This is a genomic window from Pseudomonas sp. RW409, assembly GCF_003184125.1.
GTDB classification, from domain to species: domain Bacteria; phylum Pseudomonadota; class Gammaproteobacteria; order Pseudomonadales; family Pseudomonadaceae; genus Aquipseudomonas; species Aquipseudomonas chlororaphis_I.
Map to the genome: position 1 here is coordinate 382,452 of NZ_QHHP01000034.1, position 44,416 is coordinate 426,867.

Here is a 44,416-nt window from a genome sequence, read left to right on the forward strand (position 1 = left end):
TGTGACTGCGTAAGACCGTCAAAGGTGGCTTTTCTGTTCCTCGCCTGGCGCCTCGTCAGGCCTACTCTTCATTTTTTCATTCCAGTGACTGCTACCGTATTCCAGGCGTAAAAAATCGGGTTGCAGCGCCTTGACGCTCCCCTGTGACAGGCTTATATAAAGGGCGTGGTTCGCTGTCGTTGACAGCCCAGCCCAGGTAGCTTGAACCTTCAAGGCTACGCCACATTCGTGGTGGTTTACCCAAGTGCGATCAGCGTTCGGAAGCTCGCGCGATTACCGTTTCAGCGGTGATGAATGCCCACTACCCCATGCCTGCGGATCACCAGCGCAGACATTCATCTGCTGCACCGTTACTCCCCCAGACGCATCGTTCTGCTCGTCATCGGCTTGCCGGTGGAGAGTCGTTCATCGCTCAACTTCACCTTACCCACCCTGACGGGGGCTCACTTCCCCGTCAGGGACGGTGCGTCGCCGTTTTCCCTTGAAACAGGAGAACTACCATGGCCCACGCCAACCAATCCCAAGAAGCGACCACTTACTTCAATCTGCATACCGTCGGTATCGGCTACCTCAACCGTGTTCGTGAAGTACAAGTCCGCCGCGGCCAGCCATTCATGGCCTGCGATATCGCCGCCCTGCACGGTGCCTCCGATGCGGTCGAGTACACCCGCTTCGACTGTAAAGTCGCTGGGGGTGAAGCTGAACGTTTGATTCGTCTCTATATGGACGCCGTCAACGCCGAGAAAAAGGTCTTGTTGTCGTTCCGTATCGGCGATCTCTGGATCGATCCGTTTCTCTACGAGAAAGGCGATAAACAAGGCCAACCGGGCGCCAGTCTGAAAGGTCGTTTGTTGTTCATCGACTGGATCAAGGTCAACGGCACGTTCGAGTACAAAGCGCCCGCCAGGCAGGAAGCAACAGCACCTGCTGAGCAAGCGCCCACCAGTGAGTCATCCCCACCATCGGCTGATGCCGAAGTTGAGGAGAATGAAAACCCAACAGAAGCTCAGGTCGAACCTGAATCTTCACCCACTCCCCGCACGGCCCGCCGTGATGCCACCCGTACCGTTCAGTCCGCCTGAACAGTCCACGATGTTCCTCATCAAGGCGCTCCGTTGAGCGCCTTTTCTTCAATCCGCACAGGAGAATCCACATGGAGTCCTTCTGGCTTTGCGACGACTGCCTGTTCGCTGCTGCTTACGAGGACTACAGCACGTTATCGCTCTACGACACGACGGATGAGATCGAGAAACGCATCGCCGGTATCAATCATGGGCTAGTTCGGTTGCTGCCCATCAGTGCCGACTTCGATCCCGAAGCCGGTTGGGGAATAAGAGCCTTTTCCCCATTGCCCTGCGACAGTTGTGACTCCCCCCTACACGGTCAACGCCACCGATTCACTCGGCTGTAAACAGCGCGCCATCGGCTAACGCCCGCGACTCTATATCCACCTCGGGGACACCACTCCCCTCGGGCGTGCACCCCTGTTTGTTCCCTTCGGAGGTACCGCCATGAGCACCCAACTCACACTGATTGAAACCTCGGATTTCGAGACTGATCGTATCGTCCAAGAAAACCAGGTGATCGACGAAGCGCTGCATATTCTGGATCGTCGGCTGTTCGCCCGCGGCCCTAGCCTGACGTCGCCTGACTCTGTGGCCTCATACCTAAAACTGCACCTTGCACAACAAGAGCATGAAGTCTTCGGTGTAATTTTTCTCGATGCCAAGCACCGGGTGCTGGCGTTCGAAGTCCTCTTTCACGGCAGCATTGATGGCGCCAGCGTTTACCCCCGCCAAGTCGTTAAGCGCTCCCTAGCGCATAACGCTGCGGCCGCCATTTTTGTTCACAACCACCCCTCAGGGTGTACGGAACCCAGCCAAGCGGATCGCGTCTTGACCGCACGATTGAAAGAGGCCTTGGCCTTGATCGACGTGTGCGTACTAGATCACTTCATCGTGGGTGAAGGTCGTCCGCTCTCCCTTGCCGAATACGGCTGGCTTTAACCCTCACAGGCGTCTTCGGGCGCCTTGTTCATTTTCATCTGGAGAACGCTCATGAACCCCACACCCCAAGCCCCTGCTCTGCTGGCGGCCTCCAATCCATTTGCTCGCGGCTACGACGACCTTCATATCGAACGGCTGCTACTGATCACCTACGAAGACGACTGCCCTCCCTGCTTTCGCCCCGTACACGACTCACAGGCCCATCTGCCCGACGATGAGCTGCAGCTGTTCCCCTGCCTGTTCAATGACGATTTCGCCTTGATCAGCGAAGGCCAATTCATTCCGGAGGAGTTGGATGAACGCTACCCGTCCACCGGGCTGGTGCGCCAAGTGATCTACGCCGTGATAGGCGAAATGCTTAACGAGCGGTGTCACGTCGGCGACCTGTACTCCCTGGAAGAAGCCCAAGCCATGGTCCATCGCCTAAGCTTCGAAACGGGACACTACAGTCGAGCCTGGGAAATCAGTACCGCACACCTTCCTGAAGAAACGATGCTGTGTCTGGAGGAGTGGGTCAGTGACTCCGCGCTGAGGCAAACCGGCCTCTTGTTCGAGCTGTTCACATTGGCGGATTGCCACGGCATCGGTTGCAAACTGATCGGCACGCCATGGACGGACGAGAACTTGCTGAACATTGAGGGCAATGGTTATTCGAGCTTGAGACAAGAGCAGCTCGACGCCGGCACACCGGAAGCCTTGGTCAACGTACTGTATCTGGCGGCATTGGCGGATGTGCGATTGTTGATCTTCGACCCCGACGCTGTCGTCTTGGATGGGCTCGCCATTTTTGATGAATAGCAACACGTTCAGCTTTAACACGACCAGCTTTGAATCAACTTTCTCACTGAATCGCTCCTTCACCTCATGTCAGGTTCAGCACTGAATCTGACATGAGGTTTTTTCCATGGAGCGTTTTTTCACGCCTGTCTGCCTGCTGGGTTTGTTGAGCGCCTGCACCGCGCAAATCCCCACTCCATTGCCGGCCCATCCAGAGATCGACAGTGGCTCCAATCGGGCACAGCTTTCGAGGGGCACAGTCGAAGGAAAGCATCCGACAGAACTCCGCTATGGCCGCTATACGCTGGTCAGCACCAAACCCACCACGGAACAACGCGATCTTCTCGCTCAAATCATTGATGTGAGCATCCCGTCCAGCCTGAGTCCCTCGGTGCAGGATGCGTTGCAGTACGTATTGCAGCGCTCGGGCTATTCGCTCTGTCCAGTTTCCGCGTCGGTGAAGGTGCTTTTTACCCGGTCTCTGCCCGCAGCCCATTACCGGCTCGGCCCGATCTCTTTGCGCAGTGCGCTACAGGTGCTGGCTGGACCCGCCTGGCAACTCACGACCGATGAGGTCAGCCGTTCGGTCTGCTTCGAACAGCAGAAAACTAATGCCAGCGGCATGCTAATCACACCAGTCTCGCCCCATCAATCGGAGGCGCGTCAATGAAAGCCTCAACGTTTCAAACCCTCATCATTGGGCTGCTTTGCCTGACAGTCGCCGGTCTGAGCGGTGGTTTGTATAACCAGTATCAGCGTATGGCCGAGCTACAGAGCACGGACACCCAACGCCTACAAACTCTGGACTCCCTGCAACGTGATTCAAGCGCGCTGAAGGACGCACAAGAGAAGCTGCAGTACGCGCTGAAAGACCTGAAGCAGATGGTCGATACCGGTGAGCAACAGGCCAATACCCTCGATCCGATGCTGGATCAGTGGGCACAAGAAATACAGGAACTGCGCGACGGTCTGGCAGCCCGCGCCACCGCGGCGGACATGACTGCGCTACGAGCACGCCTTGAACAGGTCGAGCAGCAGCTCCTGGACCTCAGGACAAAGCCATCCTCACCACCACCGACGCCTTCCGCGACCAAACCGAAACAGACGGCTCGTCCTAAACCTCCCCCGCTCTCGCCACCGTTCTCAGTGTTGAGTGTCGAGTCCCGCGGGGGTGAGCGCTTTTTGGCAGTCGCACCTCCTGACAGTCGCTCGCTCAGGGATGTTCGTCTGCTGCATAGCGGCGAGCAGCTCGGCGCCTGGCACCTGAAAGTGCTGGAGCCAAACTCAGCTATCTTCGCGGTGGCCGCTCAGCCAGACCAGACCGTGCACCTCCCTTGAGAAGCGATCATGAACAAAGCGTTACTGCCCTCCGTCGCCTGTCTCGTTTCGCTACTAATCACCGGCGCTGCGATGGCTAACCCCATCACGACACAGTCACAGATCCAAGACACGCAGTCCGCTCCGCTGGGGCGCTCTCACTCTGAACAGGCGGCAAGCTGGGGGCTGACGGAGCAGGAGTGGACGCGCTTCGAACAGATCCAAGCCGGTCCACGCGGTTTCTGGAGCCCGAACCTCGATCCGCTGACCGCACTCGGAGTCGAGGCCCAGACCGACCAAGAGCGCCAGCGCTATGCCGAATTACAGGTAGCACTGGAAGCCAAACGCGCCGAACGCGAATTGGCCTACCAAAACGCTTACACCACGGCCTGGGCCAAGCTGTTTCCAGGGCTGCTGCCGATCCAGGGCATGGCATCCCCATCCCCTGCCAGCTCATCGCTCGTGCCGCGCCAGGCCCTGTTTGTGGAGGACCACTGCCCGGCGTGCACCGTTGAAGCGCAGCGTCTGCAAAGCAGTGATACGGCGTTCGATATCTACCTGGTGGGCAGCCAAGGCGAGGATGAACGCGTCCGTAGCTGGGCTCGGCAAGCAGACATCGACCCGACCAGAGTTCAACGCAGGCAGATCACCCTGAACCATGACCGTGGTCGCTGGTTCAGCCTGGGTGCCCCGGGGCCATTGCCTGCCACATTTCAACAGGTGAATGGACAATGGCAACGCCTCGACTAAGTGGTATTACGCTGATGTTTGCGGTGCTGGCGGCTCAGGCCGAGGAGCTTCCGCCGCCAGCCTACCAACTGGCGGCGCATGACGCCGACATCCCTTCTATGGTGCTGTTCGCGATTGCCTTGCAGGAGAGTGGTATCCGCGTCCGTGGTCGACTGCTGCCCTGGCCTTGGACCCTGAACATCGCCGGAACCCCCTACCGCTTCACCACTCGCCAGGCCGCCTGTCACGCCTTGCTCCAGGCGCTCGCCCGACATGACGCCAAGCGGGTCGATGTCGGACTCGGGCAAACCAACCTGGGTTACCACGGACAACGTTTTTCCAGTCCCTGCGAAGCCCTCGACCCCTATCGAAATCTCGCGGTGACCGCCGCGCTGTTGCAGAAGCATCACGCCGCCACCGGTGATTGGGTGTCGGCGGCCGGACGCTATCACCGCCCGGCAGGCGGCGCGCCGGCCGCGCGCTACCGCGCCGGCTTTTCCCGGCAACTCGCACGGCTGCTGACTTCCGTCGAACAAGGCACACCACCATGAAGCGAATATCCCTTACCTGTTATTGCATCCTGCTCGTGGCACCGTTCGCCCAGCCGCAATTGACCGTAGCCGGGGGTCAGCCTAGCGACTTCACTCGACCCCATTCTCAAGCTGCCAGGCCGCCCATAAACAACCAGATCCTGCCTGATCGGGCCATGCATGCGGACCTGTCCACGTTTGCCGATGAAGCCTGGATACTGCCCGTCCGCAGTTCTCGGTTGAGCCCCGGCCAGATCACGTCTCGCGCCCTGAACATGCCGGATTTGCGGCCATTCTTCCTGGTCGGTGAGGATCCCCAATCACTGATTTGGTTGCGTCAACGCGCGGCTGAACTGCAGGAAATGGGTGCGGCCGGCCTCGCCGTCGAAGTGGCCGATACTGAAGCCCTGACCCGAATTCGAGCAGCCGCTCCAGGCATCACCATCCTGCCGGTCAACGGCAACGACATCGCCACTCGCCTGCAGATTGAGCACTACCCCGTTTTGATCACTGCCATCTCACTGGAACAGTGAGTCCGGGCCATGGCCGAGCATGCGATGGAGTCCAAGCTCCGGCCAGCGGTGGAGCTGTACACCGTAGCGATCTGCATCGCCGCCGCGGTGCTGTGCGTGTACTCGCCCTGGGCTGTGGCCCTCTCACCCGAGATCGGTCTGGTTGCGGCGCTGGCCTATGCCCTGTTCGGCCTTATCCGGCTGCGACAAGCCTGGGAGGTGCTGCGTTATCGGCGCAATATCCGCCGGCTGCCCCGCTACGAACTGACCAGTCGGCAGATTCCGGTCAGCCGTAAGCGTTTGTTTATGGGGCGCGGCTTTCGCTGGACCCGCTTGCACACCCAGCGCTTGGTCGAGGCCCAGGATCCGGCGGTCGCTCACTATGTCGACCAACCGACTAGTTACCGCCTGGTCCGTGGACTCGAACGGCGCCTGGAGCATGCACCGTTTCCGCTCTCGACATTGGCCCGTGTCACCTCCTGGGACAGTGCCTTCAATCCGTTGCGCCCTTTGCCCCCGGTCGGTGGCTCGCCGCTGTTGCATGGGATCGAACCCAACGAAACGGAAGTCAGTCTGCCGCTGGGCGAACGGGTCGGACACACCCTGGTGCTCGGCACGACCCGCGTCGGCAAGACGCGGCTCGCCGAGGTGTATATCACCCAGGACATACACCGTGTCGAACACGAGGTAGTGATTGTCTTCGATCCGAAGGGCGATGCCGACCTGCTCAAGCGCATGTACGTCGAAGCCAAACGCGCTGGTCGGGAAAAGGAGTTTTATGTCTTCCATCTGGGCTGGCCAGAAATCTCCGCCCGCTACAACGCCGTGGGACGCTTCGGTCGCATCTCGGAAGTGGCGTCACGCATTGCTGGGCAACTCAGTGGCGAAGGGAACTCTGCGGCCTTCCGTGAGTTCGCCTGGCGTTTCGTCAACATCATCGCCCGCGCATTGATCGAGTTGGGTCGGCGTCCGGACTACCTGCAGATCCAGCGACATGTGGTCAACATCGATGCACTGTTCATCGAATACGCCCAGCAGTTTTTCGCCAAGACTGATCCGAAAGCGTGGGAAGTGATCGTCCAACTTGAAGGCAAGCTCACCGAGAAAAACATTCCCCGGCATATGATCGGGCGCGAAAAGCGCGTGGTGGCCATCGAGCAGTACCTGGCGATGAAGCGGGTATTTGATCCGGTACTGGACGGACTGCGCTCTGCAGTGCGGTATGACCGCACCTATTTCGACAAGATTGTCGCCTCGCTGCTGCCACTGCTGGAGAAACTCACCACCGGTAAGACCGCCCAGTTACTGGCCCCCAACTACACCGATCTGGATGACCCACGACCGATCTTCGACTGGATGCAGATCATCCGGAAACGCGGCATCGTCTACGTCGGCCTGGATGCACTGACCGATGCCGAGGTCGCCGCTGCCGTGGGCAACTCCATGTTCGCCGACCTGGTCTCGGTCGCCGGACACATCTACAAACACGGCATCGACCATGGCCTGCCCCTATCGGGCAACAACAGTGACAAGTTGCCGATCAACCTGCACGCCGATGAGTTCAACGAGTTGATGGGCGATGAATTCATCCCGCTGATCAATAAAGGCGGCGGTGCCGGTATCCAGGTAACCGCCTACACCCAGACCCTCAGCGATATCGAAGCGCGTATCGGCAACCGCGCCAAGGCTGGCCAGGTTATTGGCAATTTCAACACCCTGCAGATGCTGCGGGTGCGCGAAACCGCGACCGCGGAGCTACTCACCCAGCAGTTACCCAAGGTTAACGTGCTGACCAAGACCCTGGTGTCGGGTGCCACCGACACCTCCGATCCTGAGGCCAACACGGACTTCACCTCGTCCTCACAGGACCGGGTCAGCAGCACCAGTGTGCCGCTGATCGAGCCTGCGCATATCGTCAGTTTGCCCAAGGGGCAAATGTTCTCCTTCCAGGCCGGTGGGCAGCTCTGGAAAGTCCGCATGCCGTTGCCAAAACCCTCCAACGACGACGCCATGCCCAAGGACCTGCAGGAGCTCACCCAGCGAATGCGGGCCACCTACAACGCGCAGGCGGGGCAATGGTGGAGCGCCAGTGGTGGTGGCCCAACAACACACTTCGATCTGGATCAGGTGGGGTAGCCCGCCCCCGCCAAAGGTTCCGATCCAGCAAACACGTATTCGGCAGGCGTCGTGTCCACATCAACTCTGCAGCGCGCAATGGAGTGAACGATGGCGACTTCCGCCCAGAACACGCCACCACAACCGATCCAGCGCCCGGGATTAATCGTCTCGGCGATTGGCTTGGGTTTACGCATTATCGGTTTGCTGATCGCCTCGTTGCTGTTTTCGATCCTCATCGAGTTCGCCGGTTTGCTGTTGTTCTGGGGTGATCAGGGCTGGCTGCATAGTCAGGCCATGTTTACCAGTGAATTGGGCTGGCTCAGCAAGCACTTCAAATCTTCACTTCTCATCCAACAGCCTGGGCCGACGATTGTCCAGTGGCTGGATTTCCTCAATCAGTGGCTGCTGGTCAAGACTGGCTTCGCGGATTTTGCCCAGCAGGCGCGAGTGGCGAGTCAGGGCACCGGTTTCCGGAGCTTGATCAACCAGCTCTACGTGAGTATCGAGGACTTTGTACTGGCGGCGGTGTATGTCATCTTCACCTTCGTGGTGCGCCTGACCATTCTGGTCCTGGCCACGCCGCTGTTCTTGCTGGCCATGTTCACTGGTTTTGTCGATGGCTTGATGCGCCGTGACCTGCGCAAGTTTGGTGCTGGACGGGAAAGCAGCTTTGTTTATCACCGCGTCAAGCGAGCAGTGGTGCCACTGTTAGTCGTGCCCTGGATCATTTACTTATCTATCCCCTTTTCGCTTAACCCTATGGCTGTGTTTCTGCCTTGCGCCGTGTTACTTGGAGTGACAATGGCGATCACCGCCGCAACATTCAAAAAATATCTTTGACGGCTTCTAATCGGCATTCCAACGTATCGGTACTATGCAGTTTTTTAAGCTATCCGGGATCTTCTTGGCTATCTCTGCGCTCGAATAAAAGCTATGCCGATCACAAATCGTTGAGCTTAATCAGAGGAAGATTCTCGAAGGCTAATGGAGGGGCATAAAAAAACCGGAACCCTTATCAGATTCCGGCCTTCCCCGATGCGCAGGGATTAGTCAAATTTTTTAGTTAGACCACATAACAGACATTCATCGGGATTGAGTTTTCAAGTGGACAACTCATCGTTCAAGAAGATTTCCGCGCAACAACTCACCACGCTCAAGGCAAGGGATCGAACTTCAAACTGCTGAGGCTTTGCACCTTGTCCTCACGCACCATTTTGTAGGCAGTGTTCGGACCGATCCATCGGTCCCAGATCGCATCGATCTCCCCAGCCTTCTCCATCGATGCCAAGGATTCGTTGACTTTGGCGAGAAACGCCGGCTCATCCCGACGCATGCCGGCGCCAATGGGCTCAAGCGCCATCGGCTCCTTGGCCAGTGCCAGTTCGACGCCACTTTCCTTGGCCTGGCCGACCAGTTTCAACGCGGTCATGGTGTTGGTCACCAGACCCACAACCTTGTTTTGCTGCAAGGCCATGTAGGCCGAGCCGGTGTCCTGGAACGTCACCGGCGTAGCACCGGCCAGACGGATCGACTGCTCGGAGGTCGAGCCTTTGGTAGAACTGATGCGCTTGTCCTTGAAGAAGCTTTTCGGCTGATCGGCGTTGACTGCACGCACCACCAGGGTTTCCTTGGCGATGTAGTACGGGTCGCTGAACTGGATCTGTTCGGCGCGAGTCTTGGTGTAGGCCAGGTTGGCGAAGATCACGTCGACGCGGCCCATTTTCACCTCAGGAATCCGCGCTTCGACGGACAGCGGTTTGAGCTCCAGCTCGACGCCCATGGTCTTGGCCAAGGCCTTGCACAAATCGACGTCCATCCCGACCAGTTCACGGGTTTTCGGATCAGGGGCCGAGAACGGTGGCACGTCGGCGTACACCCCACAGCTCAATGACTTCTTGGCCATGATGTCGCTCAATTGATCGGCCTGCGCAACCGCAACAGCCAAAGGACCTAACGCCAGCGTGACAAACAGATGCTTCATACGCATGGAAAAACTCCGGGAATGGGAAAGTCGGATGGCAGAGTGAGCAAAACCGCTGCGGCTCAATGAGCGCGCAGGTCGGCAATAAAGCGTTGCGCGCGCGGGTGCGCGGGCTGATTGAAGAAGCTTTCGGGCGTGCTCTTTTCCAGAATCTGACCCGCGTCCATAAACCAGATGGTGTCGGCGACTTCACGGGCAAAGTTCATCTCGTGGGTCACGCACATCATGGTCATGCCTTCCTTGGCCAAGCCCTTCATCACACTCAGCACTTCGCCGACCATTTCCGGGTCCAGCGCACTGGTGGGTTCATCGAACAACATCACCGGCGGCTCCATCGCCAGCGCCCGGGCGATCGCCACCCGTTGCTGCTGACCACCGGAGAGCTGTGCCGGATAGGCGCCGGCCTTGTGCGCCAGCCCGACCCGATCCAGCAATTGCATGGCCTGCTGCTTGGCAGCCGAACCTTTCAGGTTGCGGATTTTGCTGGGTGCCAGGGTGATGTTTTCCAACACCGACAAATGCGGGAAAAGGTTGAAACTCTGGAACACAAAGCCCACCCGGCTGCGCAACCGATTGATGTGCGCATCGGTGCCGTGCACATCCTGGCCGTCGAACAGGATCTGACCCTCCTGAATGTCTTCCAGGCGATTGACCGTGCGGATCAACGTCGACTTGCCGGACCCTGACGGACCGCACAACACCACCACTTCACCGGGCTTCACCTCGGCGGTGATGTCGGTCAGTGCGTGGTACTCGCCGTACCATTTGTTGATATTCGAAAACATGATCATTGGATGCATGGGCGCAACCCTCTTCAATTATCGATGGCCAGCAAGGGGTCGGCGGCCACGGCCGGACCGCCGTTGCCCAGACGCTTGCGAGCGATACGGCGTTCCACCCAGCCAGCCAGATGGGTCAGGCCGAAACAGAGCAGGTAGTAGATGATCGCCAGGATGAAAAACACCTGGAACGGCTTGGTCAGCAACTGGTTGTTGACCTGGTTGGCGGCGAAGGTCACTTCCTGGACATTAATTACATAACCCAGCGAGGTTTCCTTGATGATCGAGATGAACTGGCTGATCAGACTCGGCAACGAGTTGTAGAGCGCTTGCGGCAAGATCACCCAGATCGTCGTGCGCAGATATCCGAGACCCAGCGCCCGGGAAGCTTCGTATTGGCCCGGTGGTAACGCCTGAATGCCGCCGCGAATGATTTCGCACAGGTAGGCGCTTTGGTAGATGACCAGGGTGCACAGCATCGTGACGAACCCGGTGATGTTGTGGCCGATCAGCAACGGGACCAGGAAGTAGGTCCAGAAAATCACCATCAGCAGCGGAATACCGCGCAGCACATAGACCCAGACCGTCGCTGCCCAGCGCAACCCGGTCCACGGGGAAACCCGGGCCAGTGCCAGCAGCAGCCCGAACGGGAACGCCAGCATCAGCGCCAGTGCCGCCAGAATCAGGGTACTGGCCAAGCCACCCAACGGGCCGTGCGGGTACTGACCGATCAGAAACAAAGTCCAGTTCTGCTGCACAATCGAAAAGAGATCGAACATCTTCGTCTACCTCGCCAGCGCTTTGTTGAAGCGTCGCGCCAATAGCGCGCCGAGCCCCATCAACAACAGTGAAAAGACCAGGTAAAACACCGTGGCGACCAGATAGGACTCGAACGTGCGGAAGGTGTAGTTCTCGACCTCGCGGGTGGCGTAGGTCAACTCGACCACACCGATGGCCATCGCCAGGCTGGTGTTCTTGAACAACAGCACCGTGTGATTGATCAGCGATGGCAGGCAATTACGCACGCCCTGCGGCAGGATCACATAGCGCATCGAGCGTACATACCCCAACCCGAGTGCCCGGGAGGCTTCGGCCTGCCCTGCCGGAATGGCGCGCAAACCGCTGCGGATGTCTTCACAGAAATACGCGGCCTGACACAGTCCCAGCGCAATCACCGAGAACAGGTATTCGGTGCTGTAGTTCGCCAGCCACAGCTGAGTGGATTCGCTCAACAAGGTCGGCACACCGAAGTACCAGAGCATCAATTGCACCAGCGTCGGCACGTTGCGGTGATAGGACACGTAACCGGCCACCAGACGATCAGCGAGCTTGTTGCCGGTCAGGCGCACGGTCACCAGCAACAGCGCCAGGGCCATTGCCAGCAGCCAGGCGAACAGCGCCAGTTGTAGTGTCGTTTCGATGCCCTTGACGATCAGCTCGGCATATTCGCCTTGCAGAACCGCGGCCAAATCGAAGTCATGCTTCATGGTCAATCCCTATCGGCATTGGGCTAGGGCAGAAATAAGTCGCCAGCGACAGGCGTGGCGTGGGTACGGCATGACGGATTGTTCCGTTCTTCTGGCAGGCGTCTTTCGCAGGGGAGCTCAGCCCTGGTAATCCTGCGGACGGGCTGTCGAAAGACCACCAGGCACTTGCAGGGTCGGGGTGATTTCCATGTGTCCGACGTTGACCGCAATCGGTGCGGCGATCGCAAACGCGATGGCGTCGGCGATGTCCTTGGCCTGTGGCAGCTCGAAACCTTCGACGAAGCGTTTGTAGGTTTCTTCGGAATCGCCGTGGACATGGGCGAAGATGTCAGTGGCCACTCGCCCTGGGCAGATCTCGGTGACCCGCACCCGCTTGCCAAAGGCATCGATGCGCAATTGCCGCGACAACATGCTCACGGCGGCTTTCGTCGCGTGGTACGTGGAGTTGCCGCCGAAGTTGTACGCGGCAGCAATCGAACTGATGTTGATGATGTGGCCGCAATCGCGCTCGACCATCCCCGGCAACGCCAGACGCGCCAGGTGCAATACCGCACGCAGGTTGACGTCGATCAGCAAGTCGATGCCTTCGGCGTCGGCCTTGAGAATCGAGCCCGGTTTGTCGACACCGGCGTTGTTCACCAGAATGTCGAACGGCTGGGTTTCGAACAGACGAGTCAGCCCGGCCAAGTCGGTGACGTCGATGGCATGAGCGATACAACCGGTTTTCGCGGCCAGTTCTTGCAGCTTGTCGGCGCTGCGGGCCAAGGCATGTACCTGTACGCCTTCCTGACACAGACGCTCGACGACAGCGGCGCCAATCCCGGAAGAGGCGCCGGTCACCAGCGCGGTTTTGTAATCTGAAAATGGCATGTATCTGTCCTCGTATTACGTGTGCGGATCACTCAGGTGATCGCGATGACTTCGACTCTATCCAGCCCTGAAGCCGTGGACCAAGACGGAATGACTGTGTGGCAATAAGCCCTGCTTATGCCCCTGCAACCGTTACGCCAACAGCTGCGAAATCGGTGTGATAGAACCGCCCGCCAGCTCGATTTCTCGACGGATGGTGCGGGCCAGTTCCACGGCGCCAGGCGTGTCGCCGTGCAACAGGATCGAATGCGCCGGCACCGCGATGTGCTTGCCATTCAGGCTGGTCACCGTGCCCTCCTCCAACAACTGTCGAACCCGTTGCAACACGGCCGCCGGTTCCTTGATCACCGAGCCGGGCACCTTGCGCGGCACCAGCAGGCAGTCATCGTCATAGGCGCGGTCGGCCAGAAACGTCGTGGCGACCCGCAGCCCACATTTGTCAGCGGCGTTTTCAATGGCCCGACTGCTCGATGAACTGATGATCAGCGTCGGATCAAACGCCGCCACCGCACAGACCAAGGGCTCTGCCAACGCCGAATCGGCGGCGACCATGTTGCCCAGGGCGCCGTGAAAGCTCATGTGCGTCATGCGATGGCCATTGACCGCCGCCATCCCGGCCAGTGCGCCGAGCTGATAAATCACGTAGGTCGCCAGTTCCTTGAGCTCGATGTTCATCTGCCGTCGGCCAAACCCCATCAAGTCGGGAAAACCCACATGGGCCCCCAGATCGATGCCGCCGGCCTTGGCCAGGCGCACGGTGTTGTCCATGATCAGCGGATCACCGGCATGAAAGCCGCACGCCACGTTGGCCGATGAAATCAGGCTCATCAACGCTTCATCCTCACCCATGCGCCACGGGCCGAAGCCCTCGCCCAGATCAGCGTTCAAATCAATCTTCATCACTTGCCCTCACTCTTCATGCTGCTTCCAGGCGCATGAACGCCTCGCCATAGCCGACGGTCGTGCCACACGTGGTCAAGACCGCCGCCAGCCGTCCGGCCTTCTGGCTGCGAATCGGCAACAGCAGATCGCCGACTTGAAGCAACGCCACCAGTTGCCCTTGCTCCACTCGACTGCCGACCGATGCCAGCACCTCGTTCTGTTGCGGATGCGTCAGCAACAACTGGCCGAGGACGGGGGTCTTCAACAGCCATTCATCTGTAACCTTTGGCACCATGGGTGTTGCGATTTGAATGGGTGCCGCGACTTCGTCAACACCTCGCTTAAGCAGCAAATGCAGCCCCGGACGACGAATTTCCGCACCAGCCAGGTGGGTCTCCTTGAGCCACACCGCCAACTGGCGGATTTCCTGATTTGTCATGTCTGAATGTCCTTAACGCGAGGCCAGCCCGTGAAGATCAACCAAGCGGCTGACCTCCGCGAGATAGCGCGAATTGTCTTCCAGGGCTGCGACAGCTTCGGCGTAACTGCACTCGATAAAGCGCACTTTGCTGCCAATCGGCGCCTGGCCCAGACGCCAGAGGTCGGCCTCGATCACCGTGCCGAATTTCGGGTAACCGCCGCTCGGTTGCGCATCGCGCATCTGAATGATCGGCTGGCCACCGTGGGGCACCTGAATCACGCCAGGGACGATGCCGTGGGAGCGGACTTCCATTGGCGTTTTGGGCAAGATCGGCGCGCCTTCGAGTCGGTAGCCGTAACGGTTGCTCTGGGTCGTGACCTTCCATTCTCCAGACCAGAATGCCGCCCGGGATTCCTCCAGAAAGCACTCGTATTGCGCCGCAGGCAGCACGCGCATGGCCGGCAATCCATCGAGTTGCAACGCCAGCGCCTGATTCGGGGATACCACGCCGAAATCCGTAGGCAGCGCACTCACGCCTGGACGCAACGCTGAAATCCGGTCGCCCTGCTGCAAGGCTCGCCCCTGCAAGCCACCGAATTCACCGCGTAATTGAGTGCTGCGCGAGCCGAGCACCGACGGCACGTCGACACCGCCGGCCAGACACAGGTAAGCGCGGCTGCCTGAAGTCGGAAAGCCAAGGCCAAGCACCTGACCTTCCCGCGCCTGCATCACCCAGGACGGTGGCAATGGCTGCCCGTCGAGGGTGGCTTCGCAAGCCGCACCGGTGACCGCGAAGGCGCAGTCCTGCGTAAACCGTACGTCGAACGGAAACAGCGGGATTTCAATGGCCGCCGCGTCCTCGGGATTGCCCAGCAACAGGTTGCCCAACGCCAGCGCCAAATGGTCCATCGCGCCGGAGGTGCCGACGCCGTAACCGAGGCTGCCGAACCGCCCGAAATCCTGCACGGTGGCCAGGGCAGTGGCCGATAAAATCTCGATCATCGAATGATCCTCTCGATACGCAAGCGCAACATATCGCCCGGTCGGAGCATGGCCGGAGGGTTTTGGGTCGGGTCAAAAAATGCCATCTCGGTGCGGCCGATGGTGTTCCAGCCGCTGGGGCCGGCGGAGGCGGACACACCGGTCTGTACCCCGCCAATCGACACCGAGCCGGCGGCAATGCTGATCACCGGCACCTGGCGTCGAGGCGTGGCCAAGCGCGAATCCATGCCGCCGAGGTAGCAATAACCCGGGTGGCTGCCCAAGGCGTACACCGGGTACAACGGCTCGCAATGCAGGTTGGCGATGGTCTCGATGTCGAGCCCGGTGTGCGCCACCACGTCATTCATGTGTGGGCCGAATTCGCCGCCGTAGACCACCGGCAGTTCAACGATGCGCCCCTCCAGTGGCAACGGCTGACTGGTTTCCCAGGCCTCCAGCAGTCGCTCGCACAACCGATCGAGGTCTCGCGGCGGCTTGATAAAAGTCAGCATCAAGTTGTTCATGCCGGGGACTGCTTCGTGGATCTCGGCCCATTCCCCAGCCTGCAACGCCAGGCTCCAGATGCGTTGTTGCGACGCCAGATCGAGCTCGCCCGGCGCCTCGAACAATAGAGCGGTCGAGCCGAGCAGGCTGATATGCGGACGCAGCGATACAGAAGCAATACTCATGTCGGACTCCGTAGTTGCAACCAGCGCTCCAGGTGATGAATGTCTACGCCACCAGCGCAGAACGCCGGGTCGTCGAGAATGTCGCGGTGCAAGGGAACATTGGTCGAGATGCCTTCGACGACCAGTTCACTCAAGGCCAGGCGCATCCGCGCCATCGCCTCTTCGCGCGTCGCGCCGTGGGTGATGACCTTGGCCACCATCGAGTCGTAGTACGGCGGCACCCGGTAACCGGTGGTGACGTGGGAGTCGACCCGCACACCAAAGCCACCGGGGACTTCCCAGCGCTGAATCAGTCCCGGCGTCGGCATAAACGTGATTGGGTCTTCGGCGTTGATCCGGCATTCCAGCGAGTGGCCGTTGAGTTGCACGTCCTGCTGGCGCAGCTCAAGCACTTCGCCGCGAGCCATGCGCAATTGCTGCTGGACGATGTCGATGCCGGTGGTCATCTCCGTCACCGGGTGTTCGACTTGCAGCCGGGTGTTCATCTCGATAAAGAAGAACTCACCGTCCTCATACAGAAATTCGAAAGTACCGACGCCGCGATAGCCGATCTGCCGGCAGGCCGCCGCACAGCGTTCACCGACCTTGGCGATCAACTCAGGATCGATGCCTGGCGCCGGCGCTTCTTCCAGGACTTTCTGGTGCCGGCGTTGCAACGAGCAATCGCGGCAACCGAGCCAGATCGCGTGGCCGTGGGCATCGCATAACACCTGGATTTCCACATGCCGGGGATGGCCGAGAAACTTCTCGATGTAGAGTTCCGGATTACCGAAGGCCAGCCGCGCTTCTTCACGGGTCAGGGCGATGGCGTCGAGCAATTCGCCCTCTTCTTTCACCACGCGCATGCCACGCCCACCACCACCGCCAGCGGCTTTGACGATCACCGGGTAACCGATTTCACGGGCAATCGCCTGGATGCTGGCATCGTCAGTCGGCATCACCGAATCCGGCCCTGGCACGCAGGGCACGCCGGCTTCACGCATTGCCCGTTTAGCCGCGACCTTGTCGCCCATGGTGCGAATGCACGCCGCGCTCGGCCCGATAAAGGTCAGGCCGGCGGCTTCGATGCGCTCGGCGAACCCGGCGTTCTCCGACAAAAAACCGTAACCCGGATGGATCGCCTGGGCGCCGCTGACCTTGGCCGCGAACAGCAGCGCTGCCTGGTTCAGATAACTCTGGCTAGGTGATGCAGGCCCGATGCACAGGGCCTGATCGGCGTTTTGCACATACTGCGCGTGGCGATCCGCCTCGGAGTGCACGACCACGGTTTGTATCCCCAGGCCATGGCAGGCACGCTGAATGCGCAGGGCGATTTCGCCACGGTTGGCGATCAGCACTTTGTCGAACATTGAATTCACCTGAAAACGTAAGAGCGTGGGATCAACCGAGTCGGAACAACGACTGACCGGCTTCGACTTCGACGCCACTCTGGGCAAGGATCGCGCTGATTCGGCCGGCGGTTTTGGCCTTGACCGGGTGGAACATTTTCATCGCTTCGAGGACCGCCAGGGTTTGTCCCGCTTCAACTTGATCGCCGACAACCACGAAGGGTGGCTCCCCGGCGGCTGGCGTCAGATGCAGCACGCCGTAAAGGCTGGCCTTGATCTCCGTGGCCGTCACCGACGGGATCGCCACCTTCGCTGATTGCTCGGTGGGTAACGGCAATGGATCGGCCTGCGCCTCGGTTGCCACGACTGTTCCAGCCTGCTTGAAAAGACGAATCGTACTGTCGCCTTCGGTCAGACTCAGTTCGAGCAGATCGGATTCGGCGAGCAAATCGATCAACCCCTTGATGCGTTCTGAATCCATGCGAGGGCCCCTGCCTGTCGAGCGTGTCTGAGTGGATGGGGTCAATGTAGCGAGCCCGCCGAAAGACGACCAAGACGCTTTGGCTTTGGGGTGATAAGCCGTCCTTATGACCACTCAGATCAGGCTGCCGCGCATCTCGGCGACCAGTTCCAGCAGGATCGCCTTGACCGCCTGGGCCGGCACCGACAGCGGCAAGTGCCCGGATAGACACAAGGCCAGTGGCGCCTCGACCTCGGGCTCGACAATTCGACACATGTGCACCGAGGTGGCGGCGACCATCACCCGTGCCGAGGATTCGGGCAGGATCGTCGAACCGAAATGCTCGGCGACCGCAGCGGTCAGGGTGATCGAAGATTCGATTTCAGCCACCACCCTTGCGCTCAAGCCGATGCGCAGGAAGGCTTCATCTACCAGTCGACGCATGACGTTGTAGGGACGCGGCAGGAGCATGTCCATGTCCGCCAGGTCAGCCAGAGGGATCTCGTCGAGAGCGCTGACAGCAGGGTCGGCACTCACCAGATAGAGGTGCTCGCGCAGCAGCGAGACGAAGCTCAAGCCATGGACTTCACGCCCGCCATAGAGCACGGCCATGTCCATCCGGCCGTTCATGATCAACTCGCTCAAGGTGGTGCCGAAGTTTTCATTGAGGTACAGCAGAATGCCCGGATGACGCTCGCGCACCCTGCGCAACAGCGGCAGGGACAGCGTCGATGCGGCGGTGCCTGGCGCCAGGCCGACCGACACTTGCCCGGACAAGGCCTGCCCCGTGGCATTGATGTCACTCTGAGCTTGTTCACACTGGCGCAGAATGATTTGCGCATGGCCATAGAGCACCTTGCCTGCCTCGGTCGGGGTGACGCCGCGTTTGGTCCGAATCAGCAATTGTTGCTGCAGTTCCGCTTCCAGCGTGGCCAGTTGCTGACTGAGAGCCGGTTGTGCGACATGCAGCACATCGGCGGCCTGGGTCATGCTGCCGATATCGACGAGTTTTACGAAATACTTCAAACGACGCAGGTTCACGGTGGCGATGCTCTTGCTCAACAAAGGGGGGCTGCCCATAAGCTTTAGCAAGAGCCAGGCCAGCCCTTCTGTGTCTCAACCATAAGCCTTTGCTATGGCTTGATCGTTGCTGGCGGCGTTGATACCCGCCAAGGGCATACAGGCCTGGACGCACCGTATTAGTGCAAGCACTGTTCAGTTCCAGCCATAAGCGATGCCTATCCGACCAGAACGATCTCGTCTTATGGCTACCCGGGTAGCGACTCGTACTGTAGGGCCTCGTCAACGCCATCAACGAGGAACGACACGTGACCGCCTCCCGCATCGCCGCCCGTGTGCAACGTATCAAACCATCGCCCAGCAGCGCCGCTTCCGATCGTGCGAACGAACTGCGCCGGCAGGGCAAGTCCATCATCAATCTGGTCGTCGGCGAGCCGGACTTCGATACCCCGGTGCACATTCGGCAAGCGGCCAGCGCCGCCATTGAGCGCGGCGAAACCCGTTACACGCAAAATGCCGGCACCCCGGAGCTGCGCCAGGCCATCGTCGCCAAACTGGCCCGAGAAAACGGCCTGACCTACGGTGCGAATCAGATCCTGGTCACCAGCGGTGCGAAGAGCGCGATCTTCAATGCCTTCGCCGCCACCCTCGGCGCGGGCGATGAAGTGCTGATTCCAGCGCCGTACTGGGTGTCGTACCCAGATATGGTGCTGGCCTGCGAAGGTGAACCCGTCACCCTCGCTTGCCCGGAAGAACACGCCTTTAAGCTGACCCCGGCGCAACTGCGCGGCGCGATCACCGAGCGCACTCGCTGGCTGCTGCTCAATTCGCCGAGCAACCCGACTGGCGCCAGCTACAGCGCCACCGAACTGCGCGCCCTGGCCGATGTACTGTTGGATTATCCGCAGGTGTTGCTGATGACCGACGACATCTACGAACACATCCGCTACGAAGGCCTGGACAACCCGCACATCCTCGCCATCGAATCGGCATTGACCGAGCGCACCCTGGTGGTCAACGGCGTGTCCAAGACCTATGCCATGACCGGCTGGCGTATCGGCTACGCCGCAGGCCCGGTCGACCTGATCGCTGCCATGGCGACCCTGCAATCGCAATCGACCAGCAATGCCTGTTCGGTCAGCCAGGCCGCAGCCGTGGAAGCACTCAATGGCGACCAGACGTTCGTCAAGGAAAGCGTGGCGGTCTACCAGCAACGCCGTGATCGTTGCCTGGACCTGCTCAACGCTATTGATGGCCTGAGTTGCCGCAAGCCCGACGGTGCGTTCTACCTCTATGTGAACTGCTCAGGTTTGCTCGGCAAAACCACGGCCCAGGGCAAGCAGTTGGACAGCGACTACGACGTGGTCATGTACCTGCTGGAAAGCCAGGGTGTGGCCGTGGTGGCAGGCACCGCATATGGCCTGGCGCCGTTCTTCCGGATGTCGATTGCCACCGACATCAAGACCCTCGACGAAGGTTGCTCGCGTATTGCTGCTGCCGTTGCGGCCTTGAGCTGAGGAGCCGGCGATGAGCGTGGCTACCCACCCGCCCCTGCGCTTTCGGCAAGCGCTGCTGGCGATGCTCGGCATCTCGCTGGTGCTGATGCTTTCGGCGCTCGACCAGACGGTAATCGGCAACGCCTTGCCGAGCATCGTCGCCGAGCTCAAGGGGTTTGAGCTTTACGCGTGGGTAGCCACGGGGTACATGCTGGCGTCCATCGTCACCATCCCGATTTTCGGCCGACTGGGCGATTACTACGGACGCAAACCCTTCGTCATCGCCGCCACCGTGATCTTCACCTTGGCATCGCTGGTCTGCGCCATGGCCAACGACATGCTGTGGCTGGTGATCGGTCGCGCCTTGCAGGGCATCGGCGGCGGCATGCTGATCGGCACCGCGTTCGCCTGCATCCCGGAACTGTTTCCCGACACCCGCCAACGCCTGCGCTGGCAGATGTTGCTCAGTGCCTTGTTCAGTGTGGTCAACGCCATCGGGCCAGGGCTGGGCGGTTATCTGACCGGGGCCTACGGTTGGCGTTCGGTGTTCTATATCAATCTGCCGCTGGGTTGCCTGGCGCTGTTTTTTGCCTGGCGCTATCTGCCGTATTACCGCCCGCAGCAGCGCGCAAAAATCAGCCTCGACTGGCCCGGCGCATTATTGATTGCCCTGGCGCTGGGCAGCCTGCAGGTGTTCGTCGAATGGCTGGGCCATTCCAGTCTGATGCTGAGCGCGGCGCTGGGACTGAGTTGCATCGCGGCGACCGTTGCCCTTTGGCATTGGGAACGGCGCTGCCAACACGCGCTGCTGCCGGCGGCGTTACTTGGATTGCCGAGCATGCGCCTGTTGTTCCTGCTGTCGATGGCGGCCGGGGCGATCATGTTTTCGTTGTTGTTCTACCTGCCGCTGTTACTGCAAGGCAGCTACGGCTACTCCCCGCAAGACGCCGGCCTGTTGATTACGCCGCTGGCGTTGAGCATCACCCTGGGCGCCATCGTCAACAGTCGCATCGTCACCCGTTTGCGTAATCCAAACCTGTTGCCACTGGGTGGTTTTGTCGCGCTGCTGCTGGCTTGCCTTGGGCTGGCCTTCGCCGGACGCGGTGCTTCGTTCAATGCGCTACTCGGCTTGATCCTGCTGGCGGGGCTTGGCCTGGGTTTCATCCTGCTGAACCTGACGGTCTTCACCCAGACCCTCGCCGAGCGTCAATTCCTGGGGATCGCCACAGCGCTGACCCAATCGCTGCGTCTGGTCGGTGGTTTGCTGGGAACGGCGGGAATGGGAGTGTTGGTCAACCTGATGTACAGCGCCAACCTGCAACGACTTTTCATTGCCCAAGGGCACCTCGACGGACTGGTGTTGTACGCCGACCCGCAGGTCCTGTTACGCCCCGACGCCGCCCTGCTCGAACACCCGCAATGGCTGAACCTGGCCCGTGATGCACTGGCCCAATCAGTGGGCGTCGGCCTGCTGCTGTGCACCGGTCTCGGCGTGTTGGCGTTGTTCATCCTGTACCGCTTGCCGCCCGTGAAACTGAACGTTTCACCGGTCATCGTCGCTCCTGAAAAACAATAAAAACTTCTACTGCCGCTTTTGACTGCCTCTCACAACATTCGACAACTCATGGGGATGACTCCGATGGAGCTTTTCAATCGCGCACCTAAAGTAGTGGCCGGCATTTGCGGCCTGATTATCGCTCAACAGGGTTACGCAGCCGGTCTGGTGGAGGACAGCAAGCTCAGCGTGCTGGCCCGTAACTTTTTCAGTAATGCCGACAACCGCAGCGGCGCGGCCGACCCCAACTACACACAGGAATGGGGTCAGGGTTTCATCGCCAACTTTCAGTCCGGCTTTACTCAGGGTACCGTCGGTTTCGGCGTGGATGCGATTGGCATGTTCGGGGTGCGGCTGGACTCTGGCAAAGGTCGGCACTACAACCCGCAGAGTACTGCTTTCAACGGCAATATCTTCCCGACCGACAGCGACGGCCGTGCCGTGGATGAGTTCGGCAGCCTGGGCCTGACGGCCAAGGCGAAGTTCTCCAACACCGAACTGAAATACGGCACGCTGGTGCCGATGTTGCCGGTGGTGATGTCCACCGACCGCATGCTGCAACAAACCTTCAATGGAGGGCAGATTCAGTCCAAGGACCTGGAAAACTTCACCTTCACCCTCGGCCAGTTGGAGCACGTCAAAGGTCGCGGTTCGAGCAACCAGATGGGCATGTCGATTCCCGGAGCCAACAACGCGCAGACGGGCGAGTTCGTCAACAAGTTCTATTACGGCGGCGTGGACTACAAAGCGACCAAAGACCTGACGTTGCAGTACTACTACGGCAACCTGCAGGACTTTTATAAACAGAATTTCCTGGGCCTGAAATACGACTGGCAAGTCGGCCCCGGCACCCTGCGCACCGATCTGCGTCACTTCGACAACCGTTCCGATGGCGCCAACGGGCATGACCCGGATTTCTACACCTTCGGCTACTACGGCAATGGCGTCACCAAAGGCAAAGTCGACAGTCGCCTGGACAGCGCACAATTCACCTATCTGGTGAACGGCCACACCTTTGCCGCCGGCCTGCAACAAGTCAGCGGCGACAGTGACGCGGTCTGGTTGAACCAGGGTGACGGTTCCACCGCTTACTTCATGACGGAATCGATGATCGGCAAGTTCCAGCGCGCCGGAGAAACCACTTGGCAGGTTCGCTATGGCTATGATTTCGCCAGGGTCGGCGTGCCGGGCCTGAGCTTCCTGGGCATGTACGAAAGCGGCTCGAACATCCGCACCCCGACAGGCGACAAGAGCGAGTGGGAACGTAACCTGACGGTGAGCTATGTCATTCAGCAAGGGCCGCTGAAGGACTTGAGCATCGCCCTGCGTCATGCCTCGTTGCGTACTGAAGTGTCGACACAACGCGATAGCGACGAGCATCGGGTGATCGTCAGCTACCCGCTGAACATTCTGTAAGGCAATGAAACCCGGCGTAAACGCCGGGTTTCGGCTCCTTCTTTATGCTCATCGCTCCGACCAACTCTCATTTGAGGAACACCTGAGCATCATCGTCAACCCGTATTTATCTGGTTCAATTCAACTGAGCACGAATAGAGGTTGCCCAAAAACACAATGCCAGATCACAACAATTTTCAACTCCTGCAGTGAACTGACCGAAGAAAAGCGACTCCTCACGTCTCGCTTTTCTTACTGCTATCCCCACCCTTTAACTTGATTCTGACTCCATATCACTATGGACCAGCATCATGCCAACTACCGTCTTTCGCTGCTTGTTGCTACTTTCGCTAGCTATCGTCCATGGCAGTAGCTATGCCGCATCGGCTGATGAGCATGTACAGCTAAGCCTGGTCCAACAGCAACTCGACACTATCGAACGCCTTGCGTCACGAGCTAAGACAGCCAGCACGGCTGAGTCAAACGAACGCTATCGCTTCGACTACCCCCAATTGCTCAAAGACATCCAACGCATTCGCCAAGGCGTACGAGGCTACCTGTCCCCTTCCCGCGCTCAACCCCGTGATCCTGGTGAGCTGGTGGGTGGTTACCGCCTCGACACTCCGCCTGCGGAGCCCTCGCCATGAGCATGACCGACTCCCAGACCGCTGCCTTCCAAAACGCCTCCGGCTTCTCGGCACAGAGCAGTTCGACGCTCTGGCTGTCCCTGGTTCTCGTCCTGACTTTGCTTTGGTGTGCCTGGGTGATGTGGACGGCTTACCGAGGGTGGGCGGCCGGCAGCGTGCGCTTCGGTACGCTTGGCGGAAGTACCGCACGCGTACTACTCACCTTGCTGGTTTTGATGTTCTTCACCCTGTCCTAACTCCGGAGATCGCCGTCATGCTCAAGTGCCTTGTCCCCTTGAAAAACAACCTAAGTGATCGTGCCAGCCAACGCTTGATCGGACTGCTGCTGGTGCTCGGTCCAAGCCTGGCTTTTGCCGAACTCCCGACTATGGAAGCCCCTTCGCGCGGCGAAGGATCCGGCTTGATCGAGACGATTAAAAACTACGCCTACGACGGCGGCATCCTTCTCGGTCTGCTGATAGCCCTGCTCGCTTTCTTGGGGGTGGCCTGGCACTCGTTGACCGTGTACGCCGACGTGCAAAACCAGCGCAAGACCTGGAAGGACCTCGGCGCCGTGGTCGGCATCGGAGCCCTGTTGGTGGTGATCATCATCTGGTTTCTGACCAAGGCTGCCGCGATTCTGTGAGGTCGACATGAACCACACTATCGAACGCCTTGCCGACGATACCTTGGTCTTTCTGCCGGAGCGACTCAATCGCGATCCTGCCGTATTGCGTGGTTTAACCAATGATGAGATGTGGGTAGCGCTGGGCACCGGCGCCGTCATTGGCCTGCTGCTCGGCGTTCCGCTGGCAATCGCCGCCACGTCCATTGCCGTGGCGCCGACCAGCATGATCGCAGGTATGGCGGTGGTGCTCTTTGCCGGTGGCACACTACTGCGTCGGGCCAAACGTGCTCGGCCCGAGACCTGGTTGTACCGCAAGCTCGAATGGATACTCGCCAGCCGTTGGCGTCTGAGTCGCGGGAGTTTGATCCTCCACTCCGGCGCCTGGACAGTTCGCCGTTCGCGTCGACTGCGCCCTGCCCTGTCTCGGTGGCAGCCATGAGCCGATTTCGAAACAAGGTGGATGCCCAGCAGGCGCACATCTTCAGCCTGCGTCTGGCGGTAATGATCCTCGCCCTGGCCTGTGCCGGACTCTGGTATGGCTGGCGCTCGGCGCCGACCAATCTGACCGTGCATGTACCGCCAGATCTGCGCTCGGGCAGCACTCGCAAGTGGTGGGATATTCCCTCAGAGAATGTCTATGCCTTCGCCCTGTACATCTTTGGCCAGCTCAACCGCTGGCCCTCAGACGGCGAGCAGGACTATCGCCGCGCCATCTATGGCTTGCAGTCCTACCTGACACCCGCCTGCAAGGCCTTCCTTGACGGCGACTACGAGTACCGCAAGGCCGCCGGCGAACTGCGTCAGCGGGTGCGTGGCGTCTACGAAATTCTCGGCCGAGGCTACAGCGAAGATCCAGAGCTCAGGGTCAAGCAACTCGACCGCGACAGCTGGCTGGTCACGCTCGACCTCAACGCCGATGAGTATTACGCCGCCGAACCGGTGAAACGGGTGGTGGTGCGTTATCCATTGCGCGTGGTGCGTTTTGATCTGGACCCCGAACGCAATAAGTGGGGGCTGGCACTGGACTGCTATCAGGGCACGCCGCAAAAAATCTCCCTGCCTGGAGGTGAGCCATGAAGCGGATGTCTACCCTGGGACTCACCGTCGCACTGATGCTATGGGGAGCTGCAGTGCAGGCCGTCGAACTGATGCACTGGGAACGCCTCCCCCTCGCGGTCCCACTGGTGATCAATCAGGAGCGGGTGGTCTTTGTCGATGAGGATGTTCGAGTCGGCGTGCCCTCAACCCTGTCGGGCAAGCTGCGCGTTCAATCAACCGGCGGCACGCTGTACCTGCGCGCGTCGGAAGCCATTGCACCGACCCGACTGCAACTGCAATCGGTCACGACGGGCGAGATTATCCTCCTGGATATCGCGGCCACGCCCGGCGATCAACCGCTGGAGCCCGTGCGTATTCTCAAGAATGTTTCGGTGCAAGCTACCGAGGCTGAATCTAGCACCGTCCCTGTTCCAGAGCGTACGCCGATCCCGGTCGCTTTGACGCGCTATGCCGCGCAAAGCCTGTACGCGCCGCTACGCACCGTAGAATCCCTACCCGGCGTTCACCGCGTCCCGCTCAAGCTGCGCACCGAACTGCCGACCCTGCTACCGACCGAACACGTGTCCAGCACACCCATCGCCGCCTGGCGACTCGGTGATTATTGGGTGACGGCGGTGAAGTTGCGCAATCGTGGTCCAGAGACGGTACAACTCGATCCTCGTCGGCTTCAGGCCAAGCTGTTCGGCGCGGCCTTCCAGCATGCGTTCCTCGGGCCTGTCGGCAGCGCTGAAGACACCACGGTTGCCTACCTCGTCACCCGCGGTGCCGGCCTCGAAAATGCCGTACTGCCGCCGCCCGTAGCGCGGGGTGCTGACGATGAAAGCTAACGCCTTGCTCAAATGGCTGGTACCAGCTGCGCTGCTGGCCGTGGTGATGATCATCCTGAAAACCTGGGTCGCGGGTAGCAGCGCGCCCGCTCCAGAGAGCTCGGTTGATCAGGGCAACCTTCAGTTATCCGCCGAGCAAGCCAAGTCGCTCGGCATTGCTGGCGATACTCCACGCGACACGGTCGCCACCCTGGTCGGCCAAGTGAAGGCCATGCGCAGCGACATGCTCGGTCTGAAGAAACACAACGATTCGCTGCAGACGGAGAACAACCGTCTGCGCGAGCGGGAAAACAGTGTCGATTCGCGCATCCAGACGGCGCTTGGCAATGTGACCCAGCAAGTTGATGAAGGCCGCCGGCAAGCCAATGAGGCCCGACTCAAAGCGGAACAAGACAGTCGCCAGGCTCGCGGCCTGCTGACGCAATTGCAGGAACAACTGTCGGGGCTGACCGGCAAAGGCAAGGATATGCCAATCGGATTAGGGCTTGAGCCGGGCGATGGGGCTCAGTTCCAAGGGCAGCATTCTGCCAATGATGCACTGCAGTGGATTGAACCTTCGGACGCTCTACCCACCGACGCCCGTGGCAAAACCCAGACAGCCTCCGCACTGAGTCTGCCTACCGCCTTCAACTCACAGGAAGGCTTGAAAGATAACGCGATTGATCGTAGCCAAAAACAGCTACGCGCAGCCACCCAGGGTGAGCGTGACCTGACGCGATACGTCAACCGAACCGACGGGGCAAAAGCAGTCTATACGATCCCCGAAAACGCAACGTTGATGGGCTCAGTCGCCATGACCGCTCTGATCGGCCGAGTCCCCGTTGACGGCACCGTGAATGATCCCTATCCCTTCAAGGTGCTGGTCGGTCCCGAGAACCTGACGGCCAACGGCATCGACCTGCCGGACGTCGCGGGGGCAGTGATGAGCGGCACGGCATCCGGTGACTGGACCCTTTCTTGCGTGCGCGGACAGGTCGAGTCGATCACCTTTGTGTTTACCGACGGCACCATCCGCACGGTGCCCCAGCCGAAGGCGGTAGCAAGCCGTAATGCTTCCACGACCCAGAGCTCAAACACTGGCAAGATCCGCGGCGGACTCGGTTACCTCTCCGATCCATATGGCATTCCTTGCATTGCCGGCGAGCGGCGCTCGAACGCCCAACAGTACCTCGGCAGCCAGAGCCTAATCACTGCGGCTGGCGCCGGTGTCGCCGCCTTGCTCGGGGATGAGCGGAACAACAGCAGCGTGATCAGTTCGGGCGGCAGTACGCTCGGGGTCACCAGCAGCAGTGGCAATAGCGCACTGAACTCCATTCTCAGTGGTGGGGTCAGCGACATCCGCGAGTGGGTCAATAAACTGTATGGCGAAGCCTTTGCTGCTGTGTACGTGCCACCGGCAGCACAGGTCGCGCTGCACCTCGACCATGAGATCACCATCGACTACGAGCCCAAGGGCCGGAGCGTTCGCCATGAAAAAGACCATGCCTCTCTGCCTGACCTGGATTAGCGTGCTCTGCTGGGTTCTGGCGGGGTGTTCCACCGACAAGGACACGCTGCTGCCCCATGGCGAGCAAACCATGCTGGACATCTGGAACGGCGCCGGTTCGCAAGGCACTCAGCAGCAACTGCTGGAGGCTCGACAGCAGTTACGCCGCCCGTTGGCTCAAGCAGATTTCTCCGTTGGTCTCCAGGAACCGTACACGCGCACAGCGGCGAACGAGATCCACAACCTGTTCCCGCGCCTGCCCAATCCCGATCTGGTGCTGTACGTGTACCCACATTTGAGTGGGACAGAGCAGGCACCGGTTCCGGGTTACTCGACCGTCTTTCCGTTCTACCAACGGGTGCAGTACGCATTGCCGGGTGAACGTCAGGAAGACTTGTAGTGCGTAGCGGCGACTCGGGGAACCGCACTTCTGCATGGAAAGCCTGGCGCAACCCATTGCGCCCTCGCGCCACCTTGGCCGATGAAGCTGCACTCTATGCGCACAACCCCAGCTTCACCGATCACCTGCCTTGGGTCGAGTACCTCGACACCGAGCAGTGTTTTCTGCTCGATGACAATCACTCTGTGGGAGCGGTGTTCGAGTTGCTGCCGTTCGGCACCGAAGGGCGCGAACCCGATTGGTTGATGGCGGCCCGCGATGCCCTCGAGGATGCCCTGCAGGACAGCTTTGACGAGCTGGATCAAGCGCCTTGGGTGGCGCAGTTTTTCTGCCAGGATGACAACGACTTCTCCCCCTACCTCAATCGGCTCACTGGCTATATTCAGGACAGCGCGCGAGGCACCGTCTTCACCGAGGCGTATTTGCAACTCAGCCGCCGTCATCTGCAGGCCATCGCCAAGCCGGGTGGGCTGTTTGAGGACAAGGCAGTCACACGCCTGCCCTGGCGCGGCAACAACCGCCGGGTGCGCCTGGTGGTCTATCGCTGGCTCGGGTCTGACGCTGAGGAGACGGGACTCAGCCCGGTGCAAGCCCTGCAACAGGCTTGCGAACGTATCGGTGCTTCGTTGCAGGCGTGCGGGGTGCAATCGACACGAGTCGATGGCCGAGGCCTATATGCCTGGTTAGTGCCCTGGTTCAATCCAGCCCCCACGCTCACCGATGAGGCGCCCGAGGATTTCTACCGCCGCGTGGCCTATCCGGAGTCGGGCGACGGTGAGTCGCTGGAACTGCCCTTCGACCATGACTTCGCCGAGCGGCTATTTTTCAATGAGCCGCGCTCGGATGTTCAACACGGATTCTGGTTTTTCGACGATCAGCCACACCGGGTGATGGTGGTGGACAAGCTACGGCGGGCGCCACTGATTGGCCAACTCACTGGCGAAACCCGCAAGGGCGATGCGGTGAATGCGCTGTTCGACCAGTTACCCGAAGGCACGGTGATGAGCCTGACCCTGGTGGTCAAACCGCAGGATGTACTCGAAGATCAGTTGAACCGCCTGGCGCGAAAAGCCATCGGTGAAAACCTGGCCTCGACCCAGACCCGCCAGGATGTCGAAGAGGCTCGCGCAATCATCGGCCGCCAGCACAAGCTGTACCGCGGCACCCTGGCGTTCTACGTGCGCGGTCACGATGAACAGCAACTGCACCAGCGCTCAGTCAGCCTGGCTAACGCACTACTGGGTGCGGGCCTACAACCGGTACGCGAAGGCGATGAAGTCGCCGCCTGCAACAGTTACCTGCGTTGGTTACCAATGGCTTACAACCCGGCTCGCGATATGCGCAACTGGTACACGCGCCTGATGTTCGCCCAGCACCTGGCGAATCTGGTTCCCGTGTGGGGCCGCAGTACGGGCACCGGCCACCCGGGGATCACCCTATTCAATCGTGGCGGCTCGCCGTTGAGTTTTGATCCGTTGTCACGTCTGGACCGGGCCATGAACGGTCATCTGCTGCTGTTCGGTCCCACCGGTGCCGGCAAGTCGGCCACCCTGGTCACCCTGCTGATGCAGGTCATGGCCGTGTACCGCCCTCGCCTGTTTATCGTCGAGGCCGGCAACTCATTCGGCTTGCAGGGAGATTACTTCGCGACACAAGGTCTCTCAGTCAACAAGGTTCAATTGAAACCTGGCGCCTCGGTCAGTCTCGCCCCCTTTGCCGATGCTTGGCGCCTGATCGAGCAGCCGGATCAGGTAGCGAGTCTGTCGATCGATGAGCTGGACGATGAGGTGGTAACCAGTCGCGAAGACCAGCGCGATGTTCTCGGCGAACTGGAAATCACCGCCCGCCTGATGATCACCGGCGGCGAGGCCAAGGAAGAGGCGCGCCTGAGTCGAGCCGATCGCAGCTTGATCCGCGAGTGCATTCTCGATGCGGCGCAAACGTGTGTCGCGGCGGGCCGCCAGGTACTGACCCGGAACGTGCGCGACGCATTGCTGCGCGTCGCCGCTGACACACACTTGCCGGAGAAGCGTCGCGAGCGTGCCCAGGAAATGGGTGAGTCCATCGACCTGTTTTGCCAGGGTTTCGAAGGTGAACTGTTCGATCGCGAGGGCACGCCTTGGCCCGAGAGCGATGTGACCATTGTCGACCTGGCCACCTATGCTCGCGAAGGCTACGAAGCCCAGATGTCCGTCAGCTACATCAGCCTGATGAACACCGTGAACAACCTTGCCGAGCGCGACCAGTACCTGGGTCGACCGATCATCATGGTCACCGACGAGGGCCATATCATCACCAAGAACCCGCTGCTGGCGCCATTCGTGGTCAAGGGCACGAAGATGTGGCGCAAGCTCGGTGCCTGGTTCTGGCTCGCCACACAGAACCTGTCCGACTTCCCCACGGCCGCGCAGACCATGCTCAACATGATCGAATGGTGGATTTGTTTGAACATGCCGCCCGCGGAAATCGAAGAAATCGCAAGGTTCAAGAAACTCACGCCGGCACAGAAAGCCTTGTTGCTCTCCGCCAGCAAGGAGCCGGGAAAATACACTGAGGGGGTCGTGCTGTCGAAGAAGCTCGAAACGCTGTTTCGGGCCGTGCCGCCAAGTCTTTATCTCGCCCTGGCCATGACGGAGCCCGAGGAAAAAGCCGAGCGCTGGACACTGATGCAGGAGAACGGCTGCTCTGAACTAGAAGCGGCGTATCGGGTAGCTGAACGGATCGATAGAGCGCGAGGCATAGAACCCGCATAGGGAAATCTATTCGAGTATCGCGCTCTAAAGCGAGCGACCGGTTATTGCGATGCGCCTCGAAGCCGCTGCTGAATCCTCAACAAGAATCCGGCTTCAAAAGCATCTTGGCAGTCACCGATAGGAAAGGTCTTGCGTGTTTGCGCCAGTTCCCACCACAGGGGAATCTCACCGGGCGTATCAAGCCAAGCCTGGGCGCATTGCACGCCACGTTCGATCATCGGAGCAAATTCGTTGCCCCAAGGGATCAGAAGACTTGGGCAACCATCCGCCGCAGGAATTGAAATGTAGTTTTCGTCCATACACACCCTAGAGTTCTGATTTTATTGTTAGACGCTGGACCCAGCCTGGACATCATAACGAAACCAAATGAACGCTCGATAACAGACATGAGCATCAAATGGCCTAGATCAATACCAATGTAGACTATATCCCGTGGATTGAGAGTCCCTCAAGGCGCAATTTGCGCGCATGACTCAAGACTACGAACAGCTGCGTCTGCAACTGGCGGAAAACATCCGCTTGATGCGACGTATAAAGAACCTTACCCAAGAGCAGTTGGCGCTCATGGCCGAGGTCGATCGTACCTACGTCAGTCAAATCGAACGATGCACGGGCAACCCGTCGCTGATGGTCCTGTGCAAGCTCGCCAATATCCTTGAGGTTACGACGGATCAGCTACTCACCGAGCCAGACGCCCTTCGCCGTGTGCTGGACATCGAATAGCCACCTCGTCGCCCTGAAAATCCTTGTAAACCGACAACGTCAGCTTCAGCTTTATCACTGACGGTGTAGGTTCAATCATTGAACGTGTCCAGGCCATTAGCCCAAAGAGCCTGGATCATGCCTGTCGTATGCCCATCAATTGCGCCCCAAAAGCTACGACCTTTGGCGCTAAGTCTCCTGCTGGCGTGCGGGCCAAGCGTGGCGCTGGATACCGGCAGCATCACGTCCTCTGTGCTTTCACCCAATTGTCTCGCCTACAGGGTCGTCGGCATTTGTTTCTGGCTCCTCTGCACGCCCTTCGGCTGCAAGGTCAAAACCTCGACCAAGGTGCGTCATTTCATTCCTGAGCTGGTGGTCTCGAGCTACGCCACCACCGGCAACAACCCCTGGACCGAGATGGCCCCCTTCTCCTCTCCCATCAGCGGTGCGGAAGGTGGCGGCAACCTGATCACGCCGAACACCCAGCGCAACAACCTGCCCCGTTTCAAGAACGCCGATGGCATCGGCCACCCCGGTGGCTGGGCCGCCACGCAACTGGCTTCGCAATCCGGCTACGCCTGCGCCAGCGGTGCAACTGCGTTCATGCCCTACTACCTGAGTACCCTGGACTCACTGGCCTGGCGTCATGGCATCCCGGAAGGTCTTTACCCCGAGTCGCTCATGCCGGGGATCCGTGAAATCGGACGTCAGGCTTCTGGAAACATGTGGGGCAACGTTTATCCCCGGCAGGGCTTTCTGGTGCAGCCTGACGACTACAAGGCGGCCGCAGTCATGGCGCAACGGGTCGGCGATGTGATTACCCGCAACTGGCAGCCGCATGTGTACTTACCACTCACGCCCGCCAAACGCGACGGCTACTGGCCGCCTGGCCCGATCGTTGAGAACGACGCTTCGACTCACAAATGGCAATTGCTCTCCCCCCAGGTTCAGCCGACGTGCGCCATCTTCCCCAGCGATCCGGTACAGAGCGCGGATGGCGGCTACGCCTGGTCGCTGTGGCGGCCCTATAGCTGCTGCAAACGTGAGGGACAGACCTTCCTGTTCAGCATCGACTTCGAAGGCGGTGCGTCATGAGTCGGCTTCTCGCACGACCCCGGTTGGGCGCGATGAGTCTGTTGCTCTGTGGAATGTTGACCATTACCACCCATGTCCGTGCCACCGAGGACGATTATCGCCTGGGCACCCAGGGCGAGGTGCTCGACGACCGGGTGATGTACACCGTTGGTGGCGGCTCGGCAGTCGGCTCACCGAGTTCGCTCTACCGACCCAGTGGTCTCGGTGTCGGCGGGTCATGGCGAGCGAACATGATGTGCGGCAACATGAGCCTCACCAACACCCTGCAAAACCAGCTGAACGGCGTCACCGAAGGTTTCCAGCAGATCATGGGCAGCATCGTGCAAAACGCGACCCAAGCGGTGATGTCGCTGCCGGCGTTGATCATTCAGCGCGCCAACCCCGGTCTCTATGAGTTGCTCAGTAACGGCGTGATGCAGGGGCGAATCGACTTCGATCGTTCCAAACTGACCTGCCAGGCCATGGCCGAGAAGATGGCGGACAAGGTCGGTCAGGCCGGCTGGGGCGCGCTGGCCAAGAACCAGGAGATGCAAGGCAATCTGGAGCAAACCGGCGGTGATGCAGTGGCTGCGGTGAAAAACACCGAGGCCCGTAACGGCAACAATGGAGTGTCCTGGGTCGGCGGTTCGAAGGCCGGAGGTAATGGGCAGACACCCATTCGAGTGACCGCCGACGTGGTGCGCGCGGGCTATAACCTGCTGCATAACCGGACGGTGGATGACAGTGCCTCGATCAGCAGCAGTGATTGCCTGGGTGGGGCTATTTGCCAGACTTGGGCTTCGCCCCAGGAGGAATCCGAATGGGCCGTTCGCGTGTTGGGCGAGAGCGAAGTCTCGACCTGCGACACCTGCGAAACCCTGCGTGCGACCGCCGGCAGCGGGCTGACGCCGCTGATCCAGGAGGCCTACAGCGAACGCCTCAAGGCTCTGCAAGGGTTGCTGTCGGGTTCACTGCCGCCCACCCCTGACAACCTGGCGAAAGCCTCAAGCCCAATACTGCCAGTGACCCGTGGCGTGATCGAAGCCTTGCGCGACGATCCCGACCAGGATCTGCTGGCGCGACGCCTGGCCAGCGAGACGGCCCTGTCCAGCGTACTCGATAAGGCGCTCCTGCTACTGCGCACCCTGCTGGCAGGCAGTCACGAACCGAACATCGCTTCAGCCGAGCCGGCCCAGACCGCCTTGACGAAAAATATCGACGCCCTGGAGCGCGAAATACGTCTGCTACAAACCGAGCTGCAGGTCCGGCAGATGCTCGCCACCAATACCGCCAGCCTGGTGCTCGATCGACATGCCGGTGGTGCCGGTGCTTCGCGTACCGTCGAGCAAGGTGACCCCGAGCCCGGTCGACTCAAAGATGCTGACGCCAGGCGCAAGTGAGCCATGAAACGCTCACCGCTATTCACTTTGCTTTCGAGTCTGGGGATTGCCGCAGTGATGATCCTGGCCGCCGCACTGGTAGGGTGGATCGGCCGCACTGCGCTGGGCAGCTTCGAGGCCTGGCAGCAGGCATTCGAATCCGTAGGGCCCTATCTGCGGTGGTGGCGAGCCCTACTCTACGCCGCCCTCTTTGCGCTTTGGTGCGACCTGCTTCGGCGCTACCGACATCGACTCCAGGATCGACTGCGCGTGAAACGCATTGGGACATTAGGGCTCGTGCTCTTGACCGTCGTCGAGTTCACCCGACTGTGAGGCCACCACCATGCTCATGAGCACCAACAGCCACCTCGAGTTTTACCTCTCTCTGCTGGCTTGGATCATCAACAACGGTCTCTGGAGTGTATTGTCCGATACTGGGCTGTTCGCCGCCCCCTTCGGCGCGATCATCTTGCAAGAATGGTTGTCTGCCCGTCAGCAAGGCGCGGATGAAGGCAACAAGGGACTGCTCTCGGTGCCGCGGATCGAGAACCGGTTGTGGCTGGCCTACATCGTCGTGTTGTTCGGTTGCGCCCCGGTCTTTCCGTTGAGCCTCGCCTCAATGACGTTCGATGATGCGGCGAGTCAGCGCTGCGGCGTAAGTGTGGCCAAGCCAGCGGAAACCGCCTGGGGGACCACCTTCAATACCATCGGCGAACGCTCCGCCAATGTGCCGATCTGGTGGTTTCTGGTGCATGCCTTGAGCAAAGGGGTCACCGCGGCGGCTACCGCCTCCATCCCTTGCGCACCAGATATCCGACAAATGCGCATGGAGATCGACAGTTCGCGCATCGACAGCCAGGTACTGCTGCAGGAAGTCGCCGACTTCACTCGCGACTGCTATGGCTTTTCCCGTTCTCGGTTGTTTACCAATCGCCCGCAACTGGACAAGGTACAAAGTCACGACGCGTCCTGGATCGGTTCAAGCTATTTTCTCGACACGCCCGGCTACTACGATACAGATCGTTCACGCACACCGCGAGTCAGTTGGCCGTATGACGACAACCGCGATGTTTCCTTACCGCGGCTGGAGAATGGCGCGGGCTACCCCACCTGCAAACAGTGGTGGAGCGATAGCGGTGTCGGGTTGCGCGAGCGCTTGATCGAGCAGGTCGATCCTTCGCTGCTGACTCAGTTGAAAGGTTGGTTGACTGGCCGTTCGAGCAACGAGATCGAGGATGCCACCCTGCGTGAGCTGGTCAGTCCGCGCCAGCAATCGATGTCCATGTCGCCCGGACAGGTGTACCAGGACTATGGCTCCAGTGCTCGCGGCGGCTCGATCAACCAGGGGCTCAATAACCTAGCCACCAATACCGGATTGGCACTGGGCTCCTTCAGCAACTTCCCGGCAATGAATGCGCTACGCGCCGCCCTGCCGATGGTGCAGGCCTTCCTCATCATGGGCGTCATCATTAGCTTGCCGCTGATCCTGCTGGTCAGTACCTACCAGCTGAAGACCGTCATGACGGTGACGTTCGCGCTGTTCACGCTGCACATGTTGAGCTTCTGGTGGGAGCTCGCCCGCTGGGTCGACTCCAGCATGCTCGATACCTTGTACAACCAGGTTTCGGCGTCCAATCAGGTGCTGTTGTCGCTGCCCACATCCGGGTTTATGGATGGGACTGTCACCGCGCAGGTGATCGAGTACGTTATGGGGGCGATGTTCATCGTCCTGCCGATGGTTTTTCTAGCCACCATGAGTTGGGCCGGATATAGCGTAGGTTCCATAGCAGAAGGCATGTTAGGAAAAGGGACACTCAGTGCACAAAATGCGGGTTCGAAAGGTACTGATGCTCTGATCTCTGCAGGTACTTCAATCAGAAAAAGCTAACGACAACCCACTAATGCTCGTCCAGGTCAGGCTGTCCCGGTGCACGATTGAGTTCGTACTCTCCATAAGGATCGCCGAATGCCTGAGCCCCGTAAAAGTCCTTTGAGGCGTTGGGGCGGCGATGGACGATTACCCAATACAAACCCATTAGAGTCATCAACGACAGGAACAGCCAAAAACTTACAAAAAGCAACGCTCCCACCATAGTGAACTTAGCGATCAGAAAGCTTCCGCGAACGAGTAAATTACCCGCAGGCACACCTGCCACAATCGCGCGCTCAGCTAAACGGGTCTCGAATGCTTTCAGTATGCGATACCCACGCTTTATCGACATGCCGCAGGTATATGCCCAGCGGTGGGCACGTGAATTCTGAACAGGGTTCTGCGTCGGCATGGTCTCGCCCTCTTCTGAGCGTTTTCATGGTTGAGACAGGAGTAACAGCCTACTACTGAAAACTGTCCGTGCCTGACCGTTTATCAGTTTGCCCAGCCGAAAAATCTTCACTGGAAGACAGAAGACAAGCCCCGTGAAACAGCTTCTCTCCAGTGATTGACCCAGATAAATCGTCCGGCTAAATACAAGGTACGGATCGCTGTTATCGACAGCACCTGCCCAGGTAGCCAGAACCTTCAAGGCTACGTCACTTCGATGATGGTTCTCCCCAAGTGCGATTAGCGTTCGGTGGCTCGCACGGTGACCGTTGCTACGGTGATGAACGCCTACTGCTCTCCTGAGCGCCTTTCGAGCGCTGCTCGTGAGATAAGCCCTCTTGATTTTCTTCAACCCACTGCGGGGAAATCTTTCCCCGCACAGGACAGGTTTCTTCGCGCTTTCAACGGAGGCACACCATGTCCGACTCACTGACACCGGAAACACTGAACACCCTTCGGTTGCCCATCGTGTTCACCCCTGGCGCGTGGCAACGCGCAGTACTGCTCGAGCAATCCGATCACGCTGAGAAGCTGCAGGTCGATCGGTTGAGCCACGTATTGCGCGCAGCCTTCGAAGCCCACCTGGCCACTCCACACGAGCCCTATGTACTGTTCGAGGTAATCCACATTGAACCAACCGATCACTTAGACCACGACCCGTTGCTGCAATTGAGTCTGAGCCTACTCCAAGAACCCGGTCATCCTGCCGCCTTGCTGATAGCGCTTGCAGGAGAACACCAGCGCTAAGCGCAATGGGCGGCGCCCACCTCCACATTCGGACGGCATGCAAGACCTGCATCAATCCAATCAATCACCCAACCGGGGAACCCTCCCCCGACGGGCAAGGCGTTCCTCCGTTTTTCTCTCGAGGAAATTGCCATGCGCGATATCTACCAAGACGTGACAGACAAGATCGTTACCGCGTTAGACCAAGGCGTTGCTCCCTGGATCAAACCCTGGTCCTCAAGTGGCTCCGCTTACATCGGTCATCAACCCTACCCCATCAACGCCATCACGCGACGTCCGTATTCGGGCATCAATTTACCGCTGCTCTGGGCCGAGGCCAGGTTGCAGGGGTTCACTCAAGATCGTTGGCTGACCTTCAACCAAGCCAAAAAGACCGGTGGGCACATCCGTAAGGGTGAGCACAGCACTCTGGCGGTGCTCTACAAGCCGATGGAGCGCGAGGAACAGACCGAGTCAGGCCAACCCGTACTCGATGAAAACGGTCAGCCTAAGGTCGATCATTTTGGCATTCTCAGGACACATTTTCTGTTCAACATCGAGCAAACGGAGGGGCTCGAAATGCTCAATGAAACCCTGCTCGAGACGGAACAGAGTGATCCCTTCCAGCCCAACAGCGTTGCGGAAAATCTGCTGTTAAGTTCAGGTGCACGCATCGTTCATCGGCCTGCCGACGAAGCCTTTTACCACCCGATCAGGGATCTCATCCAACTGCCGACAAAAGCACAATTTCACGATGAAGGCGGGTACTACGCCACCGCACTGCACGAGCTGACGCACTGGACCGGGCATCACGCTCGGTTGCAGCGCCAAGGCATGACGTCAGCCTGTCCGTTCGGCTCGCCAGGCTACGCGTTTGAGGAGTTGATCGCCGAGATGGGCGCTGCTTTTTTATGTGCCTACGCCGGTATACAGGGCGAGCTGCGCCACGAGGGCTACATCGACTCCTGGCTCGGCCTGCTCAAGGCAGACAAACGCGCGATCTTTCGCGCCAGTGGTCAGGCCCGAAGCGCCTCGGAGTATGTACTCAACCTGGAGCAGATGGTAATGGATGACTCACGATGCATGAACGATGGAGTTTGATCGTTACCTCACCGCTGCAATCGCATCACAGGGCCCAACGCGAGTTAGGCCCTTTTTTCTGTACTCAGAAAAAAGGGCCATGCCGCGGGGCTCTGATGCAAAGGGTCAGGGATGGGTGCACACCCGCAGCATGCCGTTACGTATCCAGGTTCTGCGCCAGAAAATCCACCAGTTCGAGCGGACTTCGGCTGTCGATCACCTTGTAGATCAGATCGCGTTTACTGCGCGGCAACTTCTTGACCACGCTCTTCGCCGATGCCCTGACGGCTTCGTCGGTCCCATGGATACGTGCTGCGAGCAACAACACGAGCGTGGCGTCAGTGAGATTCATGGCAAGACCCAAAAAATAGGCACCGCAGTGTACCGACTCTTGTCTTTTCCGTACTAGCCCCCCAACAAAACGATGCCTAGCAGTATCCATATTCCGATTGCCGCACAAAGGGACACCAGCCAAAAGGACGGGTAAGGGTTGGAAGGGAATGGGGACTCAAGGGTAAGAGCCCTATCCGAAAAGGCTAAAAGGCCACTGACTCAGCCACTTCCCGGAGGTCACGATGCTCAGTCTGTTTCGCCCCAAAAGGCAGAAGCCCCCTCCGCCACCGACCGTGAGCATCGCCGAAGGCTACCTACCGATCGAGTCGGCCCACAGCTTGTTAGCCGCGGAGCACCGCCGCCAGTTACTCGATCGCATCTGGCAGTACACCGCCCTCTCCCACGCCCAATTCACCCAGCTCTATTTAAATCCGATCCATCGTTACGCCGAACAGGTCCAGCAACTGCCCGCCAGCGAGACTCACCATCATGCGTATCTCGGCGGCATGCTCGACCATGGCCTAGAACTGGTAGCCTGCAGTCTGAAACTGCGCCAATCCTATCTGCTGCCCACCGGTGCCGCACCCGAGGACCAAGCCGCCCAGACCGATGCCTGGTCCGCCGGCATCGCTTATGGTGCCCTGCTGCATGACATCGGCAAGATCGCCGTGGACCTGCTGGTCGAACGCCAGGATGGCCGTGTTTGGCATCCTTGGCAGGGCTCCCTCGATCAGCCCTACCGTTTTCGCTACCTCAAAGGCCGCGACTACCACCTGCACGGCGCCGCCGCCGGCTTGCTCTACACCCAAATTCTCGACCGACCTATCTTGGACTGGCTGAGTGGATTTCCATCGCTGTGGGCCAGCCTGCTGTATGTCCTGGCCGGCCAATACGAACGTGCCGGCGTGCTCGGCGAGTTGGTGATTCAAGCCGACCGTGTTTCCACCGCACAGAACATCGGTGGCAACCCAAGCAAGGCGCTGCAAGCGCCGATTCATTCGTTGCAACATCACTTGATCAGTGGGCTGCGTCATCTGGTTCAGCACGAGCTGAAACTCAACCAGCCAGGTGCCGCAGCATGGCTGACCCAGGACGCACTGTGGCTCGTCAGCAAAACGGTCACCGACAAGTTGCGAGCCTACTTGCTGTCGCAATCGATCGAAGGTATTCCCTCGTCCAATATCGCCGTGTTCGACGAACTGCAGTCGCATGGGTTAGTCGAGTCTACCCCGGAAGGCAAAGCCATCTGGACCGGTCTCGTGACACAGGGAAACTGGCAGCAGACCTTTACCTTTCTGCGCCTTCAACCGGCGTTGATCTGGGGGAACGAAGACCGGCCTGAGGCTTTCAGCGGAACGGTGAGCATTGCGGCCGATGACCACCCGACTGACGTTCCGGTACCACCACCTGCGCCCGAGACAGTCAGTACAAGATCAACTCAAAGCCCATCGCAGCCCGAGCCACTGGCGATGGAAGATGCCGACTACCTCGGCACGTTGTTGGATATGTTCGAGCTGGAAGAGCCTGAGGTCAGCGACACATCGTCAGCAGGCATCCTCGAAATCTCAAATCCCTCATCGGACAACCCTGGTCAAGCATTCCTGAATTGGCTCAAGGAAGGCATCCTCAGCCATAAGCTGATCATCAATGACAGCAAAGCCAAAATCCACACGGTGTGTGGCAGCGTATTTCTGGTCACACCTGGCCTCTTCCAACGCTACGCGCAGGAGTTTCCTGGTATCTCACAGGGTACAGATCAAGGTATTGAAGAATGGCGTTGGGTGCAGAAGCAGTTCGAGAAACTGAAGGTCCACAGGAAGCAAAGTAACGGTCTGAATATCTGGGCATGCCAAGTGCGAGGTCCTAGGAAGAAAACCATCTTGAAGGGGTACCTGATATCTGAGCCGAAACTATTTTTCGAATTGATACCCCCCGATAATCCTTTTCTTAAAATCGAAACAAATTAAATTTCCGGGGTGCTCCATTGGTCGGAGGTTGAGGGACTACCAAACGGTTCGACGATTCTGTGGAAATGCCATCCAATGGCAATATCGTGGATCAGGAGAGGTTCACTTCTGCCTTTTGATGACTCAAATGCCCCTTTCGCACTTGATCCCCTAGTGCATCGAGGCTTTCTTCATCCTTGCGCAGAACCGTGATCATTCGTTGCAAGGCTTGGGCATCGGGATCATTGCCTGAGTGACTCAGCCTTTCGGCAATACGGGCGAGTTCTACCGCTGACCACTTCAGGTCGGCAGCAATCCCACTCAGCTGCCGTTTAAGCTGCTGATCTTCCATGCTGAGCTCCATTTATACTTACCCTCCTCAAATCTTCTGCTTCAAGCGCACAGACTGCGGAAAAAACATCCCCCTGACAAGTCGGGAATTCCTGCTGTGATGACTGCTTCCTCACGATGGAGCTTGAAGCAACCTACCTCCTTTCGGTATGTCGAAACTCCTCAGTACCCCTGTGCGAATCGCAGAGCGCGGCATGCGCGAAATCGATTTGCGCTTGCGAGGGTTGTTTGGCGCACTGCGCCCCCCTCGAACCGTAGCTTCTGGACTTCAGGTCAAGTCTCCACTGAAGTGGAACCTTGCCGAGGGCTTATCATGAACCTGAGCTAATTCCCGCGGACTCAACGCCTGGAGCCAATGTCGGCAAGGTCACTTGCCTTGTCGGGCCTTGATTCTGTTGGCCAGCCTACGTGTCGCATTGAGCCCTCCGAGCGTCACCGCGGAGAATCCCTCGATACATGTCATTAAAATGTATGTGGTCGGCATCTAGGAGCAGCTGTTCTGCCCCTCCGTCGGTATGCACATCGGCCCCATTGAGACAAGGATGCTCAAGAGCTTCCCTTGCTCACGAAAAGCACATGATCAGGGGATTGATCGCCTCAGGCTTGGACAAGCGGATGCCCTGCTCCACCAGCCAAGTCCCGACCGGCCACACCACCTGGATAACCATCAGCAGTGTGAAGCCCAGGAATGCCCTCAAGAGATATTCATGAGTCATCTTGATCCCAGTGATTTTTCTGTTCACGAGTGGGTAGTTACAGAGGACGGCTATTGATAGCTGTTTGGCGAGAGCCGCTTTGGGGCTGTCTTTTTTCCAGCTCGCGGCGATTTCACCAGGCCCAAGCTGAGTAAACCCAGCTACCTTTAACGTGCTGAATGCCCATGCGCCGGCGCGCAGCAAATACGCAACTGCCCAGGCGAAGACGAAGAGCCCTGTGAAGCCAAGTACCTTACTCAACTTGTCATTCCAAAGGCTTGGCAGCAGGGAGACCAAGACAGGAATAAGTGCCGTGATCGCGGCAAGGTAAATGCCGGCTTTGGCATCAGCACCCTTTCGCCGATCAACCTCAGCATCGAAAAGGCGGCGAGATTCATCAAGCGCAACCTCGCTGTCCTTCGCCCAATTCCCCTGCCTTACCGATGTCCCGATGCTACGCATCCATTCATCATCAGCAGCTTTTTGTGCTGGAGACAGATCGACCACAACCGGCCATGTCCACCGTATTACCCGGTTCAACCGCCCCCACCCATCAGCCATGGGAAATACCGACAAGGTTGTCCACAATAGCGGAAGCGATTGGGTACCCGGTTAGATTCTCAATCCATGCCCATTGGCCGTTCGGGTTGATTTCTAGGAACCACAGTTTGCCTTGTCGGTCGCAGATCAAATCGATTGCCCCGTAGCGCAGTCCTAGACTCGAGACGAGCTCCAGACATTGCCGTTCGATCTCGGCAGGTAGATTGATTTTCTCGTGCCGTAAATCCGGTCTGCTTCCTTGGCGCCAGTCGACTTCGGTCTCGCTGTGTTCCTGCGACCAGATCGCTGTGGCGAAGAGGCGCTCGCCTACTACGGTGACCCTGACGTCATATTTTTTCACGACCTCGGCCTGGACAATGAAAGGTGCCAATGCCATCGCTTTTGCCTGACCGTCGTCCAAGGTACCAAGGCGCTTGGTGAAGATGACGCGTTCGCGTTCACCAGCCAAAACGGCCTGACGCAACGGCTTGCTAATGGCTTGACCAACCCGGGTAATCTGACGCGCTGATCCAATGTCGTTGGTGATAACCACGGCCGGCACGTTAAAGCCAATCTCGTGAGCCATCAACAGCTGAAGCGGCTTGTCCTCGGCGATGAAAATCTTGGCAGGAGAATTCAGCCAACAGGCATCCAGACGCGTATAGAGACTCTTTAGAAAGCTGCTCCATTCGGCTTCAATGTAGGCTCGCTCTCCCGGATCGACCACCTCATCAGGCACGATGGGTGCGCCAGGCCGACGGAAGTAGGCGCCCGTCACTTGGTCACCGCGGATGGTTTTGCCATCCAGCGTAATTGACCATGCGGTGCGAGGATGACTATCCATGGTGCACAAGGATTGTGGGAGCAACTCCGTGTTCACGCGAAAGTATGGAATGTTACGACGACGCAACTCGGCGACAATGTAGTCCATCGTGATATCACGACGGTTGGTAACCAATAACAGCATGAGCGTCTCCACCATTAGCCTTCGTAGTACCGGGTATCCAGTCCGAAAGTGGGATCGCCATTGTCGTCGTGCTCCAATTGGACATTGGTCTTGGTGATCAACTCAAGGATATGAGTGGCTTCGCAGCGGTCGTCGCGCTCGGTAGTCGAATCGGTCTTGGTCACGAGCTGAAGGAGATGGTTTGCTTCCCGAGTGTGCTCGTCATCGCTTTCAACGTTTTGGGCAGTCTTCGTCATCAGTTCCAATTGCCAGGTAGCCTCATCATCCTGCTCAGCATTTACCTTCGTCTTGGTGAGGAGCTCGCTCAACGCCCCTTGAGCGATGATGGGCTTTACGCCCTCCGCGGTATCGACAACCCACATGTCAAGGGCAGTGGAGTAGTAGCCTGGGACCTCATCCTCACCAGTTCGCGTCGTAGCCCCACCCGCCAGAAAAGGCGAGGACGGCAACGTCTTTACCATTGCACCCATACGTCGAACCTCCGTTGACCTGTCGCAACAGCGCGGCGGGCAGCTGACAGTACCATTAGGCCATCATGACGGTAAATGCGAACGATCGGGGGTAGTGGCTGCCTACCTAAAAACAGAAGCATTTACACCCCACGATCAAGTCACACCTGGGGTACTGAAACGGGCCGTGCAGATCGGACGGTAAGTTGCGTCTCGGGCGAGGAAGTCACTGTACGGAACAACCTGCTGCATCTTCGAGCCATCTCGAAGGCGCAAGGTTTCCAAAAACTTCAGCTTGATGACGCCCTAGAAGGAAGAGAAACATCAAATAGGATCGCAGCCAAAGCGGCGAGAACAAACGCTACCGAGATCCAAAATAGGCCGGACGCTTGCCTTCCCATCCCATCTCTCCCTCAAGTAGTTTCATGGGGCACGTTAACTTGCCGCCAGAGCCAAAGTGGCGATCGTCCCCTCCCCACGCATGCCTCTTAAGCGTTTCCACTTGGTGTTGTTAGGGTCCGCGTCTAGAACGCGAATGTCTTGGAGGAGATATCCAATTTGAGTGCCGCTCAAGCCACGTTCCGTATCAGCGAGAACACGACATGCAGCTTCTAAGTGCTGCGAACTAAAAGGTGGGATGCGGGTACTCAAAACCAATCTCCATCGGTAAACACTAGAGTGCCGCTCGAGCACCTGGGAAAATAGCCCATAGGCCAATGTGTCGAATGAGAGAGCGCACGAG

Annotated in this window: 50 protein-coding genes; 31 read left to right on the forward strand and 19 right to left on the reverse strand. The window is 59.1% G+C overall.

What is annotated here, in order from left to right; genetic code table 11:
* Window positions 1-500 precede the first annotated feature (500 nt).
* The 11 genes from DK261_RS17950 (at window position 501) to DK261_RS18000 (ending at window position 8,829) form a co-directional block, all read left to right on the forward strand.
* Window positions 501-1,082: an STY4534 family ICE replication protein gene (locus DK261_RS17950; protein ID WP_081360955.1), complete on the forward strand. Its 582-nt coding sequence runs from the start codon at window positions 501-503 to the stop codon at window positions 1,080-1,082.
* Window positions 1,083-1,153: 71 nt separating this feature from the next.
* Complete coding sequence (locus tag DK261_RS17955) at window positions 1,154-1,411, forward strand: hypothetical protein (protein WP_081360954.1); 258 nt, start codon at window positions 1,154-1,156, stop codon at window positions 1,409-1,411.
* A gap of 100 nt (window positions 1,412-1,511) precedes the next feature.
* Window positions 1,512-2,006 (forward strand): DNA repair protein RadC, encoded by a 495-nt coding sequence (radC, locus tag DK261_RS17960; RefSeq protein WP_081360952.1) that lies wholly within the window; start codon window positions 1,512-1,514, stop codon window positions 2,004-2,006.
* 51 nt (window positions 2,007-2,057) lie between these two features.
* On the forward strand, window positions 2,058-2,804 hold the full coding sequence (locus tag DK261_RS17965) for an ABC transporter substrate-binding protein (protein ID WP_081360950.1): 747 nt from the start codon (window positions 2,058-2,060) through the stop codon (window positions 2,802-2,804).
* 106 nt (window positions 2,805-2,910) lie between these two features.
* Window positions 2,911-3,453 carry a PilL N-terminal domain-containing protein gene (locus DK261_RS17970; RefSeq protein ID WP_081360948.1) on the forward strand — a complete coding sequence of 181 codons (543 nt, stop codon included), beginning with the start codon at window positions 2,911-2,913 and terminating at the stop codon, window positions 3,451-3,453.
* A complete protein-coding gene (locus DK261_RS17975) occupies window positions 3,450-4,121 on the forward strand; it encodes a chemotaxis protein (RefSeq protein WP_081360946.1) in 672 nt (223 codons plus the stop codon). The genes DK261_RS17970 and DK261_RS17975 overlap by 4 nt, the downstream gene beginning before the upstream one ends.
* 9 nt (window positions 4,122-4,130) lie before the next feature.
* Window positions 4,131-4,850 (forward strand): TIGR03759 family integrating conjugative element protein, encoded by a 720-nt coding sequence (locus DK261_RS17980; RefSeq protein ID WP_081360944.1) that lies wholly within the window; start codon window positions 4,131-4,133, stop codon window positions 4,848-4,850.
* Entirely contained in the window at window positions 4,832-5,380 is a 549-nt protein-coding gene (locus tag DK261_RS17985) for a lytic transglycosylase (RefSeq protein WP_081360942.1), read from the forward strand. The genes DK261_RS17980 and DK261_RS17985 overlap by 19 nt, the downstream gene beginning before the upstream one ends.
* Window positions 5,377-5,892 (forward strand): integrating conjugative element protein, encoded by a 516-nt coding sequence (locus DK261_RS17990; RefSeq protein WP_081360940.1) that lies wholly within the window; start codon window positions 5,377-5,379, stop codon window positions 5,890-5,892. Before DK261_RS17985 ends, DK261_RS17990 begins: the two co-directional genes overlap by 4 nt.
* A gap of 9 nt (window positions 5,893-5,901) precedes the next feature.
* Window positions 5,902-8,007, forward strand: a complete 2,106-nt coding sequence (gene traD, locus DK261_RS17995; protein ID WP_081360939.1) for a type IV conjugative transfer system coupling protein TraD — start codon at window positions 5,902-5,904, stop codon at window positions 8,005-8,007.
* 90 nt (window positions 8,008-8,097) lie between these two features.
* Complete coding sequence (locus DK261_RS18000) at window positions 8,098-8,829, forward strand: TIGR03747 family integrating conjugative element membrane protein (RefSeq protein WP_081360937.1); 732 nt, start codon at window positions 8,098-8,100, stop codon at window positions 8,827-8,829.
* Window positions 8,830-9,142: 313 nt separating this feature from the next.
* Here DK261_RS18000 and DK261_RS18005 read toward each other — a convergent pair whose 3' ends face one another.
* From DK261_RS18005 to nac, 12 genes are all read right to left on the reverse strand, one after another.
* Complete coding sequence (locus DK261_RS18005; protein WP_081360935.1) at window positions 9,143-9,976, reverse strand: ABC transporter substrate-binding protein; 834 nt, start codon at window positions 9,974-9,976, stop codon at window positions 9,143-9,145.
* A 56-nt stretch (window positions 9,977-10,032) separates the two neighbouring features.
* Window positions 10,033-10,761, reverse strand: coding sequence for an amino acid ABC transporter ATP-binding protein (locus DK261_RS18010; protein ID WP_172834900.1), 729 nt, complete (start codon window positions 10,759-10,761; stop codon window positions 10,033-10,035).
* 23 nt (window positions 10,762-10,784) lie between these two features.
* Window positions 10,785-11,528 (reverse strand): amino acid ABC transporter permease, encoded by a 744-nt coding sequence (locus DK261_RS18015; protein ID WP_081360934.1) that lies wholly within the window; start codon window positions 11,526-11,528, stop codon window positions 10,785-10,787.
* Window positions 11,529-11,534: 6 nt separating this feature from the next.
* Window positions 11,535-12,236: an amino acid ABC transporter permease gene (locus DK261_RS18020; protein ID WP_081360932.1), complete on the reverse strand. Its 702-nt coding sequence runs from the start codon at window positions 12,234-12,236 to the stop codon at window positions 11,535-11,537.
* A 117-nt stretch (window positions 12,237-12,353) separates the two neighbouring features.
* Window positions 12,354-13,106: an SDR family oxidoreductase gene (locus tag DK261_RS18025; protein WP_007935474.1), complete on the reverse strand. Its 753-nt coding sequence runs from the start codon at window positions 13,104-13,106 to the stop codon at window positions 12,354-12,356.
* Window positions 13,107-13,238: 132 nt separating this feature from the next.
* Window positions 13,239-14,006 carry a LamB/YcsF family protein gene (locus tag DK261_RS18030; protein WP_081360930.1) on the reverse strand — a complete coding sequence of 256 codons (768 nt, stop codon included), beginning with the start codon at window positions 14,004-14,006 and terminating at the stop codon, window positions 13,239-13,241.
* 16 nt (window positions 14,007-14,022) lie between these two features.
* A complete protein-coding gene (locus DK261_RS18035; RefSeq protein ID WP_081360928.1) occupies window positions 14,023-14,427 on the reverse strand; it encodes a biotin/lipoyl-containing protein in 405 nt (134 codons plus the stop codon).
* A 12-nt stretch (window positions 14,428-14,439) separates the two neighbouring features.
* Window positions 14,440-15,411, reverse strand: coding sequence for a biotin-dependent carboxyltransferase family protein (locus DK261_RS18040; protein WP_081360927.1), 972 nt, complete (start codon window positions 15,409-15,411; stop codon window positions 14,440-14,442).
* Window positions 15,408-16,079 carry a 5-oxoprolinase subunit PxpB gene (gene pxpB, locus DK261_RS18045; RefSeq protein ID WP_081360925.1) on the reverse strand — a complete coding sequence of 224 codons (672 nt, stop codon included), beginning with the start codon at window positions 16,077-16,079 and terminating at the stop codon, window positions 15,408-15,410. The genes DK261_RS18040 and pxpB overlap by 4 nt, the downstream gene beginning before the upstream one ends.
* Window positions 16,076-17,428 carry an acetyl-CoA carboxylase biotin carboxylase subunit gene (gene accC, locus DK261_RS18050; protein WP_081360924.1) on the reverse strand — a complete coding sequence of 451 codons (1,353 nt, stop codon included), beginning with the start codon at window positions 17,426-17,428 and terminating at the stop codon, window positions 16,076-16,078. The genes pxpB and accC overlap by 4 nt, the downstream gene beginning before the upstream one ends.
* A gap of 31 nt (window positions 17,429-17,459) precedes the next feature.
* The gene (locus DK261_RS18055; protein WP_081360922.1) at window positions 17,460-17,888 is read right to left on the reverse strand and encodes an acetyl-CoA carboxylase biotin carboxyl carrier protein subunit; all 429 of its coding nucleotides are present in this window, start codon (window positions 17,886-17,888) and stop codon (window positions 17,460-17,462) included.
* A gap of 114 nt (window positions 17,889-18,002) precedes the next feature.
* Window positions 18,003-18,908, reverse strand: coding sequence for a nitrogen assimilation transcriptional regulator NAC (gene nac, locus DK261_RS18060; RefSeq protein WP_081363196.1), 906 nt, complete (start codon window positions 18,906-18,908; stop codon window positions 18,003-18,005).
* A gap of 287 nt (window positions 18,909-19,195) precedes the next feature.
* On the opposite strand from nac, the gene DK261_RS18065 reads away from it, so the two are divergent.
* The 12 genes from DK261_RS18065 (at window position 19,196) to DK261_RS18120 (ending at window position 31,112) form a co-directional block, all read left to right on the forward strand.
* Window positions 19,196-20,404 (forward strand): aspartate transaminase, encoded by a 1,209-nt coding sequence (locus DK261_RS18065; RefSeq protein ID WP_081360921.1) that lies wholly within the window; start codon window positions 19,196-19,198, stop codon window positions 20,402-20,404.
* A gap of 10 nt (window positions 20,405-20,414) precedes the next feature.
* The gene (locus DK261_RS18070) at window positions 20,415-21,959 is read left to right on the forward strand and encodes an MFS transporter (RefSeq protein WP_081360919.1); all 1,545 of its coding nucleotides are present in this window, start codon (window positions 20,415-20,417) and stop codon (window positions 21,957-21,959) included.
* A 63-nt stretch (window positions 21,960-22,022) separates the two neighbouring features.
* Window positions 22,023-23,354: an OprD family porin gene (locus DK261_RS18075; protein WP_081360918.1), complete on the forward strand. Its 1,332-nt coding sequence runs from the start codon at window positions 22,023-22,025 to the stop codon at window positions 23,352-23,354.
* Window positions 23,355-23,644: 290 nt separating this feature from the next.
* Complete coding sequence (locus tag DK261_RS18080; protein ID WP_081360916.1) at window positions 23,645-23,980, forward strand: RAQPRD family integrative conjugative element protein; 336 nt, start codon at window positions 23,645-23,647, stop codon at window positions 23,978-23,980.
* A complete protein-coding gene (locus DK261_RS18085; protein ID WP_081360915.1) occupies window positions 23,977-24,216 on the forward strand; it encodes a TIGR03758 family integrating conjugative element protein in 240 nt (79 codons plus the stop codon). Before DK261_RS18080 ends, DK261_RS18085 begins: the two co-directional genes overlap by 4 nt.
* Before the next feature lie 17 nt (window positions 24,217-24,233).
* A complete protein-coding gene (locus tag DK261_RS18090; protein ID WP_081360913.1) occupies window positions 24,234-24,605 on the forward strand; it encodes a TIGR03745 family integrating conjugative element membrane protein in 372 nt (123 codons plus the stop codon).
* Between the two features lie 7 nt (window positions 24,606-24,612).
* A complete protein-coding gene (locus tag DK261_RS18095) occupies window positions 24,613-25,026 on the forward strand; it encodes a TIGR03750 family conjugal transfer protein (protein ID WP_081360912.1) in 414 nt (137 codons plus the stop codon).
* Complete coding sequence (locus tag DK261_RS18100; protein ID WP_081360910.1) at window positions 25,023-25,664, forward strand: PFL_4703 family integrating conjugative element protein; 642 nt, start codon at window positions 25,023-25,025, stop codon at window positions 25,662-25,664. Before DK261_RS18095 ends, DK261_RS18100 begins: the two co-directional genes overlap by 4 nt.
* Entirely contained in the window at window positions 25,661-26,473 is an 813-nt protein-coding gene (locus tag DK261_RS18105) for a TIGR03749 family integrating conjugative element protein (RefSeq protein ID WP_081360909.1), read from the forward strand. Before DK261_RS18100 ends, DK261_RS18105 begins: the two co-directional genes overlap by 4 nt.
* A complete protein-coding gene (locus DK261_RS18110; RefSeq protein ID WP_110176109.1) occupies window positions 26,463-27,980 on the forward strand; it encodes a TIGR03752 family integrating conjugative element protein in 1,518 nt (505 codons plus the stop codon). Before DK261_RS18105 ends, DK261_RS18110 begins: the two co-directional genes overlap by 11 nt.
* On the forward strand, window positions 27,943-28,359 hold the full coding sequence (locus tag DK261_RS18115) for a TIGR03751 family conjugal transfer lipoprotein (RefSeq protein WP_081360906.1): 417 nt from the start codon (window positions 27,943-27,945) through the stop codon (window positions 28,357-28,359). Before DK261_RS18110 ends, DK261_RS18115 begins: the two co-directional genes overlap by 38 nt.
* Entirely contained in the window at window positions 28,359-31,112 is a 2,754-nt protein-coding gene (locus DK261_RS18120; RefSeq protein WP_081360904.1) for a conjugative transfer ATPase, read from the forward strand. The genes DK261_RS18115 and DK261_RS18120 overlap by 1 nt, the downstream gene beginning before the upstream one ends.
* Before the next feature lie 41 nt (window positions 31,113-31,153).
* Here DK261_RS18120 and DK261_RS18125 read toward each other — a convergent pair whose 3' ends face one another.
* The gene (locus DK261_RS18125) at window positions 31,154-31,411 is read right to left on the reverse strand and encodes a LasR-specific antiactivator QslA (RefSeq protein WP_081360903.1); all 258 of its coding nucleotides are present in this window, start codon (window positions 31,409-31,411) and stop codon (window positions 31,154-31,156) included.
* A 169-nt stretch (window positions 31,412-31,580) separates the two neighbouring features.
* Here DK261_RS18125 and DK261_RS18130 point away from each other — a divergent pair, with 169 nt between their 5' ends.
* From DK261_RS18130 to DK261_RS18150, 5 genes are all read left to right on the forward strand, one after another.
* A complete protein-coding gene (locus DK261_RS18130; RefSeq protein ID WP_044269235.1) occupies window positions 31,581-31,835 on the forward strand; it encodes a helix-turn-helix domain-containing protein in 255 nt (84 codons plus the stop codon).
* Window positions 31,836-31,952: 117 nt separating this feature from the next.
* The gene (locus DK261_RS18135) at window positions 31,953-32,909 is read left to right on the forward strand and encodes a TIGR03756 family integrating conjugative element protein (RefSeq protein WP_081360901.1); all 957 of its coding nucleotides are present in this window, start codon (window positions 31,953-31,955) and stop codon (window positions 32,907-32,909) included.
* Window positions 32,906-34,288 carry an integrating conjugative element protein gene (locus DK261_RS18140; protein WP_081360900.1) on the forward strand — a complete coding sequence of 461 codons (1,383 nt, stop codon included), beginning with the start codon at window positions 32,906-32,908 and terminating at the stop codon, window positions 34,286-34,288. The genes DK261_RS18135 and DK261_RS18140 overlap by 4 nt, the downstream gene beginning before the upstream one ends.
* Before the next feature lie 3 nt (window positions 34,289-34,291).
* A complete protein-coding gene (locus DK261_RS18145; protein ID WP_081360898.1) occupies window positions 34,292-34,600 on the forward strand; it encodes a hypothetical protein in 309 nt (102 codons plus the stop codon).
* 10 nt (window positions 34,601-34,610) lie between these two features.
* On the forward strand, window positions 34,611-36,155 hold the full coding sequence (locus tag DK261_RS18150; protein WP_081360897.1) for a conjugal transfer protein TraG N-terminal domain-containing protein: 1,545 nt from the start codon (window positions 34,611-34,613) through the stop codon (window positions 36,153-36,155).
* Window positions 36,156-36,165: 10 nt separating this feature from the next.
* Here DK261_RS18150 and DK261_RS18155 read toward each other — a convergent pair whose 3' ends face one another.
* Window positions 36,166-36,549, reverse strand: coding sequence for a DUF3742 family protein (locus DK261_RS18155; protein WP_081360895.1), 384 nt, complete (start codon window positions 36,547-36,549; stop codon window positions 36,166-36,168).
* Window positions 36,550-37,004: 455 nt separating this feature from the next.
* On the opposite strand from DK261_RS18155, the gene DK261_RS18160 reads away from it, so the two are divergent.
* Window positions 37,005-37,334, forward strand: a complete 330-nt coding sequence (locus tag DK261_RS18160; protein ID WP_081360894.1) for a hypothetical protein — start codon at window positions 37,005-37,007, stop codon at window positions 37,332-37,334.
* 132 nt (window positions 37,335-37,466) lie between these two features.
* Entirely contained in the window at window positions 37,467-38,414 is a 948-nt protein-coding gene (locus DK261_RS18165) for an ArdC family protein (RefSeq protein ID WP_081360892.1), read from the forward strand.
* A 136-nt stretch (window positions 38,415-38,550) separates the two neighbouring features.
* On the opposite strand, the gene DK261_RS18170 is transcribed toward DK261_RS18165, so the two are convergent.
* Complete coding sequence (locus tag DK261_RS18170) at window positions 38,551-38,745, reverse strand: hypothetical protein (protein ID WP_020300924.1); 195 nt, start codon at window positions 38,743-38,745, stop codon at window positions 38,551-38,553.
* 223 nt (window positions 38,746-38,968) lie between these two features.
* Here DK261_RS18170 and mobH point away from each other — a divergent pair, with 223 nt between their 5' ends.
* Window positions 38,969-40,693 carry a MobH family relaxase gene (gene mobH, locus DK261_RS18175; protein ID WP_081360891.1) on the forward strand — a complete coding sequence of 575 codons (1,725 nt, stop codon included), beginning with the start codon at window positions 38,969-38,971 and terminating at the stop codon, window positions 40,691-40,693.
* Between the two features lie 91 nt (window positions 40,694-40,784).
* On the opposite strand, the gene DK261_RS18180 is transcribed toward mobH, so the two are convergent.
* From DK261_RS18180 to DK261_RS33560, 4 genes are all read right to left on the reverse strand, one after another.
* Window positions 40,785-41,036, reverse strand: a complete 252-nt coding sequence (locus tag DK261_RS18180) for a hypothetical protein (protein ID WP_081360889.1) — start codon at window positions 41,034-41,036, stop codon at window positions 40,785-40,787.
* A gap of 550 nt (window positions 41,037-41,586) precedes the next feature.
* Window positions 41,587-42,225: a hypothetical protein gene (locus tag DK261_RS18185; protein WP_232000884.1), complete on the reverse strand. Its 639-nt coding sequence runs from the start codon at window positions 42,223-42,225 to the stop codon at window positions 41,587-41,589.
* A 46-nt stretch (window positions 42,226-42,271) separates the two neighbouring features.
* Window positions 42,272-43,225, reverse strand: coding sequence for a hypothetical protein (locus DK261_RS18190; RefSeq protein ID WP_081363195.1), 954 nt, complete (start codon window positions 43,223-43,225; stop codon window positions 42,272-42,274).
* 14 nt (window positions 43,226-43,239) lie between these two features.
* A complete protein-coding gene (locus tag DK261_RS33560; RefSeq protein ID WP_232000883.1) occupies window positions 43,240-43,695 on the reverse strand; it encodes a hypothetical protein in 456 nt (151 codons plus the stop codon).
* Between the last annotated feature and the right edge of the window lie 721 nt (window positions 43,696-44,416).

Coding starts and splice junctions, on each gene's coding strand:
- DK261_RS18095 (WP_081360912.1), top strand. CDS start 24,613: ATGAACCACACTATCGAACGCCTTGCCGACGATACCTTGGTCTTTCTG.
- DK261_RS18105 (WP_081360909.1), top strand. CDS start 25,661: ATGAAGCGGATGTCTACCCTGGGACTCACCGTCGCACTGATGCTATGG.
- DK261_RS17975 (WP_081360946.1), top strand. CDS start 3,450: ATGAAAGCCTCAACGTTTCAAACCCTCATCATTGGGCTGCTTTGCCTG.
- DK261_RS18115 (WP_081360906.1), top strand. CDS start 27,943: ATGAAAAAGACCATGCCTCTCTGCCTGACCTGGATTAGCGTGCTCTGC.
- DK261_RS17965 (WP_081360950.1), top strand. CDS start 2,058: ATGAACCCCACACCCCAAGCCCCTGCTCTGCTGGCGGCCTCCAATCCA.
- DK261_RS18090 (WP_081360913.1), top strand. CDS start 24,234: ATGCTCAAGTGCCTTGTCCCCTTGAAAAACAACCTAAGTGATCGTGCC.
- DK261_RS18030 (WP_081360930.1), bottom strand. CDS start 14,006: ATGAAGATTGATTTGAACGCTGATCTGGGCGAGGGCTTCGGCCCGTGG.
- DK261_RS18080 (WP_081360916.1), top strand. CDS start 23,645: ATGCCAACTACCGTCTTTCGCTGCTTGTTGCTACTTTCGCTAGCTATC.
- DK261_RS18160 (WP_081360894.1), top strand. CDS start 37,005: ATGTCCGACTCACTGACACCGGAAACACTGAACACCCTTCGGTTGCCC.
- DK261_RS18100 (WP_081360910.1), top strand. CDS start 25,023: ATGAGCCGATTTCGAAACAAGGTGGATGCCCAGCAGGCGCACATCTTC.
- DK261_RS18140 (WP_081360900.1), top strand. CDS start 32,906: ATGAGTCGGCTTCTCGCACGACCCCGGTTGGGCGCGATGAGTCTGTTG.
- DK261_RS18025 (WP_007935474.1), bottom strand. CDS start 13,106: ATGCCATTTTCAGATTACAAAACCGCGCTGGTGACCGGCGCCTCTTCC.
- DK261_RS17970 (WP_081360948.1), top strand. CDS start 2,911: ATGGAGCGTTTTTTCACGCCTGTCTGCCTGCTGGGTTTGTTGAGCGCC.
- DK261_RS18180 (WP_081360889.1), bottom strand. CDS start 41,036: ATGGAGCTCAGCATGGAAGATCAGCAGCTTAAACGGCAGCTGAGTGGG.
- DK261_RS18135 (WP_081360901.1), top strand. CDS start 31,953: ATGCCTGTCGTATGCCCATCAATTGCGCCCCAAAAGCTACGACCTTTG.
- DK261_RS18035 (WP_081360928.1), bottom strand. CDS start 14,427: ATGACAAATCAGGAAATCCGCCAGTTGGCGGTGTGGCTCAAGGAGACC.
- DK261_RS18070 (WP_081360919.1), top strand. CDS start 20,415: ATGAGCGTGGCTACCCACCCGCCCCTGCGCTTTCGGCAAGCGCTGCTG.
- DK261_RS17980 (WP_081360944.1), top strand. CDS start 4,131: ATGAACAAAGCGTTACTGCCCTCCGTCGCCTGTCTCGTTTCGCTACTA.
- DK261_RS18015 (WP_081360934.1), bottom strand. CDS start 11,528: ATGTTCGATCTCTTTTCGATTGTGCAGCAGAACTGGACTTTGTTTCTG.
- traD (WP_081360939.1), top strand. CDS start 5,902: ATGGCCGAGCATGCGATGGAGTCCAAGCTCCGGCCAGCGGTGGAGCTG.
- DK261_RS18130 (WP_044269235.1), top strand. CDS start 31,581: ATGACTCAAGACTACGAACAGCTGCGTCTGCAACTGGCGGAAAACATC.
- DK261_RS18125 (WP_081360903.1), bottom strand. CDS start 31,411: ATGGACGAAAACTACATTTCAATTCCTGCGGCGGATGGTTGCCCAAGT.
- DK261_RS18145 (WP_081360898.1), top strand. CDS start 34,292: ATGAAACGCTCACCGCTATTCACTTTGCTTTCGAGTCTGGGGATTGCC.
- mobH (WP_081360891.1), top strand. CDS start 38,969: ATGCTCAGTCTGTTTCGCCCCAAAAGGCAGAAGCCCCCTCCGCCACCG.
- DK261_RS17985 (WP_081360942.1), top strand. CDS start 4,832: ATGGCAACGCCTCGACTAAGTGGTATTACGCTGATGTTTGCGGTGCTG.
- DK261_RS18040 (WP_081360927.1), bottom strand. CDS start 15,411: ATGATCGAGATTTTATCGGCCACTGCCCTGGCCACCGTGCAGGATTTC.
- DK261_RS18020 (WP_081360932.1), bottom strand. CDS start 12,236: ATGAAGCATGACTTCGATTTGGCCGCGGTTCTGCAAGGCGAATATGCC.
- DK261_RS18150 (WP_081360897.1), top strand. CDS start 34,611: ATGCTCATGAGCACCAACAGCCACCTCGAGTTTTACCTCTCTCTGCTG.
- DK261_RS18010 (WP_172834900.1), bottom strand. CDS start 10,761: ATGATCATGTTTTCGAATATCAACAAATGGTACGGCGAGTACCACGCA.
- DK261_RS18055 (WP_081360922.1), bottom strand. CDS start 17,888: ATGGATTCAGAACGCATCAAGGGGTTGATCGATTTGCTCGCCGAATCC.
- DK261_RS18005 (WP_081360935.1), bottom strand. CDS start 9,976: ATGCGTATGAAGCATCTGTTTGTCACGCTGGCGTTAGGTCCTTTGGCT.
- DK261_RS17990 (WP_081360940.1), top strand. CDS start 5,377: ATGAAGCGAATATCCCTTACCTGTTATTGCATCCTGCTCGTGGCACCG.
- DK261_RS17955 (WP_081360954.1), top strand. CDS start 1,154: ATGGAGTCCTTCTGGCTTTGCGACGACTGCCTGTTCGCTGCTGCTTAC.
- DK261_RS18170 (WP_020300924.1), bottom strand. CDS start 38,745: ATGAATCTCACTGACGCCACGCTCGTGTTGTTGCTCGCAGCACGTATC.
- DK261_RS33560 (WP_232000883.1), bottom strand. CDS start 43,695: ATGGGTGCAATGGTAAAGACGTTGCCGTCCTCGCCTTTTCTGGCGGGT.
- accC (WP_081360924.1), bottom strand. CDS start 17,428: ATGTTCGACAAAGTGCTGATCGCCAACCGTGGCGAAATCGCCCTGCGC.
- DK261_RS18165 (WP_081360892.1), top strand. CDS start 37,467: ATGCGCGATATCTACCAAGACGTGACAGACAAGATCGTTACCGCGTTA.
- DK261_RS17950 (WP_081360955.1), top strand. CDS start 501: ATGGCCCACGCCAACCAATCCCAAGAAGCGACCACTTACTTCAATCTG.
- DK261_RS18110 (WP_110176109.1), top strand. CDS start 26,463: ATGAAAGCTAACGCCTTGCTCAAATGGCTGGTACCAGCTGCGCTGCTG.
- DK261_RS18085 (WP_081360915.1), top strand. CDS start 23,977: ATGAGCATGACCGACTCCCAGACCGCTGCCTTCCAAAACGCCTCCGGC.
- DK261_RS18155 (WP_081360895.1), bottom strand. CDS start 36,549: ATGCCGACGCAGAACCCTGTTCAGAATTCACGTGCCCACCGCTGGGCA.
- radC (WP_081360952.1), top strand. CDS start 1,512: ATGAGCACCCAACTCACACTGATTGAAACCTCGGATTTCGAGACTGAT.
- pxpB (WP_081360925.1), bottom strand. CDS start 16,079: ATGAGTATTGCTTCTGTATCGCTGCGTCCGCATATCAGCCTGCTCGGC.
- DK261_RS18190 (WP_081363195.1), bottom strand. CDS start 43,225: ATGCTGTTATTGGTTACCAACCGTCGTGATATCACGATGGACTACATT.
- DK261_RS18075 (WP_081360918.1), top strand. CDS start 22,023: ATGGAGCTTTTCAATCGCGCACCTAAAGTAGTGGCCGGCATTTGCGGC.
- DK261_RS18000 (WP_081360937.1), top strand. CDS start 8,098: ATGGCGACTTCCGCCCAGAACACGCCACCACAACCGATCCAGCGCCCG.